Below are 57,671 nucleotides of genomic sequence, written 5' to 3' on the forward strand. Positions count from 1 at the left end.
GAAACCATGATGGTTTCCGGGCCCTCACTGCATTCACGGCCCGGCACCCCCGCCTTCTGTCGGAGGTACCGGGCCGTCGCACATTCAGCAGATGATCGTGGAAAATGCATCCATGACTTTCGGAAATGAGCCTTTCCGTGGCAGATTGATCCGTTCAAGCCTGCAGCCGTTCCTTCGTGGTCCGTTGATCTGCTCCGTGTCACGGCTATAGCCGCGGGAATCGCGATGGCGTGCACGCTCTTCTTCCTCATGATTGCCCCGGGCGAGATGCGCGGAAGGTCTGGGAGCCGCATGGACGCCGTTCCGATCGTGGTGGGCATGATGATGTCGCTCGCGCTGTGGTTTTGGTCTGTGGGCTGGTTGAGTGGGCGTCGTCCGGACCGCGGTGTGCGCAGGCAGGGTCTGGGGTGCTTGCTGTTGGTCGCAGTGCCGGTCACCACTGTGCTGTTCGTCGGCGCAGTCCTCGTCCTGTCGCTCGTCCTCGGTGAGACCGACGGGTACCTGTTCGAAGATGCGGCCTCTGATCCGAAGAGTCTCTTCATCATCACGTGTTTCGTTCCGTCCATGGTCTCGTGGGGCCTGGTGTGGGGCTGCATCTCATGTGGCGATGTGGTCCGCGACTCTGATCGCGGTCGGATCACGAGTCGTGGATTGGTGGCCTTCTTCGTGTCGTGCGCCGTGCTCGGCCTGGGCATGTGGGCCGCAGTCGTGGTCTTCGGGACCTACACCCAGAGCGCCCGGTTGTTCCTTCCGGTCAGCTCTGCCCTCGCCTCTGTCGGCGTTCTCGTCTTCGCCACGACCTCCCGGATCGTGCGGCCCGACCGCGGCGAAGAACTTCCGACATCCACGTTCGGCCCACCTCCCGGGACCGTGTGAGTCGGTCGATTCCTCCTGAACCGGATCCTTCGAGGGGGTACTCGACATTGCTCAGGGCGACGACGAAGGGTCTGCTCGCGCTGCAGCTTCGTCACGTCGAGGGTGATCCTGCTGTGTGAAGCACTGGTTTCGGCCACAATCGGGGGATGAGCACTCCGCCACCGGTTCCGCCTCCGCACGGTCGTCCTCCGCATCGACCCGCGGCGTTCCACTCCGGACCACATCAACTCGGTCCACCCCGCCCTGGGCCGCACCACCCCGGGCCCCACCCACCGATGGCACAGTCGGCACAGGGCACGGCCGCGCCTCCCGCTTCGTGTTGGTCGGTCGGTGTGGGCATCATCCGGTGGACTGCTTTCGTCCTGTTCTGGCCGGCGATGGTCGTCGCGTTCGTCTCGCCGATCATCGTGCTCATCATCCTGCTCGTCGTGATCTTCGACGATCTACCGGTCACCGCGTTCCTCGCGACCCTTGCCTTCGCGGCCGGCGCCTGGTTCTGCGCCTGGTTGTTGTTCGTCTGCTCACCGCGTTCGATGAAGCGGCGGTTCGCTGGTTTCCGCGGCGCGGCGGAGGAGACCGGGGACGTCGTGGGCGGGGCAGTGCTCTTCACCCACTACGTCCGGGGTACGTGGCTCCTGCTGTCCTGGCCGTTCCGGGCGATCGCCCACCTCTTCGACTGAGGACAAATGCGGAGGGCCCTGCTCAGGTGAGCAGGGCCCTCCGCATGAGGTGAGATCACGGAGTCTGTCGCAGATGCCGTGTCATGTTTCCCGGCATCTGCGACAAACCCCGTGACGACAGGTCTCCGGGTGTCAGGCGCGGCGGCGGACTGCCATGAGCGCCAGGGCACCGAGGCCCAGCAGCAGCGCTCCGGCGCCGGCGATGACACCGGCCTGCGTACCGGTCACCGGGAGGGAACCGTCCGAATCCTCGGCGACCGCCTCGCCGGCGGTGGCGTCCTCCGTCGACTCCGCGGCCGAGGTGGTCTCCTCGGTCGTCTCCTCGACAGGAGCGGTCTCCTCCGGAGCCGTGGTCTCCGTCGGTGCAGCCGTCTCGGTGGGCTCGGTCGTCTCGACCGGGGTGGTGGTCTCCTCCTCGGTGGGGGTGGCCGCCGGGGTGGTGAGGTCCTGGACGTCGTAGTAGGTCGTCGAGCCGGTCACCTCGTTGCCGACGACGAGCATCTCGCGCTCCGTAACGTAGACGATGCTCTCCGGGCCGGAGTCGCCGGCGTTCGCCACGTCGTCCTCGATGACCTCGACGTCGAAGTTCCGTGTGTTGACGTAGGTCTGGTAGGTCGCCTGCGCGGGATCCGTGATGTCATAGACGGTGATTCCGCCCACCCGCTCGAAGCCGATGAAGGCGTAGGTGCGGTCACCGATGGTCGCGGTCTCGATCGCCTCGGGCTCGGGGCCCTTGTCGTCGGACCGGGAGTCGAGGCCGGACTCGTCGTTGTTCGCGTTGAACTGCTCCGGCAGCACGCGGGCGGTGAGCTCCTCGAACTCGTTGCCCGAGTCGAAGACGAGCTCACCGGAGGTGTTGAAGACGGAGAAGGAACGCCCGCCGAATCCGTAGACCTCGCTGTAGCAGCCGGCCTCCTCGTCGAGTCCCTGCGCAGTGGTCGCCTTGAGACGGCCGAGGTTGAAGTCGTCCTGGAGTTCCTCGACGGTGTCGAAGCCGGCCTCGGCGACGAAGGTCTCGCACAGCGGTGCGATCCCGTCCTGACCGAAGTCGGAGATCCGGATCTCCTCGCTGTAGCCGTCCCAGTCGCGGGAGTCACCCTCGTTGGCGGTGAGCAGGTAGTCCGTGCCCGCCATGTTCACGGTCGTGATGGTGTCCGGCTGCCGGAAGGTCTCGATCGGCGCGGTCACGGGGGAGTAGGCGTCGTCCTCGTTCGTGAGGTCCGTGGGGACCTGCGAGAGATCCTGCGTCCCGAGGTCCCAGATGTCCGTGACCTCTCCCGAGACCAGGTCGACGACGGCGATCCCGTTGGCCTCCTGCAGGCTCACGTAGGCCTGGTCGCCGAGGATCGCGGCGTACTCCGGTTCCAGGTTCTCCGAGACGGGGAACTCGGGGACCTCACCGGTCGCGTCCTCGCGGCCGCCGTAGATCCGGATGCCCTCGGGCAGGGTGAGGGACCCGCCCTCCTCGAACTCGCGGAAGTCCGCGATCCGCACATCTTCAGTGGTCGGCGCCGTGAGCTCCGCGGGCAGGGCGATGACGCCGACGCTGCCCTCGGGATCGACCGAGTAGTCCTCGGCGGGCTCGCCCTCGTTCGCGACGACGGCCCAGGAGCCGGTCTCGTCGAAGACCACGGAGTCGGGCAGTGCGCCGGCCGCGACGGCACCGAGGGCCACGGGCTCGTCACCGGAGACGTCGTAGAAGACGATCCAACCGTCGTCGGTCTTCACGGGCGCCTCGACGGCGATCGCGGTGAGGCCGTCGGCGCGGACCGCCACGGAGTTGGCGACGCCGCCCTCGGGGACCGTGCCCCCGCCGGCGATCGCGGCCCCGGCGGTCGGCAGGATCCCCCGCACGGTCGGCGCCGAGGTGTCCGCCGCGTCGATCATCTGCACGACGCCCTGCTCGGCGTTGACGACGAGGGTGGTGTCCGTCGCGGCGTGGTGCTGGACGATCTCCGCCGCGCCTTCGTCGAAGACGTCCTCGCGATGCTGCCCGATCGGGGTGACGGCCAGGCCCGCGTCCGGCGCGGAATCGATGACGGTGTGTTCGAAGCCGGCGGGGAGTTCCGGGGTCGTGGCGGCGTGGCCGGCCGTGGGCAGGACGGTGCCCGCCAGGACGGCGGCGGCGAGGGCGGACGCCCCGGCCAGGGCGCCGAGGCGGGTGGTCGAGTGACGCATGGGTTCCTCTCGGTGGATCGTCGCGTCGGCGTGACGCGATCGATCACGCTACGGGTCGCGGGCAGCGGCGATCCCACCTCCGGGTGTCGCGCAGGCGAACGGCGGGTGAATGTGGAGCGGGGCTGTCCAGCGGAACCCTGCGGGAACAGGCGGTGCCGAGGTGTGGGGCCCTCGGGAGAGGAGGATGACGAGGAGGGGGCGACGGAATGAACAGCAGTGTGAGCAAGGCGGTGGTCCCGGACCGGCCGCGGACCACCGCCGGAGGGCCCCGAGCGCGTAGACTTGGGCGGAATCCACCAGTCTTCACGAGGGAGAACCGTGTCCGACTCCAGCAACAGGCCTTCCGCAGGCGGATCCGGCGACGGCGACCGTCGCGGCCGCCATCCCCGTGACCGTCGTGAGGGCGACCGCCGAGGCGCTCCTGCCGCCGGAGACCGCCGCCGGGACGACTCCCACGGTGGGGACCGCCGGTTCGACCGGCGCGACGACCGCCGGGGCGGGAGCCGGGACGATCGACGCGGAGGCCGGGACGGCGAGCGGAAGCCGTGGGACAAGGACCGGAAGCCGTGGGACAAGGATCGCAAGCCCTGGGAGAAGGGCGACCGTCGGGATGATCGGCGCGGTGGCCGAGATGACCGGCGGGACGATCGCCGTGGTCCCAAGCGTGACGGTGAGCGGAAGCCCTGGGACAAGGACCGGAAGCCCTGGGAGAAGGGTGACCGGCGTGACGACCGACGCGGTGGCCGGGACGACCGGCGTGACGACCGCCGTGGTCCCAAGCGTGATGGTGACCGGAAGCCCTGGGACAAGGACCGCCGCGACGACCGCAACGGTCCGCGCCGCGACGACCGCAACGGCCCGCGCCGCGACGACCGCAACGGTCCGCGCCGCGACGACCGCAACGGTCCGCGCCGCGACGACCGTCGGGGTGGCCCCGACCGGCGCCGCGGTGGCGAACGCGACCGCGCGACGAAGACCGTCCGCACGCCCGGTCCGGAGATCCCCGAGGAGATCACCGGCCGCGAACTCCCCGGCGAGATCCGCTCGCAGCTGAGGACCCTGGAGAAGAAGAACGCGGAGACCGTCGCGCGCCACCTCGTGGCCGCCGGTCAGTTCGTCGACGTCGACCCGCAGCTGGCCTACGACCACGCCCGCGCCGCCGCCGACCGTGCCGCCCGCGTGGCCGGCGTCCGCGAGTTCCTGGGTCTCGTCGCCTACCGCCTGGAGAAGTACGACGAGGTGCTCCGCGAACTGCGCACCCACCGCCGCATCTCCGGGTCCGACGACAACCTGGCGATCATCGCCGACTCCGAGCGGGGTCGCGGCAAGCCGCAGAAGGCCATCGAACTGTGGGCGGAGTGCAAGGACAAGGACCTGGACGACGAGGTGCGCATCGAGACGGCCATCGTCGTCGCCGGCGCCCACGCCGACCTCGGGGACCTGGGTGTCGCCAAGGAGATCCTGGAGGACCTGGGCTTCACCGGCCACGCCGCCGGGCCCACCGTCCGCCTGCTCTCGGCCTATGCCGACCTCCTGCGCGCCATGGGCGACGAGGAGACCGGCGACAAGTACGAGGAACTGGCCCGCCGCACCGCGCAGTCCACCGGCACCGTCTTCGGCGAGGAGGACGTCGACCTCAACGAGGGAGTCGCCATCCTCACCATCGAGGAGGAGGACCTCGAGGAGGACGCGCTGGCCGGAGCCGAGCCCGTCGCCGTCCCCGCGGACGCCGCGGCTGACGACTCCGAGGCGGAGGACACCGCTCCCGAGGCGCCCGTCGAGTCCGCGACCGAAGCGACCGGGCCCGCCGCCGAGTCCGTCACCGCGGAGTCCGCGACCGAGGAGGGCCTCACCGTCACCGAGGCACCCGCCGAGGCCTCCACGTCCACCGTGGACCCCGCACCCGCCGAGGACACAGAGGACCTCGCGCCCGCCGCCGAGATGTCGATCGAGGACGAGGCGGACCAGATCCTCCGGGACGCGGGCATCGACCCGGACGACATCAAGTGACGACCGCCGCCGAGGGGACGGGCGCCCGGGCCTTCGACTCCGTCCTGCTCGACCTCGACGGGGTCGTCTACGCCGGTCCGCACGCGGTCCCCGGTGTGCCCGAGGCCCTGGGCACGTGGGCGGACCGCGGCGTGCCCTACGGCTTCGTGACGAACAACGCCGGGCGTTCGGCGGCCACCGTCGCCGCCCACCTGCGCGAGCTGGGACTGCGCGCCGAGGAGGACCAGGTGGTCACCTCGGCCGCGGTCTGTGCCCGTGCCCTCGCCGCCGAGGTGCCCGCCGGCTCCCGCGTCCTCGTCGTCGGTGCCGAGTCCCTCGTCGCCGAACTCCGGGCGGCCGGGCTCGACCCGGTCCGGAAGGCCGCGGACGATCCCGTGGCCGTCGTCCAGGGATTCCACCGCGGGGTGGACTGGGAGGAACTCGCCGAGGCCTGCGTGGCGATCCGCGCCGGGGCCGCCTGGTGGGTGACGAACCTCGATCCGACGGTGCCCACGGAACGCGGACTGCTGCCGGGCAACGGTGCCTTCGTCTCCGTCGTGCGGTCGACGACCGGCGCCACCTACCGCGCCACCGGCAAACCCGACGCCGCGATGCTCCACCACGGCGCCCGGTCCATCGGGGGTGAACGTCCCCTCATGGTCGGCGACCGTCTCGACACCGACATCCAGGGTGCGGTGGCCGCGGGCTACGATTCCGCGCTCGTCCTCACCGGAGTCCACGACCTCCACGACGCCCTGCGGGCGCCCGCGCACATGCGCCCGGGCCGGGTGGTCCGCACGCTCACCGACCTGCTCGAACCCATGCCGGTGCCCCACGTGTTCGACAGCTTCGCAGCCGCCTGCAACGGCGTGGCCGTGCGGATCGACGGCCGCCGCCTCGTCACCGACGAGCCCGGCCTCGACGCGGCCAACGCCGCACTCGCCCTGCTCGCCACCCTGCCCTCGGCGACGGACCTCGACCTGTCCGCCTTCCCTGCACGTCCGGACTGAGCATGGCCGGACCCCAGGACCACCCGGTTCCACAGGACCACGCTCCCGAGGCGCCCGTACCTCAGGACGACTCCGCGCTCGATCTCGATGCCGTGGCCGCGCGCCTCGACGCACTCGAGGCGCAGTTGGCCGACGAGGGTGTGGCCGACGAGAGCGTGATCGATGAGGGCGTGGCCGAGGACGCGGGCGAGCCGGACCCCGGGGGCGACCCCGACGAGGAGTCCGCATGAGTCCCCGACTCGACCAGGAACTCGCGGTGCGGGGTCTCGTGACCTCCCGGACCCGTGCGGCCCGGGAGATCGAGGCGGGCCGGGTGCGTGTGGACGGCCGGGTCGTGACGAAACCCGCGACGAAGATCGCCGCTGACGCAGTCCTCACCCTCGACGAGGTGGACCCCTGGGTGGCCCGGAGCGCGCACAAGCTCCTCGGCGCGCTCGACTCCTTCGGCTCCGTCGACCCCTCCGGGCGGGTGTGCCTCGACGCGGGCGCCTCGACGGGCGGATTCACCCAGGTGCTGTTGGAACGCGGCGCGGCGGAGGTCTTCTCCGTCGACGTCGGCCACGACCAGCTCTCCCCGGTGGTCGTCGCCGACCCCCGCGTGCACGACATGCCCGGCCGCAACCTCCGGGACCTCGAACCCGCCTGGCTGGGGGAACGGGGGAGTGTCGACCTCGTCGTCGCCGACCTCAGTTTCATCTCCCTCACCCTCGTCCTCGACCGGCTGCTCGCAGTCACCCGGCCCGGTGGCGAGCTCCTCCTCATGGTCAAGCCGCAGTTCGAACTCGGCCGGTCGGCCCTCGACAAGCACGGCGTCGTCACCGACCCGCGTGCCCGGGCCCGCGCGGTCGCCGGGATCGCCGAGGCGGTCGCCGCGGCCGGGGCCCGTGTGGTCGACTGGGCACCGAGCGTCCTGCCCGGCCCCACCGGCAACCGCGAGTACTTCCTGCGGATCACCGTGCCTGGCACGGGGACGGTGCCGACCGGTTCCGCCCCGCCGGGTACGGTGGACCCGGAACTGCTCGCCGACATCGTCGACCGCATCGGAGGAGAACGCGCATGACCCGCAGCATCGCCGTCGTCCTGCACCCGCAACGGGCCGATGCCCGGGACGCGGCGCTCGCCGCCTGCGCGACCCTCCAGGCCGACGGGGTGCGCCCCGTCATGCTGGCCTCCGAGTACACCTCCCTCGTCGAGCACGCCGGGCCCCCGGAACCCCGGATCCACGTCGTCGCCGACCACCGGATCCACGCGGTGGCCGCCGACCTGGAGATGGTCATGGTGCTCGGTGGGGACGGTACGATCCTGCGCGCGGCCCGCCGGTTCCACGCCCTCGGCGTCCCGATCATGGGCGTGAACCTCGGTCACGTCGGCTTCCTGGCCGAGAGCGAGAAGGAGGACCTGGACGACGCCGTCCACCGGGCCGTCGCCCGGGACTACACCGTCGAGAAGCGCCTGGCGCTCGACATCACGGTGCACTCCGGCGGCCGGGTGATCCACCGCAGTTGGGCGCTCAACGACGCGACGATCGAGAAGGGCGAGCACTCGCGGATGATCGAGCTCGTCTGCGGTGTCGACCAGCGGCCGGTGTCCTCCTTCGGGTGCGACGGGGTCATCCTCGCGACGCCCACCGGGTCGACGGCCTATGCCTTCTCCGCCGGGGGCCCGATCGTGTGGCCCGAGGTCGAGGCACTCCTCATGGTGCCGATCAGCGCCCACGCACTGTTCTCCGAACCGCTCGTCGTCGGCCCCGAGTCCCGGCTGGGCGTCGAGTTCCTCGACACGCCGGCCGGTCAGGACGCGGTCCTGTGGTGCGACGGCCGCCGGGAGATCGACCTGCCGCCGGGGTGTCGGATCGAGGCGCGCCGGTCCTCGCGGCCCATGGCCTTCGCCCGTCTGCACCGGGGTCCGTTCACCGATCGCCTGGTCGCCAAGTTCCAGTTGCCGGTCTCCGGATGGCGGGGCCCGCAGCAGAATTCGAACGGATTATCGGACACGCCTTCGAATTGATGTTCCCTCAGCGCGGTCGGCGCGCTACGATCGGGGCGTGATCAGCGCACTCGGAATCCACGACCTGGGCGTCATCTCCCGGGCGCAGATCGAGCTGGGACCCGGCCTCACCGTGGTCACCGGCGAGACCGGCGCCGGGAAGACGATGTTCGTCACCGCCCTCGACCTCCTCACGGGTGCCCGCGCGGACTCACAGATGGTCCGCAAGGGCGCCGACCGGGCGGTCGTCGAAGGCGTCTTCGAGCTGACCGACGGTCCCGCGGGCGTCCGCGCGCGGATCGAGGAGGCCGGCGGTGAGGCGGAGGAGGACGCGATCGTCTCCCGCATCCTCCCGACCTCCGGCCGGGCCCGGGCGACCGCGGGGGGCCGCACCGTCCCCCTCGGCGTGCTCCGGGAGATCGGTGACGAACTCGTGTCCATGCACGGTCAGTCCGAACAGTTGGGGCTCAAGTCCCCGTCCAAGCAGCGTGCACTCCTCGACGAGTACGCCGGTGCCCCCGTGGCCAAGGCCCTCCGGACGTACCGGGAGGCCTTCGCCCACTGGAAGGAACTGCGCGCGGAACACGCCCGGCTGCTGGAGACCTCCCGGGAGCGGGCGGAACGCGTCGCCTTCCTCGCCACCAGCCTGGAGAAGATCGACGCGGTGCGACCACTGCCCGGCGAGGACACCGAACTCGCCGCCCTCGCCCAGCGCCTGCGGGCCGCGGAGGACCTCAAGACCGCCGTGGGCACCGCCCACACCGCACTCGTCGGTGCCGACTGGGAGGAGGCCCCGAACGCGGCGGACCTGGTGGGTGCGGCCGTGCACGAACTCCAGCGGGCCGCCGTCGACGATGCGGGCCTGGAGGACCGGGCCGCGGCACTCACCGAGCTCACGGGCCGGATCTCCGACCTCGCCTCGGACCTGTCGGCCTACCTCCAGGGCTTCGACGACCTCGACGCGGTCTCCTTGGAGGAGACGGAGAACCGCCGCGCGGAGATCGGGTCGCTGAGCGTCTACGGCGAGGACGTCACGGAAGTCCTCGCCTTCGAGGAACGCGCCGGGGCCGAACTCACACAACTGCAGAACGCGGAGAGCTCCCTGGAGGACATCGACGAGCGGGTCGGCGCCGCCCACGCCCGGGTGCTCGACACCGGTGCGGCACTCATGGAGGCCCGCCGGAAGGCGGCCAAACGGTTCGCCACGGCCGTGTCGACGGAGCTCACCGCGCTGTCCATGCCACGTGCCCGGATCGTCTTCGAGATCGAAGAGGCCGGCGACGGCCCGCACACCTGGGGGACGGACTCGGTCCGCATGCTCTTCTCCGCCCACGACGCAGGAGAACCCGGCGACATCGGGCGACTGGCCAGTGGTGGTGAGCTCTCCCGCGTCATGCTCGCGATCGAGGTCGTCAAGGCCCGCACCGAGTCCTTCCCGACCTTCGTGTTCGACGAGGTCGACTCCGGTGTCGGTGGCAAGGCCGCCATCGAGATCGGCCGCCGGCTGGCCATACTCGCCCAGGGCTCTCAGGTCATCGTCGTCACCCACCTGCCCCAGGTGGCCGCCTGGGCCGACCACCACCTCACGATCGTCAAGGACGACCGGGCCAAGGGCGCGGTCTCCGGGGTGGACGTCCTCGACCGCGCCGGACGGGAGACCGAACTGGCCCGGATGCTCGGTGGGATGGCCGATTCGGAGTCCGCCCGGACCCACGCGGCGGAGCTCATGGAGACCGCCGAACACGACAAGGCGCGGTTCTGAGGGCACAGATCACAGTGCTCGGGGCGTCCTCGCAGGCGGAAATCGCAGGTGGAACGGTGTCCGTCTGACAGAATGGCGCCTTGATGAAACTGCGCAAGGGTCGTGACCAGCCACCGGTGTCCGAACGCATCGGTCCCGCTCTCGTGCGACTGGACCGGAGGACCAAGGACCTCACCAAGCGGCTCGGGCCCGGCGAGATCGCGGTGATCCGCCATGCCGACATCGACCGCGTGAGCGCCGAGGCACTCGTGGGCTGTCGCCCGGCCGCGGTGATCAACGCATCCAGATCGACCTCGGGGCGGTACCCGAACGTCGGCCCCGGCATCATCGTCGAGTCCGGGATCCCGCTGCTCGACGCCACCGGCGACGAGGTGTTCGAGGCCCTCGAGGAGGGCCAGGAGGTCGTCCTCGACGGGGACACCCTCTACCTCGACTCCGCGGCGGTGGCCACCGGCACCGTCCTCACCCCGGACAGGATCGCGGAACAGCTCGCCGAGGCCGAGGCCGGCATGGACGACGTGCTCGTCGACTTCGTCGACAACACGATCGAGTACATCCGCAAGGACTCCGACCTCCTCGAGAACTCCCTCGTCGTGCCCGAGGTGAAGACCCGGTTCTCCGGTCGCCACGCACTCATCGTCGTGCGTGGCTACCACTACAAGGAGGACCTCGCGATGCTCAAGACCTACATCCGCGAGTACCGTCCGGTCCTCATCGGCGTCGACGGCGGTGCCGACGCGATCATCGAGGCCGGTCACACCCCGGACATGATCGTCGGGGACATGGACTCCGTCTCCGACGGCGCGCTCACCTCCGGCGCGGAACTCGTCGTCCACGCCTACCGCGACGGCCGGGCACCGGGCACCGAACGCCTGGACGGCCTGGGTCTCGACTCCGTCGTGTTCCCCGCCTCGGGGACGAGCGAGGACATCGCCATGCTGCTGGCCGACGACAAGGGCGCGGACCTCATCGTCGCCGTCGGCACCCACGACACGCTCGTCGAGTTCCTCGACAAGGGCCGCAAGGGCATGGCCTCGACCTTCCTCACCCGCCTGCGCATCGGCTCGAAGCTCATCGACGCCAAGGGTGTGTCCCTGCTCTACCGCCAGCGGATCTCCAACCTCCAGCTCCTCGTGCTCGCCGCCGCCGGGCTCGTCGCCCTCCTGGCCGCGCTCTCGGCCACCGCCGCCGGACAGACGGCCCTGGGGCTCGTCGGTGCGCGGTTCGACGGCCTGTTCCAGTGGTTCCAGATGCTCTTCGGCCCCGACCAAGGAAGTACCGGCCCGTGATCGATTTCCGTTACCACCTCGTCTCCCTCATCTCGGTGTTCCTGGCTTTGGCCGTCGGCATCGTGCTGGGTGCAGGCCCCTTGCGCGGTCCGATCGGGGAGTCCCTCCAGACCCAGGTCGACTCGCTGCGCGACGACCGTGACCGCCTGCGGCTCGATCTCGACGCCGCCGGCCAGGACGTCGAGGCGCTCGACTCCTATGTCGCCGCGACCGCCGCCGACCTCCTGGACGGCACCCTCACCGGGGCCGAGGTGGCACTCGTCGTCGGACCCGGCGTCGAGGCGGCCACCGTCGACGCCGTATCCGGGTACCTGGAGGACGCCGGCGCGACGACCGCCGGTTCGCTCACGCTGCGCGACGGTGCGCTGCTGACCGAGGGTGCCGAGGACCTGCACAGCGAGCTGCTCGCACTCGACCCGAGCCTGTCCGACGAACCGGGTGTGGCCCTGCCCGCCGCCCTGTCGCGGGCCTGGGGCTCCTCCGTGACGCCCGGCGCCTCCCTCGCCGACGGCGCGGCGACCGCGGAGGAGACGGCCGACGCGGAGTCCACCGACACCGGCACCGACGAGAGCGCCGTCGAGGCGCCCGTCACCTACGACCGCGACCGCGCGCAGCAGGTCCTCGACCTCTTCGCCGACGCCGGCCGGGCCGAGGACGCACAGGTGGCCGATGCCGACGCCGTGCTCCTCCTCGCGCCCGTCGCCCCCCGGACCGAGGAGGCCGAGCCGTCTCCCACCACGACCGCCGGGACCGCGGACTCCGGTGACACCGAGAGCGAGGAGGACACCGCGGCGACCCCGAGCCCGGCCGCACCCGCCCTCGACACCGGCTGGGCCGACCTCACCCGCGGACTCGGCCAGGCCGGTAACACGGCACTGGCCGGGACCACGGACAACGCGAGCTCCGGGGCACTGGCCGAGATCCGGGCCGAGAACTCCCCGGTCGTGACGGTCGACGGTCTGGAACGCAGTGCCGGTCCCGTCCTCGCGGTCCTCGGGACCTCCGCCGCCCACACGGGCACCGACCGGGACTACGGCTTCCTCGACACCGCCGATGCGGTCGCCCCCGACACGATCGCCCTGCGCACGGTCGTCGCCGACCAGGGCGCCGGCACCTCGGGCACGGAGGGCTCCGAGGGCTCCGGCGACGCGGCCGGGACGGACGACGAGGACGAGCAGTGATCCGGCGCCTCGTCCTCGGCGGTGTGGCCGCCGCGGCCGCCTACGGCGTGGCCCGCGGTGTCGGTCGATTGCTCGCCACCCGGGCGACCCCGGCGCTGCGCGCGCGGATGGACCGGACGAACCATGCGGGGCGCACCGTCTCCCTGTCGGAGGGCCCCGCCACGGTCGCGGGCCTCCTCGCTCCGGCCGTCCTCGTGCCGGGCACCCGTGCCCGTACCGCCGTCGCCCTCGTCACCGCGGTCTCCGGGGTGCTCGGGGCCGTCGACGACTTCGGCGAGAGCGGAGACGCCAAGGGACTGCGTGGACACCTGGGGGCACTGGCCTCCGGGCACGTGACGACCGGGGGCCTCAAGGTCCTCGGCATCCCCGCCGTGTCGCTGCTGGCCGCCGGGTTCCTGGGCGGTCGCGGCGACTCCGTGCCCACCCGGGCCCTCGACCTCGTCGCGGGCGGTGGGGTGATCGCCGGTACGGCGAATCTGCTCAACCTCCTCGACCTGCGCCCGGGCCGAGCGCTCAAGGCCACGCTCGTGCTCCTCGTCCTCACCGGTGGTCGTAACGCCCCTGGAGGTCCCCACGGGGCCGAGACCTCGGCAGTCCTCACCGGCGCCCTGCTCGGCACCGTCGCCGCCCTCGTGCCCGACGACCTGGCCGGTGCGACGATGCTCGGGGACACCGGGGCGAACGCGCTGGGTGCCGTGCTCGGTACCCGTCTGGCCCTGGATTCCGACACCCGGGGGCGTCTGCTCGCCCTCGGCGTGCTCGCCGGACTCACCCTCGCCAGTGAGAAGGTGTCGTTCACCCGCGTCATCGAGAACACCCCGGGGCTGCGCGAACTCGACGCCTGGGGCCGGTGACCGTGTCCGCGTTGCGTGCGCGGCTCACGGGGCTGCTCGCACGGACGGCCCTGCTCGTCTCCGCGCTCACCCTCCTCGCACGCCTCGTCGGATTCGGCCGCTGGCTCGTCTTCTCGCCGACCGTCGGCGCCGGTGCCGTCGGCACCGCCTACCAGTCGGCGAACATGGTGCCGAACATCCTCTTCGAGGTCGTCGCCGGAGGCGCCCTGGCCGGGGCCGTCGTCCCTCTCCTCGCCGTCCCCCTGGCCCGCCGTGCCGCCGCCGACGCCCGGGAGTCGGCCGCCGGGACCGCGGACGCGAACCGGATCGTCTCCGCCTTGCTCACCTGGGCGCTCGCGGCGACCGTGCCCCTGGCCCTCGCCCTGGCCCTCCTGTCGGGTCCGATCTCCGGCCTGCTCGTCGATCCGGGACCGGCGCGGACCTACGCCGCCGGGTTCCTGCTCGTCTTCGCCGTGCAGCTGCCCTTCTACGCCGTGAGCGCGGTCCTCACCGGTGTCCTCCAGGCGCACCGCAGGTTCCTGTGGCCGGCCTTCGTGCCGTTGCTCTCGAGCCTCGTCGTCATCGGCACCTACGGCGTCTACGGGGCGCTCGCGACCGACCCCGATGTCGCCGCTCCCTCCGCACTCGCCCTGCTGGCCTGGGGGACCACCGCGGGTGTGTTCGCCCTCTCGCTGCCCCTGGCCCTGCCGACCGCGCGCACCGGGATCCGGGTCCGACCCACCTTCCGCTTCCCGCCCGGCGTGGCCCGGCGGGCCGTGCGGCTGGCCACCGCCGGCATCGTGGCGCTCGCCGCGCAACAGGCGGCGGTCCTCGTGACGATGCTCGTGTCCAACCGGGTGGGCGGTGACGGTGTGTTCGTCGTCTTCAGCTACGTCCAGGCGATCTACCTGTTGCCCTACGCGGTCCTCGCCGTCCCCGTCGCGACAATCGCCTTCCAGAACCTCTCCGCGCTGCTCGCCGAGGGGGCGGACGCCGGTGAGCACGTGCGCCGGACGACGACCCGGGTCCTGTGGCTCGGGGTGCTCGGTGGAACCGTGCTCGTCGCCGCGAGCGAACCGCTCCAGACCTTCTTCGGACTCCTCGACGCCGCCGGGCCCGAACGCTTCACGGGCATGGCGGCCGCCGTCGTGCTCATGGCGCTCGCGGTTCCCGGCTGGTGCCTGGTCGCCTGGTTGCAGCGGGTGCTCTACGCCCACGAACGCGGCCGGTACGTGGCCCGCGGTACGGCGCTCGGCTGGGCCGGTGTCGCCCTCACCGTGCTCATCGGTGCGGCCGTCCTGCTCGGGGGCACCGGCAGTCCGGGCGAGGTCGCGGCCGGTGCGACGGTCTCCACCGCGCTCGCCGCCCGGACGCTGGGCCTCGTGGGTCTCGCCCATGCGGTCGGCATGACGCTCGCGGCCGTCCTCCTCTTCGCCGCGGTCCGCCGTGTGCTCGGTCTCGTCTCGTGGCGCCGGATGCTCCGGGACGTGTTCCTCGCCGGGTCGACCGCGGTCGTCGCCGCCGGGGCCGGGGTGCTCGTCGCCCGCGGACTCGCGGTCTGGCCGCTCCTCGACGCAGGCACGGTCCTCGAGGCCGGTGGCATTCCGGCGGCCCTCGGGGTCGCCGTGCTCCGTGGGGTGTGTGCAGGCCTCGTGGCCGCGGGTCTCGTCGCTCTCCCGCTTAGACTTCTCGTGTACCGCAGGTAAGTCGGACGAAGGGACCGCATGACCTCCTGGCACCACGGCACCGAAGTAGCCGGCACCGGAGAACCCGGCACCGGGGACGGGGGACTTCGCATCCTCCTCGTGCTCACGACCTCGACGGGGGGAGTGGGCACGCATGTCGCCTCCCTCGTGCACCGGTTCGCGGCCGCCGGCCACACCGTCGGGGTCATCGGGTCGCCGGAGACCGAGGACCACTTCGGGTTCGGCCGGGTGCCGGGCGTCCGGTTCGTGCCGCTCGACGTCGGCACGGGCCTGGGTGTCCGTGATCTGCGGACCGTCGCACGGCTCGCGCACCTGGTCGACACCTTCCACGCGGACGTCGTCCACGCCCACGGTTTCCGTGCCGGATTCCTCACCCTCGCCGCCCTCGACCGACTGCGGGCGGACCCTCTCCGTCGGCGCGGCGGTACGTCGCTCCCCGTCTCCCTCGTCACCTGGCACAACCGCGCGATGGCGACCGGTCTGCGCGGGAGGGCCGAGACCGCGGTGCAGACCTATGTGGCCCGGCGGGCCGACCGCACGCTCGGTGCGAGCGCGGACCTCGTGGAGCAGGCCCGGGAACGGGGCGCCTCGGACGCGGTCCTCGCCCCCGTCGCGGCTCCGGACGTGGGGGAGGGGACGGCCGCCGAGGCGGCGGCCCTGCGGGCCCGGCTCACGACCGAGTTCGACCTGCCGCGGGACTCGCTGCTCGCGGTGTGCGTGGGCCGGGTGGCCCCACAGAAGAACTACACCCTCCTCATGCGCGCGCTCGCCCGGGTGAGCGCGCGGATCCCCCGGCTCCACGTGCTCGTCGCCGGGACCGCCGACGAGGCGGAACTGGAGAAGGTCCGGGCGCTCGTGGAGGCCGACGACCTGCCGGTGCACTTCCTCGGGCAGCGCGCGGACGTCGGCGACCTGCTGCGGGCCGCGGACCTCTTCGTGCTCACGAGCCTGTGGGACGCCCGGGCACTCGTGCTCCAGGAGGCGATGATCGTCGGCACGCCGATCATCGCGACCGCCGTGGGCGGCACGCCGGAACTCGTGGGCGAGGCCGGGATCCTCGTGGACCCCGACGACCCCGCGGCTCTCGGCGAGGCGCTCGTCCACCTGGCCGAGGATCCGGCGGCCCGGGTGGCGCTCGGTGAGGCGGCGGCCAGGCTCGGTGCCGACCTGCCCGACGAGGACCGGGCGGCCGCACTCGTCCTCGACCACTACCGTGACCTGCTCACCCGGTGAGCCGGCCGCACGACCCCGTGAGCCGGCCGCTCGACCCGGTGCACCGGGCGTGACCTGGCTCGCGCTCGTGGACGGTAGTCTGTACGTCGCACGTGAAAACCTTGGACGGATGTGAGGACCTGCCCATGACCCACGCTCAGCAGAGCTCGGTGGAGACCACCACGGACACCCCCACGGACACCCCCGAGCCGGCGATCCCCGCGCTCGACGCCGCGGTCCGGATCCTCCACGTGGTCACGGAGTCCACCGGTCCGCTCGCGGAGGTCGCGAAGGTCGCCGTCGCCGGTCACCTGGCCGCCGGACACCGGGTGGCCGTCGCCTCCCGACCGGAGGTGTTCGCGGACCTGGGCCTCACCGAGACCGCGGAACTCCGTCACGTCGAGGTGCCCGTCCGCGGTTCGCTGGTCCCGGGTGATCCGGACCACGCGCTGAGCCTCCACAAGCTCTACCGCCACGTCGAGGTCGTCCACGCCCACGGCCTCCACGCCGCGGCCGTCGCCGGGATGGGTCTCACGGGTCTGCCCGCCTCCTTCCGTCCCACCCTCGTGGCGAGCGTCGGCCGGTTCTCCTCGTCCTCCTTCCTCGCCAAGGCCGACGCCCGGATCGTCGCCCGCACCGCGGACGCCGTCCTCGGCACGACGGAACCGGTCGTCGAGTGGTTCGAACCGGATGTCGCCCACGTGGAGCGCGCGCGACTCCTCAAGGCCGACCTCGACCGACGGCTGCGGCCCACCCGGTCCAAGCAGGCCGTGCGCACGGCGCTGGGCGTCCGGTCCGGCACCTGGCTGGTCGCCAGCCCCGTCGACCTCGTCGACCACGGAGCGCTCACGGCGATCGTCGACGCCGCCCACCGCATCTCCACCCACCGCGCCGACCGCAAGTGGACCGTCGCGCTCTCCGGTCACGGTGGCCTGCGGGGCCTCATAGCCCGGGAGTTCGTCAAGAAGGACCGCGGCGTGGAACTGGCCGATCAGGACCTCTCCGTCGACCTCATGGCCGCCGCGGACCTCGTGATCGCCACCGACCGGATGGGCGAGTTCGACGCCGAGGACCTCATGCAGTTGCAGAAGCCGGTCGTGTTCGTCGGCTCCGACCGGGGTGCCCGCCTGTGGGGTGACGCCGCCACGCACGTGGCCGCCGACGACGTCGAGGGCCTGGTCGACGCGATCGCCGCGTACATCGACCGCCCGGCACTGCGCGGTGAACGCGCCGTGGCCGCGCGCAGGCGGGTGGACGACGTGGACGGTGGTGCCTTCATCGCGGAGGACCTCCGCGCGCTCTACGCCCGGCTCGTCCACGCGAAGGGCTGAAGCAGAGCCGAATCGGACTTCGCGTCCGATGCTCTCCTGCGTCCGACGTCGCCCACTCCCCGACATCCCTCCCTGAGTCCTGACTCACCCCCTCGACACACCCCAGGGGTGGAACCCGACTGATAGAATGGTGGCCCGTGGTGAACCGGTTGAGCTCAGACGAGCAGAAGATGACAAAGCAGATCTTCGTCACGGGTGGAGTCGTCTCCTCCCTCGGGAAGGGACTCTCGGCTTCGTCCCTCGGACACCTCCTCGCACAGCGGGGACTCAAGGTGGCCATGCAGAAGCTCGACCCGTACCTCAACGTGGATCCGGGCACGATGAACCCCTTCCAGCACGGTGAGGTGTTCGTGACCGACGACGGTGCGGAGACGGACCTCGACATCGGTCACTACGAGCGTTTTCTCGACACCCCGCTCGACGCCTCGGCGAACGTGACGACCGGCCAGGTCTACTCCCGCGTCATCGCCAAGGAGCGCCGCGGTGAGTACCTCGGTGACACGGTGCAGGTCATCCCGCACATCACCGACGAGATCAAGGAACGCATGCGCGCCCAGGCGGAGCGCACCGACGGCGAGAAGCCCGACGTCATCATCACCGAGATCGGTGGCACCGTCGGTGACATCGAGTCGCAGCCCTTCCTCGAGGCCGCCCGCCAGATCCGGACCGACATCGGTCGCGAGAACGTGTTCTTCGTGCACGTCTCGCTCGTGCCCTTCATCGCCCCCTCCGGCGAGCTCAAGACCAAGCCGACGCAGCACTCCGTGGCGACCCTCCGGTCGATCGGTATCCAGCCGGACGCCATCGTCCTGCGGTCGGACCGGGAGATCCCGGACGGGATCCGCGGCAAGATCGCCTCTTTCTGCGACGTCGACCTCGACGCCGTCGTCCCCTGTGTCGACGCCCCGAGCATCTACGACATCCCCAAGGTCCTGCACGACGGCGGCCTGGACGTCTACGCGATCCGCCGCCTCGACCTGCCCTTCCGCGATGTCGACTGGCGCAAGTGGGACCAGGTCCTCGACCGTGTGCACAACCCGGCGACCACCGTCGAGGTGGGCCTGGTCGGCAAGTACATCGACCTGCCCGACGCCTACCTGTCCGTCACGGAGGCCCTGCGTCACGGCGGGTTCGCCAACGACGCGAAGGTGAACATCCGCTGGATCCCCTCCGACACCTGCGAGACCCCCGAGGGTGCCGCCGAACAGCTCGCCGGCCTCGACGCCGTGTGCGTGCCCGGTGGCTTCGGTGTCCGCGGCATCGAGGGCAAGCTCGGTGCACTCCGGTACACCCGCGAGAACGGCATCCCGACCCTCGGTCTGTGCCTGGGCCTCCAGTGCATGGTCATCGAGTACGCGCGGAACGTCGCCGGGATCGCCGGCGCCTCGTCCTCGGAGTTCGACCCGGACACGGTCGAGCCGGTCGTCGCGACGATGGACGAGCAGCTGGACATCGTCGACGGCGAGGGCGACCTGGGTGGCACCATGCGCCTGGGCACCTACACCGCGGCACTCACCGAGGGTTCGGTGGCCGTCGGGGCCTACGGTGCCACCGAGGTCGAGGAGCGCCACCGTCACCGCTACGAGGTGAACAACGCCTACCGTCCCCGCCTCGAGGAGGCCGGGCTCGTGGTCTCGGGCACCTCGCCGAACGGCAAGCTCGTCGAGTTCGTCGAGCTCCCGGCCGACGTCCACCCGTACTACGTGTCGACGCAGGCCCACCCCGAGCTCAAGTCGCGCCCGACGAACCCGCACCCGCTCTTCGCGGGCCTCGTCGCCGCCGCCGTCGCCCGCCAGGGCTGAGCCGGTCACGAACGAGTAAGGACGTACACACCGTGGTGGACCGACCTCGGACGCACCGGGCCCCGCTCGCCGATTCCTTCGGTGAGCCGGAGATCAGTGCGTCCGCGGTCGTCCACCACGGCATCGTCTGGGACGTCGTCGAGGAGACCTTCACGCTCCCGGAGTCCCCGCGACCGATCACCCGGGAGTTCGTCCGGCACACCGGTGCGGTCGCCGTCGCCGCGGTCGACGCGGCCGACCGGATCCTCCTCATCCGCCAGTACCGGCACCCCGTCCGGGCCCGGGAGTGGGAGATCCCCGCGGGCCTGCTCGACATCGCAGGCGAACCACCCTGGCGCGGTGCCGCCCGGGAACTCGCCGAGGAGGCGGACCTGCGCGCGGAGACCTGGCACGTGCTCGCCGACCAGCTCACCTCGCCCGGCGGCCTGAGCGAGTCGATCCGCATCTACCTGGCCCGTGACGTGTCCGCCGTCGAGGCGACCTTCGAACGCGAGGCCGAGGAACGCGGCATCGAACCGGCCTGGGTCGGCCTCGACACGGCACTGGCCGCCGTCCTCGACGGCCGGATCCAGAACGCCACCTGTCAGCTCGCGATCCTCCACGCCCACCACGCCCGTGCCCGCGGGTGGACCGACCTGCGCCCGGTCGACGCGCCGTGGCCCGCCCGTGAGGTCGCTCCTGGGATAGAGCAGGGGACCGGGCCCGGCGACACTCCGGAGGACTGAGCCCCGGTGGCCCGCCCCCGCGCCCGGCACGGGACCGGACTGTTGCCCGACCCGGAGGAGATCGGTCCTCCTCTGCACGGACCGACCGCCGCGTACCTCGAACATCTCGAGCTCGAACGCGGACTGAGCGTCAACTCCGTCGACGCCTATGCCCGCGACCTCGCCAAGTACCTGCGCTGGGTCGCCGCCCAGTCGATCACCGACCTCGCGGCCGTCACCCCCTCGGACGTCCGGACCTTCGCGACCTCGCTGGCCGACTCCGGACTGTCCACGCGGTCCCGGTCCCGCGCCCTCGTCTCCGTGCGGCGCCTGCACGCCCACCTGCACGCCGAGGGCCTCACCCCCACCGACCCCGGGGCCGACGTCACGCCGGCGGGGGAGACCGAACGACTGCCGAAGGCCCTCACCGTCGACCAGGTGGTCGCCCTCCTCGACACCGTCGTCGGGGACTCCGCCGCGGAACTCCGTACGCGGGCGCTCCTGGAGTTCCTCTACGCGACCGGTGCGCGTGTCTCCGAGGCGGTCGGCCTCGACCTCGACGACCTCGACCTGCCCTCTCCGGGCCATGGTCCGGGAAGCGGGGCAGGAACGAACGGCGCCGGGGACGACCGCCGCACCGGCGTCGCCCGGCTCTACGGCAAGGGCGGGAAGGAACGCCTGGTGCCCGTCGGGTCACTGGCCACCGGCGCACTCCGGGCCTGGCTCACGCGGGGGCGCCCCGAGTTCGAGGCGGCCCGCGCGCGAGGTGCCCGTGCCCACGACCGCGCCGGTGCGGTGTTCCTCAACCGCCGGGGTGGGCGACTGAGCCGACAGTCCGCATGGACGGCGATCGTCACCGCCGCCCGGCAGGCCGGACTGGAGGAGCACGTCTCGCCCCACTCCCTGCGCCACTCCTTCGCCACGCACCTGCTCGAGGGCGGTGCCGACATCCGCGTGGTCCAGGAACTGCTCGGTCACTCCTCGGTGACGACGACCCAGATCTACACCCGGGTCACGGCCCAGAACCTCCGCGAGGTCTACGCGCTCACCCATCCGCGTGCACGCTGAAGCCGACGCGGAACCACACGGCCGGCGCGGTCGGCGCCGTGGGTGACGGGTGGTGGAAGACGGGCGGTGGAACCGGGAGCGACGATCCGAGGACGATCCGATCACGCCCGCGTGGTGGTGCACGGGGGACAGGTGTGCGAGCGGTAGGGTTGGAGCCTGACATCCGAGGCGAAAGGACGAAGGACCTCCGTGGTTGATTCGCAGCAGAAACTCGACCTGGGCAACGACGACCTGGGTCCCACCGGCCGTCCCCGCACGGTGTTCCCGGAACCGCCGGCCCTCGACGGTCACGGTCCCGCACGCGTCATCGCGATGGTCAACCAGAAGGGCGGGGTCGGCAAGACGACCTCGACCGTGAGCCTCGGCGCCGCTCTCGGGGAGTTCGGCCGCAAGGTCCTGCTCGTCGATTTCGACCCGCAGGGCGCGCTCACCGCGAGCTTCGGGTACCGGCCGGACGACCTGGACAAGACCGTGCTCGACCTCATGTTCTCCCGCCGCATGGACCCGCACGACGTGATCCTCTACGACGCGGCCCCGAACGTCGACATCATGCCCGCCAACATCGAGCTGTCGGCCGCCGAGGTGCAGCTCGTCAACGAGGTGGCCCGCGAGTTCGCGCTCCAGCGGGTCCTCGAGAAGGTCTCCGACGAGTACGACGTCGTCCTCATCGACTGCCAGCCGACCCTCGGTCTGCTCGCCATCAACGCGCTCTCGGCCTCGCACGGGGCGATCGTGCCGGTGGCCAGCGAGTACTTCGCGCTGCGCGGCGTGGCCCTTCTCATCGACACGATCGAGAAGGTGCAGGACCGGCTGAACTCCGGCCTCCAGCTCGACGGGTTCGTCGCGACCATGTACGACGGGCGTACCATCCACGCCCGCGAGGTCATCCAGAGCATCGTCGACGGGTTCGGCGACAAGGTCTTCGAGACCGTCATCCGCCGGACCGTCAAGTTCCCCGACGCCTCCGTGGGCGGCCAGCCGATCACCACCTTCGCACCCACACACGAGGCGGCGATCTCCTACCGGCGTCTGGCCCGGGAACTCATCGCCCGCGGAGGCGCGCCCTGAGCGAGGCACCACCCGACACGGCAGCCGACACCGGCTTCTCCGTCGACCTGGAGAACTTCTCCGGTCCCTTCGACCTGCTCCTCGACCTGCTCGCCAAGCGTGAGTTGGAGATCACCGAGGTGGCGCTCGCCGAGGTGACCGACGAGTTCCTGGCCCACGTGGCCCGGATGCGCGCGCAGGCGGGGACCGGTGCCGACGGCTCGACCGGTCTCACCCGGGCCCAGGTCGACGAGCTCACCGAGTTCCTGGTCGTCGCCGCGACCCTTCTCGACCTCAAGACCGCCCGGCTCCTGCCGACGCCCGAGGGTGGTGAGGAGTTCCCGGACCCCGAGCTCCTGGAGGCCCGCGACCTCCTCTTCGCCCGGCTGCTCCAGTACCGCGCGTACAAGCAGGTCTCCGCCTGGTTCGCCGAGCGGATGGACGAGGTGGCCACCCGGGTGCCGCGCGCCGTGCCCCTGGAAGACGACCTGCAGGGCGTCCTGCCCCCGCTTCAGGTGCGCACCGACCCGGCGGGGCTCGCCTCGCTCATGGTCGAGGTCCTCACCCGCGAACCCGAGGTGCCCACCGTCGACCTCACCCACCTCCACGTCGACTCGATCGATCTCGACGCCGAACGGGACCGGGTGCTCGGTGCCCTGCAGGCCGCGGCCGCCCGTGGGGAGACCCGGGTCGGTTTCGAGGCGCTCACGCTCGACGCGGACGGCGTCCTCGTGGTCGTCGCCCGCTTCCTCGCCCTGCTCGAACTCTTCAAGGCCGGGTACTGCCTGCTCCACCAGGACGCCCCGCTCGGTGACCTCTTCGCCGCCCCGCAGGAGCTCGCGGCATGACGGCGGAGGAGGTCTCGCCGGGTCACACGGAACCGCTGGAGGGTGCGGACCTGTTGGCCGCCGTCGAGGCGGTCCTCGCCGTCGCCGACGCCCCGGTCGACCCGGCGCTGCTCGGGACCGTCCTCGGGGTGGGCACCGAGCGGGCGGAGTCGGCCCTGCGGATGCTCGCCGCCGAGTACGACGGGGAGCACGACGGACGCAGGCGCGGCTTCGAGGTGCGGCGCACGGCCGGGGGTTGGCGGCTGTACTCGCGGGCCGAGCACCGGGACGTGGTCCGCGCCTTCGTCACCCAGGGGACGACGACCCGCCTGTCGCAGGCCGCGCTGGAGACCCTGGCCGTCGTCGCCTACCGGCAGCCGGTGACGCGTGCGGCGATCGCGGCGGTCCGTGGGGTCAACGTCGACGGGGTCATGCGGACCCTGTCGGTGCGGGGTCTCGTGGCCGAGGCCGGGACCGAGGAGGCGACGGGTGCCCGCCTGTACGTGACGACCCCCACGTTCCTCGAAGTCATGGGGATCGAGGGTGTCGAGGACCTCCCCGAACTGGCCCCTCACCTGCCTGCCACGTGCGACAATGGACCCCATGAGTTCTCATGATCCGCGTTCCCCCGGCCACCGCTCCAAGCGCCCGACCCGCAAGAAGCGAGCCGCGACGCAGGCGAAGGGCTGGGACGGTTCGCAGCAGGACGTCCACCAGCCGGACGGGGTGCGCCTGCAGAAGGTGCTCGCCGATGCCGGACTGGGCTCGCGCCGCTCCTGCGAACAGCTGATCAAGGACGGCCGCGTCGAGGTCGACGGGGCGATCGTCCTGGAGCTCGGGACCCGCGTGGACGTCGCGAACCAGGAGATCCGGGTCGACGGGATGGTCATCACCGCCCACACGAACAAGATCTACCTCGCCTTCAACAAGCCGACCGGTGTCGTCTCCGCGATGAGCGACCCGGAGGGCCGCAAGAACCTCAGCGACTACCTGCGGGACCGGCCCGAGCGCCTGTTCCACGTGGGCCGTCTCGACTACGACACCGAGGGCCTGCTGCTGCTCACGAACGACGGGGAGATGGCCAACCGGCTCACCCACCCGCGCTACGAGGTGCAGAAGACCTACCTGGCGCAGGTCAAGGGCCAGGTCGCCAAGGGCGTGGGCAACCAGTTGCGCTCCGGCATCGAACTCGACGACGGGCTGGTGACCGTCGACCGCTTCAAGGTCGTCGACTCGACCCCCGGTCGCTCGCTCGTCGAGATCACGCTCCACTCCGGCCGCAACCGCGTGGTCCGGCGCATGATGGACGCCGTGGGCAACCCGGTGCTCCGCCTGGTGCGGACGAAGTTCGGGCCCATCGAACTCGCCGAGGAACGCCAGGGCAAGATCCGTGACCTCCGCCCCGACGAGGTCACCGCACTCATGGAGGCCGTGAAACTGTGACGCACGTCCACATCGTCGGTACCGGCCTGCTCGGTACGTCGCTGGGACTCGCGCTCACCACCCGCTCCACCCCGGACGACCCCTGGACGGTCACGCTCGAGGACGCCTCGCCGACCGCCTGCCGCCTGGCCGCGGACATGGGTGCGGGTCGTGCCCTCGTCCCGGGAGCGGACACCGCTCCCGAGGCGCCCGACCTCGTCGTCGTCTGCGTGCCGCCCGACGTGGCCGGTCCGCAGATCCTGCGGGCCCTGCGCACCTGGCCCGCGGCGACCGTCACCGATGTCGCGAGCGTGAAGTCCGCGGTACTCGCCGCGGTCCGCGCCGGCACCGTCGGGGACGAACTCGACCGGTACATCGGCTCGCACCCGATGGCCGGCCGCGAACGCTCCGGCGCCATCGCCGCGCGGGCCGACCTGTTCACCGCCCGCCCCTGGGTCGTGTGCTCCGACGAGGAGACCCCGGCCGACCGGTTGGCACTCGTCGTGCGCGTCGCCGAGGTCGTGGGCGCCTCGGTCGTCCACCTCGACCCCGACTTCCACGACGCCTCGGTCGCCCGGGTGAGCCACGCGCCGCAGGTCGTCTCCTCGCTCCTGGCCTCGCAGCTGCGCGACATGCCTGTCGAGGGTGTGGCGCTCGCCGGCCAGGGCCTGCGGGACGTCACCCGGATCGCGGCCTCGGACCCGGGTCTGTGGACCCAGATCCTCTCCGGCAACGCCACCGAGGTCCGGCAGGTCCTCGTGGACCTGCGCGGGGAACTCGACGCGGTCATCGGCGCGCTCGGAGCTGCGGCCGGAGAGTCTGCGGCGGGCGCCGGCACGGACGGGACCGGCGTGGCCGGGGAGGTCACGGACGGTGTCCCAGACGGGGCGCCTCGGGAGCGGGGGAGTGCGGGAGCACCCGGTACCGGGCCCGGACCGCTCGCCGTCATCGCCGGGGCCCTGGCCGCCGGCAACGAGGGGCACGACCGGATCCCCGGGAAACACGGTGCCGCCCCGCAGAAGTTCACCGAGGTCACGGTGTACATGGACGACCGGCCGGGGTCCCTGGCGCGGTTGTTCGCGGACATCGACGCGCTCGGGATCAACGTCGAGGACGTGCGGATGGACCACGCGCCCGGGATCATGGTGGGCAGCGTCGACGTCTCGGTCCTGCCCGGGTACGCCCGGGACCTCGTCGAGGGGCTCACCGACCGTGGGTGGTGGCTCCCGGAAGCCGAAATCGGAGGAGAAGAATGACAGTCATCGCGATCGACGGCCCCAGCGGCGTCGGCAAGTCGAGCACGTCCCGTGAGGTCGCCCGGCGTCTGGGCTACGGTTACCTCGACACCGGGGCGATGTACCGGGCGATGGCCTGGCTGTGCCTCAACCGCGGGGTCACCGATCCCGGTGACGTCGTCGAGCAGGTGCGCGGCGCGGAGCTGGAGATCAGCACCGACCCGGACGTCGCCGAGGTCGCGGTCGACGGGATCGACGTGACGGCGGAGATCCGCACGGCGGAGGTCTCCGAGAACGTGCAGGTCGTCTCCTCCGTCCCCGACGCCCGCGAGGAACTCATCGAGATGCAGCGGGAGTTCATCGCCGACACTGCCGCCGCGAAGGGTGGTGTGGTCGTCGAGGGGCGGGACATCACGACGGTCGTCGCCCCCACCGCACCCGTGCGGATCCTCATGACCGCCGACGAGGACGTCCGCATCGCCCGCCGCGCCAAGGAGAACACCGGTGCGGCCGATGAGGCGGCACTCGCCGCCACCCGCGCCCAGGTCGCCGAGCGTGACGCGAAGGACTCCGCGACGACCGCCTTCCTCTCCGCCGCCGACGGCGTGCACACGCTCGACACCACGCACATCGACTTCGAGAGGGCCGTGCAGGCGGTCCTCGACCTCGTGGAGGAACAGAGTTCATGACCGACACACCGAACACCGGCCCCCGCAACGCCCCCGAGGTCGTCGCCCGACGCCGGACGGACGCCTCGGCCGCGGCCGAGGAGGACTTCGTCGGGGTCGCGGACGAGGACCTGGCCGAGCGCGTCGCCGCGATCGACGAGGCCGAAGCCGAACAGCGGGCCGCGGCCCTGCGCTCGGGCCTGGAGGACTACGACCTGGAGGAGGAGGACCTCGGTCTCCTCTCCGCATACGAGGCGGCCGACGGCGCGGAGACCCGGAAGGGCCCGCCGCCCGTGCTCGCGATCGTGGGCCGGCCGAACGTCGGCAAGTCGACGCTCGTCAATCGGATCCTCGGCCGCCGCGAGGCCGTCGTCGAGGACGTCCCCGGCGTCACCCGTGACCGCGTGAGCTATCCGGCCTTCTGGGCCGGGCGTGAGCTCACCCTCGTCGACACCGGCGGCTGGGACATCGACGTGCGCGGCATGGCCAGCCGGATCGCCGACCAGGCGGAGGTGGCGGTGTCGATGGCCGACGCCGTCCTCTTCGTCGTCGACGCGACGACCGGTCCGACCGCCACCGACGAACACGTGGTGCGGATGCTCCGCCGGGCCAAGAAGACCGTGATCCTCGCGGCCAACAAGGTCGACGACGAGCGCGGGGAGATCGCCGCTGCCGAACTGTGGTCACTGGGCCTGGGCGAACCGCACCCCATCTCCGCCATGCACGGACGAGGGGTGGCCGACCTCCTTGACGTCGTCATGGAGAAGCTGCCCCGGGAGTCACTGGTCGGCGGTGCCGTCGAGGAGGGCGGCCCGCGCCGGGTGGCCCTCGTCGGCCGGCCGAACGTGGGCAAGAGTTCGCTGCTCAACCAGCTGGCCGGTCACGAGCGGGTGCTCGTCTCCGACATGGCCGGCACCACGCGGGACCCGGTCGACGAGCTCATCGACCTCGGCGGGCGGCAGTGGCGGTTCGTCGACACCGCGGGGATCCGCAAGCGGCAGCGGCAGTCGAGCGGTGCGGACTTCTACGCCGCCCTGCGGACCCAGACCGCGATCGAGCGGTCCGAGGTCTCGCTCGTGCTCCTGGAGGCCAACGAGAAGCTCAGCGAACAGGACGTCCGGATCCTCAAGACGGTGACGGAGGCCGGCAAGGCACTCGTCCTCGTGTTCAACAAGTGGGACCTGCTCGACGAGGAACGCCGCGAGTTCCTGGAGAAGGAGATCGAACGGGACCTCGCGCATGTCGCCTGGGCCCCGCGCGTCAACCTCTCGGCACGGACCGGCTGGCACAAGGACAGGCTGGTGCGGGCGATGGAGACCTCGCTCGACAGCTGGGACAGCCGGATCCCGACGGGACGCCTCAACGCCTTCCTCGGTGAGCTGGTGGCCGCCAACCCGCACCCGCTGCGCGGTGGCAAGCAGCCGCGGATCCTGTTCGGCACGCAGCCGTCCAGCCGCCCGCCCAAGTTCGTGTTGTTCACCACCGGCTTCCTCGATCCCGGTTACCGTCGGTACATCGCACGCAAGATGCGGGAGGCCTTCGGGTTCGAGGGCACCCCCATCGAGATCAGCATGCGGATCAGGGAGAAGCGCAAGCGGAAGTGAGCGGATGAACGCGCACGAACTCAACCGTCCGACGGGAACCGTGGCCGACCGCTGGCCACGGTTCCTCGTCGTGGTCCTCGGTCTGGCCGGGCTCGCCTTCGCGGTGCAGTTCGTGTCCGGGATCCAGGCGATCATCGCGCCGGTGTTCCTGGCGCTCAACCTCGTGATCGTCGCCTACCCGCTGCAGAAGAGGCTGGTGGCCGTCCGGGTGCCGCGGTTCGTGGCGGCCATGCTCACCGTGGTGATCGTGCTGCTCGTGATCTTCGGGTTCTTCGCCATCACGGTGTGGTGTCTGGCCGAGCTCGTGCTCGTCATGCCCAACTACACCGACGAACTCACGGTGATCTGGAACGACCTGCTCGCCTGGATCGTGTCGTGGGGGATCAGCCCGGACTACATCGCCGACCAGCTGGTGAACTTCGACTTCGCCTCGCTCACCGGGGTCGCGACCTCCGTGCTGAGCAATGCGAGCTCGGTGCTCGGCCTCATCACGCTCGCCGCGATGGCGGTGTTCTTCATCGCGATCGACTCGATGTCCTTCACCCGCCGCGTGGCCCTCACCCGGGTCGTCCGCCCGGAGTTCTCCGCGGCGATGCTCGACTTCGCGGACGGGGTCCGCCGGTACTGGGTCGTCGCCACGGTGTTCGGCCTCATCGTCGCCGCTCTCGACGTCCTGGCGCTCATGATCATCGGGGTGCCACTGCTGTGGGTGTGGGGCGTGCTCGCGTTCCTCACCAACTACATCCCGAACATCGGGTTCATCATCGGACTCGTGCCGCCGGCGCTCATCGCGCTCATCGACGGCGGTTGGTGGGACGCCATGTGGGTGGTCATCGCCTACTGCGTCCTCAACTTCGTCATCCAGTCGATCATCCAGCCCAAGTTCACCGGCGAGTCCGTGGGTGTCACGCCCTTCATGTCCTTCCTCTCGCTGTTCTTCTGGACCTGGGTGCTCGGCCCGCTCGGCGCGCTCCTGGCGCTGCCCTCGACCCTGCTCGTCAAGGCCTTCCTGGTCGATGCCGATCCCCGGGCCCGCTGGGTCAACAACCTCATCGCCTCGGATCTCTCGACGGGTTCGTGGATCCCCGTCCGGAGTTCCGCGGGCATCCCGGACGAGCTGGAGGACACGGCCCACCCGCGGAGGTCCGTCCTCGATGTGGAGGAGGATGCCGCGGGGGACGGTGCTGTCGAGGACGGTGCTGTGGAGGACGCGCAGGCCGGTGCGGACGCGCAGGCCGACGTGAAGGACGGTGCCGATGGGACGGACGGGGCGCCTCGGGAGCGGGAGAACTGATCGCCTGACGTCGGTGTTCATCCGCGGTTCACTCTTGTGTCGGGGGTGGGGAGGCTGGTTAGAGTGAGCCATGGCTGAAACACTCGCGATCCACCCCGACAACCCGCAGCCCCGACTCATCAGGAAGGTCGCCGAGGCGATGGCCGACGGAGGCCTCGTCGCCTATCCGACGGACTCCTGTTACGCCCTCGGGTGTTCCTTGGACAACAAGGCGGGAATCGAGCGGATCATCCGGATCCGGGACCTGGACTCCAAGCACCACTTCACCCTCATGTGCCACGACTTCTCGCAGTTGGGGCAATTCGTCATCGTCGACAATCACGCGTTCCGCACCATCAAGTCACTCACCCCGGGCCCCTACACCTTCATCATGAAGGCGACGAAGGACGTCCCCCGGCGGATGATGCACCCCAAGAAGCACTCCGTCGGCGCCCGGATCCCGCAGAACGAGACCGCGCTCGCGCTCGTCCAGGAGGTGGGGGAGCCGATCCTGTCGTCCACCCTCCTGCTGCCGGGTGACGAGGACCCGCTCACCTCGGCCGAGGACGTGCGGGCGGCGATCGGCAACGAGGTGGACGTCATCGTCGACTCCGGTGTGCCCGGCGTCGTGCCCACCTCCGTCATCGACTACACCGGCGGCGCCCCCGTGGTCGCCCGCGTCGGAGCCGGGGACGTGTCCCGCTTCGAGTGAGGGGCCCGCGTGAGGGCGTGGCCGGACGGTTCTGTCGGCACGTCCGAAAATTGAGATGTCGGTTTCCTTGTGAGATGTCGTGTTCGAACACTGCATCTCACAAGGACAGCGACATCTCACATCCGTCGGGGAACGTGGGCTCGCTACCGGCTCAGGCGACCTGCAACGGAGTGATCGTGTCGACCGTGTCCCGGAGGGCCCGTCGCTGCATCCGCAGTTCGTAGTGGGACTGCAGATTCATCCAGAACTCCTCGGACGTCCCGAAGTAGCGGGCCAGCCGGATCGCGGTGTCCGCGGTGATGCCCCGCTTGCCGTGCACGATCTCGTTGATCCGGCGCGGCGGTACCCCGATCGACAGGGCGAGCTTGTTCTGTGTGATTCCGAAACCTTCGATGAAGTCCTCCATCAGGATCTCTCCCGGATGGATCGGATCGATCAGGCTTCCCTCAGTGGTAGTCGACGAGTTCGACATCCTCCGCACCCCCTTCTCTCCAGACGAAGCAGATGCGCCACTGCGCGTTCACCCGGATGCCGTGTTGACCGCGACGATCGCCGACCAGACGTTCCAACCGATTGCCAGGTGGTACCCGGAGGTCGTCGACATCCTTGGCCGCGTGGATCATCTCGAGCTTTCGCAACGTCGACCGTTGGATCGCGGGATCGACTCGCTTGACGTACTGCTCATTCCAGATGCGCTCGGTGTCCTTGGAGCCGAACGATCTGATCACACGGCCAGGATAAGCCCGTTTAACGGAAGTCGTCAATAACGATTTCCGTTAAGCAATGCCGCGGCGAGTCCGAGAGACGAACGGGTCAGCCGGGGAGAACGATCTCAGTCGTGTTGGGCTCGGAGCTCACGGGTCCGGCGGTCCTTGCCCGTGAGGATCACGCAGATCCCGTCCACGGAGACGACGAGGACCCCGAGGCCGCACAGGAGGGTGAGCGGAGTCAGCAATTCGGTGAGCGCCATCCCGCTGATCGACCCGAGGCAGAACACCCCGGCGACGATGAAGCACCAGAGTCCGAACTTCGTGAATCCGGTCATGACCGGTCCTCCTGCACGGACGTCATCTTCGGCACCGACGCTACACCCGGGTATTACGCTCGGTCACTCGCAGTGGACAGTTCCAGGTACTCGTACAGAGGCGACTACCCATATAGTGCGAAGCATGCAGCGAACGGCGAAAGCGTCCCGGAGAGGTTCCACGCCGCCAGTCGGCCTTCGCCTCCATGTATTAGGAGGAGCGAACTGATGCCGATCCCGGCGTGGCACGAAATGATGCGACTCGTTCTGAAAGTACTCTCCGACGGACAGGTGCAGAGAGTCAAAGAGATCCGCGACCAGGTTGCAGTTCTCGCTGATCTCACCGACGAGGAACTTTTGGAGCTCACACCCTCCGGAAACATCACGACCGTGGCGAGCCGCGTGGGGTGGGCGTGTTCCTATCTCAACCGTGTGGATGCGTTGAACCGCCCGCGTCGTTCCCATTACGAGATCACTGAGATCGGACGGAAGCTTCTCGCGGAGCACCCTGACGGAATCACGGAGACCGATCTCCGCGCCATCGCGAAGCCCGGCGACGAGTGGTGGCTGAAGAAGGCCAGGAAGCTCCGGGGTGAAGCGGATACCGCGGGACTGGGACAGAGCGATCTATCCGTTCCGAGTGAGTCCGTGGACGAGAGGCTGGACATCGGGAACGAATCTCCAGCGGAGGGCGTGTCCGATGAAGTCGACGTTCTCACCCCGGAAGAGCAGATCGGCGAAGGTGTTGAGCGGATCCACACCCAGGTTGCGGCCGAACTCCTCAGTCGGCTCCATGCCAACGATCCCTCGTTCTTCGAGGACGCGGTCGTCAAACTCCTGGTCGCCATGGGTTACGGCGGCGCCGACGGCACGGCGACGGTGACCCGGGCGTCGAACGACGAAGGCATCGACGGGATCATCGACCAGGATGCTCTCGGGCTGAACCGGGTCTATGTGCAGGCCAAGCGCTACCGTCCGGATCGCACCGTGCAGCGTCCAGAGATCCAGGCATTCGTCGGCGCGCTGCTCGGCCAGCAGGCGGACGGCGGTGTGTTCGTCACGAGTGGGACGTTCACCTCGGGTGCGAAGCAGTACGCACAACAGGTCCAGCAGCGCATCATCCTCGTCGACGGGCCTCGGATGGCCGACCTCATGATCCGCTACGGCATCGGTGTCCAGGTCAAGCAGACCTTCCAGGTCGTCACGGTCGACGAGGACTTCTTCGACGACGTGTGATTCCACGACGTCGAACAGAGATGGGGGCCTGGACCCCGACCACCCGATCGCGCAGTCCGCGATTCCCCTCGATGAACTATCCCTCCGTCGGCTGTGACCTCTCCAGTTCCTCGAAGAGGGGGTCCGCGGGGTTCTCCAGGAGTTCGTCCAGGTGGGTGAGGAGGAACTCCCGGAGGAAGGGGGCCGTCGGCACCGCCAGACCGTGGCCGGCGGCGCGGAGCAGACCGAGTGTCATGAGCTCCTTCCGGTACTTGCCGATCCACGGTCCTGACTCACCCGTGCGTCGGGCGAGGTCCGCGGACCTGGACGGGCCGTTGTCGAATGCGGTGGCGGCGAGCACCCGCGTCTGCGGCAATGACAGGTCGCGGACCGAGAACCAGTGGAGAGTTCGGCCCAGTCGGCGCCGCGCCTCGACGATTCCCTGTTCCACGTCCGCGATACCGATCGTCTCGGAGTCCAGTGCTGCGTGACGCCAGGCATGATGGCCGACGAGTTGCATCACGTACGGGTAGCCCTCACTGGCCTCGGTGACGAGATCCAGTGCCTCCTCGGTGAACGTGCGTCCGCCGTCCCGTGCCGTCCGGTCGACCGCACGACGCGTCTGTGCGCGGGTGGCGGTGTGCAGATCGATCCGTTCCGCTCGGACGATGAATGTGAGCCCCGGCATCCGGGAGATCGCATCGAGATCCGACGGCAGCCCGCGAATACGACCATCACCTGGCGACCCTCCCTGCGCAGGTGCTGCACGGTCTGGGTGAGATGTTCGAGCGCGGGGACTCCGGGCCGGACCTCGTCGACGGTGAGGATGACACCTGTACCGCGTTCCTCGGTCTCGCGGATCAGCCCTTCCAGACGTACGCGCCACCCGGGCTTCTGTACGGAAGTCACCGAGGTCGTCAAGAATCCCGCGGCTGCGGCCCCCGTGATCTGCCGGCGGGACGGTGCGTCGATGAGATGGGCTGCATCCCGTTGGAGGAGATCGATGACCTCGTCCTCCATGGACGGACCCGTGGTCACTCCGATCGGGATCCAGCCCTCTTCGAGTGCGACGGAATGCGCGGCCTGGAGGAAAGCCGTCTTGCCGATCCCACGCAGACCTGTGACGGTGACGGCGCGGAGCGGACTACCGGGTCCGTCCCTCAGATCGTCGCGGATGTCGGCTAGTGCCTCGTCGCGTCCCGCCATCTCTGCTGGGAGCAGCCCGAAACCCGGATGGAAGGGGTTGGGTCCGATCTCCATGATGGCCTCCGCAGATGGTGCGCCGGTCAAGTCGGTGAATATTCACCATATTTACTCGCTGTCGGCGGCAATTGGAGAGTGGAGGGTACAGCGGAAGACAGGGCGCCTCGGGAGCAGGGTGGTGAGGGATACCGACCCTCAGCGCACGCCGTCCCAGAGGGTGCGCAGGCGGGCGTGCGGGTCCTCGACCGGGGTGGTCGTGTCGGTGAGCAGGGCCGTCGTCCGGGTGGCGGGGGAGTAGGGCTCCCAGCCGGGCTCGCCGGTGGTGATGAACCGGACCCAGATGTCGTGGGTGTTGTCGGCCACCGCGTCCGAGGGGTCCGCGCCCAGGAACGCCTCGGTGCCGGGGCGCCGGTGTGTCTTGAACACGAAGGGGATCTCGACGGCGTGGGCGGCCCCGAACCCGTTGTTCTCCGCCGGGTCCGGCACGTCGAACCGGTAGTGCCAGGAGGTGGCGCCGGCCCGGTGGCGGGCCTCGGACATGCGGACCGCCGGCAGCGTGAAGAACCAGTCGCCGACGATCTGCGCGTAGACGTCACCGGGCGTGCCCTCCGGGAAGGTCTCCCGGTAGGCCTGCACACCGGCCGGCCCCAGCCCGAACTTGGCGGACCCGGGCTCCACGTGCTCGTCGCGGATGTGCTCGATCATGCCCGGCGCCACCATGAAGAACCGGTACTCCTGGAGGTTGTAGCCACTGAGGACGGGCACCTCGGCGGACGCGCCCGCCGCATAGGCGTCGAGCGGGTGCGAGGGCACCACGGTCCCGTCGACCACCGGGGCGAACGGCATGCTCCCGAGTCCCAACTTGCCCCACACCCCCGGGTCCTGTTCCCCGCGGATCTCCAGCACGGTCCTCCCCGTCGCCACAACGGCGTCCGCGACCTCGGAGCCCGCGATCGCCGGCTGGGTGAAGTCGGTGCCCAGGTGCCGGGCGAAGAGTTCCCCGGCCTTGAGTGCCTCGGCGGGGTCGAGGGTGTGGGAGGCCGCGCCGGACTCCGTGATCGCCTGGGCGAACAGGCCCTGCGCCGAGGGCATGGCGAGCAGTGTCGCCACACTCATGGCGCCGGCCGACTCGCCGCCGATCGTCACCCGCTCCGGGTCGCCGCCGAAGGCCGCGATGTTCTCCTGCACCCAGCGCAGCGCCGCCACCTGGTCCTGGAGTCCCAGGTTTGCCGAGCCGTGCGCGGCTGCGTCCGGCGTGTACAGGAATCCTTCGGACCCCAGCCGGTAATTGAGCGTCACCGTGACGACGCCGTCCCGGGCGAAGGCCGTCCCGTCGTAGGTGGGGATCGCCCCGGAGCCGTTGAGGAACGCCCCGCCGTGGATCCACACGAAGACCGGGAGCGCCGCCCCCGCACCCGAGGCGCCCGCCCCGTCTCCCTCACCCGATCCCTGCACGGCCCCCGCAGGCGCCCACACATTGAGGTTGAGGCACTCGGTCCCGGGGATCTCGACCTCCCGGAGGATGCGCTGGAACGCCTCGTCGTAGCCGATCTTCGGGACGGTGGGGCCGTACTCGAATGCCTCCCGGACGCCCTCCCAGGGTTCGACGGGGGCCGGGGGCAGCAGGCGGTGCGGGCCGAAGGGCGGGGCCGCGTAGGGGATCCCGAGGAACCGGGCCACGTCGTCGTCCCCGGTCCGGCCGCGGATCGTCCCGCCGGTCACGGCCAGGTCGAGCGTGGGCTGATCGAGCACGGTCGGGGCTGGGGTCTGGCCATGGGCCTGGTCTCCACCGGTCATCCGGTTCTCTCCTTCTTTCCCGCGCACACCTCGTCGTGCGCGCGTCCTGTGCGTGACTCTCGCCGTGCCCGCCGGAAACTGTCAAGGGTCTCGGCGCGGCTCCTTCACGACTCCTTGAGCCTGATCGCGTTCGACCAGATCCGGGTGAGGCCCTGGGCCATCTCCTCCATGCCCTCCTCGCCGAAGAAGCGGGACTCCTCCGGACCCTTGTCCACGAACTCCGCATAACACAGGCGGGAGACCATCGAGGACAGGGCCTGCGCGGTGAGCCGGGCGTCGAGCAGGGGATCGGCGAGGCCGGCGGCCTGGAGCCGCTGGATCGCCCGCGTATTGCGCTCGACGAACCTCTCGGCCCGCGACATCCGCAGTTCCTGCAGCCCGGGGTCCGCGTGCGAGACCTGCTCCAACAGGTGCATGAGGTCGCGGTCGCGGGCGTAGGCCCGGACGTACCGCCGGTTGCCGTGGAGGATCCGCGCCCGGGCGGCACCGGCGTCCACGGGCCGGAAGCCCCCGCCGGCCGGCCGGACGACGGGCCGGGCGTCCCGCGGGTCACCGGTGTCCGACTCCGGGGGCCTGCGGCCGTCGGGTCCGAGCACGTCCTCCGTGGTCCGGCCGATCACCGCCTGCAGCAGGTCCGACCGGTCGCGGAAGTACCGGTAGAGCGTCCCGGTGGAGCATCCGGCGGTCGCGGTCACGTCCGAGAGGCGGCTGTCGAAGTAGCCATTCTCGGTGAACACCTTCCGTGCCGCACGGATGATCTGGTCGCGGGTGCGCCGACCTTTGACACCCAGCTGGCTCTCGTCGCCCGGGCGGTTCTCGTCATCGGCAGACGCGGTGTCCGGGTCGGACGTGGTCGCGTCCAGCACGGCCGGATCCAACGCGTCAGGGTCCATCGTGGCCGTGTCCATCGAGTTCTGGGGAGTGGTCCGGGGGTTCATGGGATCTCGCCTTCCGGGAATCCGAGGTGACGTCTTCGTCGACTCTGTGGCTTCTTGGTCGCGGAACAGGCCCCGCGTACCGTGCACGCTGTTGCTGTGGAACACTACCCCCGCCACTAATGAATCCGCGAACGTTCGTTCGGCGCGACTTGAAATCGGGTCACCGGAGCGGCAAGATGTGACCTGTCCGACGGCAACGACGCCCCGGACTCCCGACACTTCGAGGAGATCCCCCATGCAGATCACCCCGTCCTCCGTCGCGATCGTGACGGGAGGAGCGAGTGGGATCGGGCGCGCGATCGCCCGCGCGTTCGTCGCCGCCGGTGGCCAGGTGCTCATCGCGGACCTGTCGCCGGACGTCCACACGGTCGCCGCGGACATCGGTACTGCCTCCTGGGAGGGTGACTGCTCGTCGCTCTCCGGCATCGAGGAGATGGTCGCGAAGGCCGAGGCGGACCTCGGGCCGGTCGACTTCTTCTTCGCCAACGCCGGCATCGTCGGTCCTCCTGGACTGGGTGAGGACGAGGACGCGTGGGACGCCGTCATCGACATCAACACCCGCCAGCACGTGCGGGCGGCCAAGGTCATGGTGCCCAAGTGGCAGGAGCGCGGCGGCGGCTACTTCGTGTCGACCGCCTCGGCCGCGGGCCTGCTCACCCAGCTCGGCCAGCTGTCCTACTCCGTCACCAAGCACGCGACCGTCGGGTTCGCCGAGTGGCTGAACATCGCCTACGGCGACGAGGGCATCCGCTGCTCCGTGCTGTGCCCGCAGGGTGTCAACACGCCCCTGCTGAACGGTGGCGCGACCGCCGACTCCGACAAGGACCGGCAGGCGAACCAGGCCGTCACCACGGCCGGCCGGGTGCTGGAGCCCGAGGAGGTCGCGCAGGCGGTCCTCGATGCCATCGAGGCGGAGACCTTCCTGATCCTGCCCCACCCCGAGGTCCTCGACATGTACCGCATGAAGGGCTCGGACTACGACCGTTGGCTGCGTGGGATGCGCCGCTACCAGAAGAAGCTCGCAGAAGGGAACGACTGAGCATGTTGGAGACCACCGAGCGCGGCCGGGAGTACTACGACCGGGTCAAAGCTTTCATGGACGAGTTCGTCTACCCGAACGAACCCGTCTACGAGGAGCAGATGATCGCGGCGGGCAACCCGCACGCGCAGCCGCAGATCCTCGAGGACCTCAAGGCCAAGGCCAAGGAGGCCGGCTTGTGGAACCTCTTCCACCCGCACCCCGAGTGGGGCCCGGGCCTCACCAACCTGGAGTACGCACCGCTCGCCGAGCTCATGGGCCGCTCCCCGCGTCTGGGCCCGGAGACCTTCAACTGCAACGCCCCGGACACGGGCAACATGGAGGTCTTCACCCTCTTCGGCACCGAGAAGCACAAGGAGAAGTACCTGGGTCCGCTCCTCGACGGGACCATGGCCTCGGGCTTCGCGATGACGGAGCCCGCCGTCGCGAGTGCGGACGCGACGAACATCGAACTGTCGATGAAGCGTGACGGCGACGGCTACCGCCTCAACGGCCGCAAGTGGTTCACCTCGAACGGCATGCACCCGCTCCTCGGCGTCCTCATCGTCATGGGCAAGACCGACCCGGACGCGGAGCCCCACCTCCAGCAGTCGATGATGGTCGTCGAGCCGGACCAGGAGGGTGTCACCATCCTCCGCAACCTCCCCGTCTTCGGTTACGAGGACCGCGAGGGCCACGCGGAGGTCGTCTTCGACAACGTCTACGTCCCCGCCGAGGACGTCCTCAAGGGCGAGGGCGAGGGCTTCGCGATCTCCCAGGCACGTCTGGGGCCGGGCCGCATCCACCACTGCATGCGCGCCATCGGCATGGCCGAGCGTGCCCTCGAGCTGATGTGCCGCCGCGCGGAGTCCCGCGTGCTGTTCGGCAGCAAGCTCTCGGAGAAGGCGAACATCCAGGACTGGATCGCCGAGTCCCGCACCGAGATCGACATGGCCCGCCTGCTCACCATGCACGCGGCCGACCAGATGGACAAGGTGGGCAACAAGGAGGCGCGCACCCTCATCTCCGAGATCAAGATCGCCGCCCCGCAAGTGGCGCTCAAGGTCATCGACCGCGCCATCCAGGCCCACGGCGGTGGCGGCGTCACCGGCGACTTCCCGCTCGCGGAGATGTACGCCCACGCCCGCACCCTGCGGATCGTCGACGGCCCGGACGAGGTCCACAAGCGTGGCATCGCCCGTGCGGAGCTCAAGCAGTACCGCAGCCGCTGAGGCACCCCGCACCTCCGCCGCCGAGGTGCCCTGACCTCGAGCAGGACAGGGCACCTCGGCAGTACCCCGCACACCCCCACAGCCTGAACGAGCGTCCGGCCACCGCCTAGAGTGGTGGCCGGACGTCTCGTCCACCATTCGAAACCTTAAGGAGTTAGGAACCCACATGACCCAGCGTGTCGCCATCATCACCGGCGGAGCCCGCGGCATCGGTGCCGCCATCGCCAAGAAGTTCGCCGCCGACGGCATGAAGGTCGCCGTCATGGACCTCGCGAAGACGGCCTGCGAACCAGTAGTCGAGGAGATCACCGCCGCCGGCGGCGAGGCGATCGCCCTCGGTGCCGACGTCACCGACGAGGCCAGCGCACAGGCCGCCGTCGAGGAGGTCGCGAAGACCCTCGGCCCGCCGACCGTGCTCGTCAACAACGCCGGCATCATCAAGGACAACATGCTGTTCAAGATGAGCCTGAAGGAGTTCCAGGCCGTCCTCGCCGTGCACCTCGACGGCAACTTCATCATGACCCAGGCCTGCCAGAAGTACATGGTCGAGGAGAAGTTCGGGCGCATCATCTCGATGTCCTCGACCTCGGCCCTGGGCAACCGCGGCCAGGCCAACTACTCCGCCGCCAAGGCCGGGATCCAGGGCATCACGAAGACCTACGCCTTCGAGCTCGGCAAGTTCGGCGTCACCTCGAACGCGATCGCCCCCGGCTTCATCGAGACGGACATGACCAAGGCGACCGCCGAGCGGATCGGCGTCTCCTTCGAGGAGTTCACCGCCGGTGCCGCCAAGCAGATCCCGGTCGCCCGCACGGGCAAGCCCGAGGACATCGCCAACACCGCCGCGTTCCTCGCGTCGGAGGGTGCCGGGTTCGTGTCCGGCCAGGTGATCTACGTGGCAGGAGGCCCGAAGAACTGATGACCACCACCGACCAGTCGGTCTCCACGGAGGAGACCACCGCGATCAGCGAGGCCGTGGCGGCCGCCGTGGCGGCCACGACCGACGACATGACGGAACAGGAGAAGTTCGGGGTCCTCTACGACCACGGACTTGCCTGGGTGGACTTCCCCGTGGGGACCGGCGGTCTGGGTGTGTCCCGGTCGCTGCGTGACCACGCCGCCGCGGCCGCGGCCGAGGCGGGGCTCGTCGCCCCCGCCCGCGGCCGGAACACGATCGGGTTCGGCATGGCCGCGCCCACGATCGTCACCTACGGCACCGAGGAACAGAAGAAGATCCTGCGCGACATCTACACGTGCGAGACGATCTTCTGCCAGCTCTTCTCCGAGCCGGGTGCCGGTTCCGACCTCGCCGCCGTCGCCACGCGCGCCGTCGACGAGGGCGACCACTACCGGGTCAACGGCCAGAAGGTGTGGACCTCCTCCGCACACAACGCCGACATGGCGATCCTCGTCGCCCGCACCGACCCATCGGTTCCCAAGCACAAGGGTCTCAGCTACTTCCTCCTCGACATGCACGCGGACGGCGTCGAGACCCGCGGCCTGCGCCAGATCACCGGTGAAGCCGAGTTCAACGAGGTCTTCCTCACCGATGTGAAGATGCCCAAGGAGGCGCTCCTCGGCGAGCTCGGCCAGGGGTGGAAGGTCGCGAACACCACGCTCAACAACGAGCGCGTGAGCATCGGTGCCGGCGCTCCGCGTGAGGGCGGGATGATGGGCGTCGTGGCCGATACCTGGCGCGCGGACGCCGCCCACCGCACGCCGGAACTCCAGTCCGAGGTCCTGCGCCTGTGGGTCGAGACCGAGGTCGCCCGCATGACGAACGAGCGTCTGGCCCAGCGCCTGGCCGCCGGCCAGCCCGGCCCCGAGGGTGCCGGCGCCAAGCTCTCCTTCGCCCGGAACAACCAGGAACTCACCCGCCTCGACATGAAGCTGCGGGGCACCGACGGTCTGCGCTACGACGTCTACGAGTTCCGCCGGCCCAAGGAGTACTCGATGACCGGTCGTCAGGCCGGTTACCGCTATCTCCGCGCCAAGGGCAACTCGATCGAGGGCGGCACCAGCGAGATCATCCGCAACATCATCTCCGAACGCGTCCTCGGCCTGCCCGGTGAGCACCGGGTGGACAAGGACCTCCCCTTCAAGGACCTGCCGAAATGACATCCACCGCCACGCACACGCTGCCCCCGGCACTGGCCTCGGCGCCCGTGCCCCCGCTGCTGCCCACCGAGGTCGAGTCCGACCTGCGCGAGGCGGTCCGCGGCTTCCTGGCCGACCGCGCCGACTTCGACACCGTCGCCGCCGCCTACGAGGAGGACCCGGCCACCGGTTCCGCGACCCGGGACGCCGTCGACGCCGGCCTGGCCGGTGAACTCGGTCTTTTCGGCCTCCTCGTCCCCGAGGACCTCGGGGGCGCCGGCGCCGGCATCGCCGAGGCCGCCGTCGTCGCCGAGGAGATCGGCCGCGCGGCAGCCCCCTCGCGGTTCCTGTCCTCTGCCGTCCTCGCCGCCACCCTGCTGGTGCGCTCCGGGGCCGCCGAGCAGGAGCCGGGCGCCGGTGTGGTCACCGGTCTCGTCGAGGGCTCCGCCCTCCCGGTCCTCGCGTACACCGCCGACCGTGACGAGCTCCACGCCGAGGTGTCCGTCTCCGGTTCCGCAGGTCTGCCGGAGCCCGGTGCCGAGGTGTCCCTCACCGGTGCCGTCCCCGCCGTCGCCGAGGCGGTCGGGGCCTCCTCCCTGCTCGTCGTCACCGGTGCGGGACAGGACACCCTCGTCCTGTCCGTGCCGACGGACGCCACCGGGGTCACGGTCTCAGGGTTCCTCACCTTCGACATGACCCGGCCACTGGCCGATGTCGAGTTCACGGGCGCCTCGGCGACGGTGCTCGCCGCGGGCCCCCGGGCCGCCCGCGCCGTGGGGGAGGCCCTGCTCGTGGGGCGGACCCTGCTCGCCGTCGAGCAGTACGGGGTCGCCCAGCGCGCCTTCGACATCACCCTGGAGTACGTCAAGGGGCGGCGGCAGTTCGGCCGGACGCTCGGGTCCTACCAGGCGCTCAAGCACCGCCTGGCGGACCTGTGGCTGGCCGTCGAGCAGGCCGGCGCGGCCACGACCTACGCGGCGCGCCAGGTGGGCACCCACCTGGAGGCGACCGCGGACGGTTCCGCGGGGACCGACACGCTCGCCGAGGCGGAGCTCACCGCGCTCGTCGCGGCAGCCTATGCCGGTGAGGTCGCCGTCGACGCGACCGAGGAGGGCGTGCAGATGCACGGGGGCAACGGCATGACCTGGGAGTACCCCCTGCACCTGCTGCTCAAGCGCGCCAAGCAGGACGAGCAGCTGCTCGGGCTGCCCGAGCAGGCCCGGCGCGACATCGCACCGCTGGTGGGCCTCGGGGTCTGAGGATCCGCTCCACGTCCCACGGGACGAGCACCATGACGTCCTCCACCCGTCAGCCCTGACGGTAGAGTGACAGTGACACAGAACTGAACGAACGAACGGTCTCCCTCGGGTCCGCGGGACCGGTGGCGGATCCATTGTCGGATCCGTACGCCGGTGTCACGGACGCGAGGGCACGACCACACCAGAGAGGGTGGAACCCATGACCGATGCAGTCATCGTCTCCACGGCACGCACGCCGATCGGCAAGGCGTACCGCGGAGCCTTCAACAATACGCAGTCCCAGGAGCTCGCCGGCCACGCCATCAAGTCGGCCGTCGAGCGCGCCGGCATCGAGGGTGGCGAGGTGGACGACGTCGTCCTCGGCGCCGCGGTGCAGATGGGCGCCCAGAGCATGAACTTCGGCCGGCAGGCCGCGATGCGTGCGGGCCTGCCCGTCACCGTCGCCGGCCAGACGATCGACCGGCAGTGCGCCTCGGGCCTCATGGCCGTCTCGATCGCCGCCAAGGAGATCCTCGTCGACGGCATGGACATCGCCGTCGGTGGCGGTGCCGAGTCGATCTCGCTCGTGCAGAACGACAAGGCCAAGAGCACCTTCCGTGCCAAGGACCCGTGGCTGGATCAGAACCTCCCCGGCATCTACTACCCGATGCTCGGCACCGCCGAGGTCGTCGCCGAGCGTTACGGCATCAGCCGTGAGGCCCAGGACGAGTACGCCCTGACCTCGCAGCAGCGCACCGCCGCCGCGCAGGAGGCCGGGAAGTTCGACGACGAGATCGTGCCCTTCGAGTCGACCAAGCTCGTCTTCGACAAGGAGACGAAGGAGACCCACGAAGAGGTCGTCACCCTCACGAAGGACGAGGGCAACCGCCCCTCGACGAAGCTCGAGGGCCTGCAGAGCCTGGGCCCCGTCCTGGAGCCGGGTGTGTACTCGAAGGAGCCCTCGATCACGGCCGGCAACGCCAGCCAGCTGTCCGACGGTGCCTCCGCCCAGGTCCTCATGTCCTCGAAGGAGGCCGAGCGTCGCAACCTCGAGCCGCTGGGCATCTACCGCGGCATCGCCGTGGCCGGTTGCGAGCCGGACGAGATGGGCATCGGCCCGGTCTTCGCCGTGCCCAAGCTGCTCAAGCAGCACGGCCTGAGCGTCGACGACATCGACCTCTGGGAGCTCAACGAGGCCTTCGCCGTGCAGGCCCTGTACTGCCGCGACCGCCTGGGCATCGACCCGGAGAAGTACAACGTCAACGGAGGCGCGATCTCCATCGGCCACCCCTACGGCATGACCGGCTCGCGCTGCGTCGGCCACGCCCTCGTCGAGGGCAAGCGTCGCGGCGCCAAGTACGTCGTCGTGACGATGTGCATCGGCGGCGGCCAGGGCGCAGCGGGTCTCTTCGAGATCGTCTGACACACCCTGTTCCACCAGGAGCGGGGTGCGACACCCGCGGAACGGATCCGTCCTGCGGGTGTGGTGCCCCGCTCCCGCTGCATTCACACTGATACCCCACGGACATCGGATTCCGACCGAAACCGGTGTCCCGCATGACCACTTCCGCCACCCTCCCTGACACAACGACGTGAAGGAGACCCCTGATGAGCTGGTTCGACGAGCGCCCCTGGCTGAAGACCATCGCCGACGACGACCGCCTGTCCCGTGAGATCCCGGAGACGACGACGCTCCACCTGTTCGAGCGGGCGGTCGAGAACCACCCCGAGCGCCCCGCGATCCTCTACTACGGGTACACCCCCTCCTGGGCCGACCTCGACGCGCAGACCGACGCCTTCGCCGCCTATCTGCAGGACAAGGGTCTGCAGCGCGGTGACCGGATCGGCATCTACCTGCAGAACACCCCGCACTTCTTCGTCGCGGCCTTCGGCATCTGGAAGGCCGGCGGTACCGTCGTGCCGCTCAATCCCATGTACCGCGACGAGCTCGCCCACGTGCTCTCCGACTCCGGTGCGAAGGGCATCGTCGTGTCCGCGGCGGCCTTCGCCGACCGGGTGAAGGACTACACCGGTGACCTCTCCATCGTCGTGACCTGCAACGACAAGGACTACGCCGTCGAGCCCCCGCAGGCCGTCTTCGGCGTCTACCCCGACTCGATCCCGACCGGACACGACGACTTCAAGACGGTCGTCGAGGAGTACGCCGGCCGCGGCTACTCGCGCGTCGGGCGCGATCAGCCGGCCTTCACCCCGGACGACGAGGGCATCATCGGCTACACCTCGGGTACCTCGGGACTGTCGAAGGGTGCGAAGGTCACCCACCGCGGCCTCACCGTCAACGGCCAGATGCTCGGCATCAACCAGGACTTCGACGAGACCGCGGTCATCTACACCCTCGCCCCGGTCTTCCACATCACCGGTTTCGTCTGCCAGTTCCTCGCCGCGGTCGCGTGCGGTGCGGCCCTGTCGATGAACCACCGCTTCGAGCCGGCCAGCGCCCTGGAGACCTTCGAGCGCGACAAGCCGAACTACATGGCCGGTCCCTCGACGGCCTACATGGCGCTGCTCGCCCACCCGGACTTCTCGAGGGAGGCCTTCTCCTCCTTCACCTCGGTGATGTCCGGCGGCGCACCGCTGCCCGAGGCGATCGTGAAGAAGTTCGAGGAGCGCACCGGGCACTACATCGGCCAGGGCTACGGGCTCACCGAGACGACCGCCCAGATCGCCACCGTGCCGCTGGGCATGCGTGCCCCCGTCGACCCGGACTCCGGCAACCTCTCCTGCGGTCTGCCGCTCGCCTCCGTGATGATCCGCATCCGCGACGAGGACGGGAAGGAACTGGGCCCGCACGAGGTCGGCGAGATCTGCACCTCTGGCCCGCAGGTCGTCCCGGAGTACATCAACAACGCCGAGGCGACCGCCAAGGACATCCCGGACGGCGAGCTGCACACCGGTGACGTCGGCTTCATGGACGAGCAGGGCTGGGTGTTCATCGTCGACCGCAAGAAGGACATGATCAACGCCTCGGGCTTCAAGGTCTGGCCGCGTGAGGTCGAGGACGTCCTCTACACCCACCCGGCCGTCCTCGAGGCCGCCGTCGTCGGCGCCCCGGACGAGTACCGCGGCGAGAACGTCGTCGCCTTCGTCTCCCTCCAGGGGGACGCGAAGACCGACGGTTCCGTCACCGAGGCCGACATCGTCGAGTACTGCCGCAAGCACCTGGCCTCCTACAAGGCCCCGCGCGAGGTCCGCTTCGTCGACGCCCTGCCCAAGACCTCCTCGGGCAAGATCCTGCGTCGCGAGATGCGCGACGTCGCCGCGAAGGCCTGAGCGCCCCGGGTACCGGCACCGGAACCGACCGCGCCCGAGGCGCCCTGCTTCCCATGGGAAGTGCAGGGCGCCTCGGGCGCGGTCGTCGTTTCGACGTCCGACGGAAAGCAGCGGTACGATGGCCCGCGGCTCGTCGAACGATCGATCGACGGGTTCACGATGACGTGGAAGGAAACACACCTCGATGACGTGGTTCGACGAACGTCCCTGGCTCGCCACCGCCGGCAAGAGCGCGGACTCCCTGGTCCCGGTGCCGGAGAGCGCCACCCTGGAGCTGCTGGCCCGGAACGTCGACCAGTACCCCGACCGCACCGCCCTGCACTACTTCGGGTGGGAGGTGACCTGGGCCGAGCTCGACCGGATGGCCGACGCCTTCGCCGCGCACCTGCAGGATCAGGGCTTCGGGGCGGGCGGCCGCCTCGGGTTGTACCTGCAGAACGTCCCGCACTTCGTCGTGGCGACCTGGGGTGCCTGGAAGGCCGGGGGAGCGGTGGTGCCGCTCAATCCCATGTACAAGGACGAGCTCCTCCACGTCTTCGAGGACGCCGGTGTCACCGCGCTCGTCACCTCGGCGGCGCTGTACCTCAAGCAGTCGAAGCCCTATGCGGACACGCTGCCGCTCGTCTTCACCTGCCAGGAGCGCGACTGGGCCGTGGACCAGCCCGAGTCCGTGTTCGGCAAGTTCCCCGAGCACCTGCCGACCGGTCAGGCCGATTTCCGCACGGTCGTCGAGGAGAACCTGGGGCGGACCCCGGACCGGACGGCCGCGCAGGCCCTCACCGCCGACGACGTGGCGCTCATCGGGTACACCTCCGGGACCTCCGGTCGATCGAAGGGTGCGGGAGTCCTGCACCGCGGGCTCACCTCGAACGGGCGGCTCACGGCGCGCAACCAGCAGCTCGAGACCTCCGACGCGGTCTTCACCCTCGCCCCCGTCTTCCACATCACCGGGTTCTGCTCGCAGTTCATCACCTCGGCCGCGGCCGGTTCCACGCTCGTGATGAACTACCGGTTCGAACCGGGCACCGCCCTGCAGCTCTTCCGGGCCACACGGCCGGCCTTCATGGCCGGTCCGTCGACGGCCTACATGGCGATGCTCGCCCACCCGGACTTCGACGCCGACGCCTTCTCCTCCATCCGGTCGTGCATGTCCGGCGGTGCCGCGCTGCCGGCCTCCGTCGTCGAGCGGATCCGGGCGAAGACCGGCCGGTACGTCCGCCAGGGCTACGGTCTCACCGAGACGACCGCCCAGTGCGCCGTCGTGCCGATGAGCCTCGAAGCGCCCGTCGACGAGGCGAGCGGCAACCTCTCCTGCGGTCTGCCCCTGGAGACCGCCATGGTCCGGATCCGCGACGAGGAGGGCGTGGAGGTCGGCCCGAACGAGGTCGGCGAGATCTGCGTGTCCGGTCCGATGGTCATCCGGGAGTACCTCAACCTGCCCGAGGCGACCGTCGAGGACATCCCGGACGGCGAGCTGCGGACCGGTGACGTCGGGTTCATGGACGAGGCCGGTTGGCTGTTCATCGTCGACCGCAAGAAGGACATGATCAACGCCTCGGGCTTCAAGGTGTGGCCCCGTGAGGTCGAGGACATGCTCTACACCCTCCCCGAGGTCCTCGAAGCCGCCGTCGTCGGCATGCCCGACGAGTACCGGGGCGAGTCCGTCGTCGCGTTCATCACCCTGCGGCCCGGCACGGAACTCACGCCCGAGCAGGTCATCGAGTACTGCCGTAAGCACCTGGCCGCCTACAAGGCGCCGCACACCGTCGAGATCGTCGACGAACTGCCGAAGACGGCCTCGGGCAAGATCCTCCGCCGCGAGATGAAGAAGGTCGCCGAGGCGAAGAGCTGATCAGCGCACCTGCCCGAGCGGTCGTGCCGTCCGTGTGGACGTGCCGTCCGTGTGGACGGGCAGCCACCACGCACGAGGGTCCGGGGGACTACCCTGGACCCTCGTGCGTACTCTCGACCGTGACATCCTCCGCCTGGCCCTGCCGGCCCTCGGCGCGCTCGCCGCCGAACCCCTCTTCCTCATGGCGGACACCGCGATGGTCGGGCACCTGGGACCCGATGCACTCGCCGCCATGGCGATTGCCACGACGGTCGTCGGCACGGTCATGGGCTTCATGGTGTTCCTCGCCTATGCGACCACACCCCGGGTGGCCCGCCGGTTGGGTGCCGGTGACCTGCCCGGCGCGATCACGGCGGGTTTCTCCGGCATCTGGTTGGCACTGCTGACCGCGCTCGTGCTCATGGCCTGCGGGTTCCCGCTGCTGTCGACGGTGGTCGGCTGGTTCGGCACCTCGGGGCAGGTCGCCTCGCTCGCGCTCGGGTACCTGCACATCACGTGGTGGGGCCTGCCCGTCATGCTCGTCGTCGTCGCGGCGACCGGCCTGTTGCGCGGGATGCAGGACACGCGCACGCCCCTGTACGTGGCGGTCGGCGGGTTCGCGGTGAACATCGTGCTGAACGCGGTCTTCATCTACGGCGTCGGCATGGGCGTGGCCGGGTCCGCACTCGGTTCCGTCCTCGCGAACGCCGCCATGTGCACCGTCTACCTCGTCGTCGCCGGACGAGGCGCCAGCCGCAACTCCGCCTCCATCCGTCCCGACTGGGACGGGATCTGGGTCTCGGCCCGCGGTTCGGTGTGGCTGCTGCTGCGCTCGGCCGGTCTGCGCGGCTCGATCATCACACTCGTCGTCCTCACGACCGCGCTCGGCACCGTGCCGCTCGCCGCGATCCAGGTGATGCAGACGCTCTTCAACTCCCTGGCCATGTGCCTCGACGCGCTCGCGATCGCAGGACAGGCACTCATCGCCCTGCAGTTGGGCAGGAAGGACCGGGTGGCCGTCGGCCGGATCAACCGGCGTCTCATCGTGTGGGGTGTGGGATTCGGGGTCGTCGTCGGTGTCCTGCTGCTCGCGGTGTCCCCGTGGTTGGGGCGTCTGTTCTCCGGCGACGCCGAGGTGATCGCCCTCGTCACGCCGCTCGCGTGGATCCTCGCGCTCTCGATGCCCCTGGCCGGTTACGTATTCACCCTCGACGGCGTGCTGCTCGGGGCGGAGGACCAGAAGTACCTGGGTGTGGCGATGGTCCTGGCGATGGTGGCGTACGTGGGGTCGGTGTTGCTCCTGAGCATCTGGTGGCGCAACGCCTTCGTCCTGTGGGGCGCCTTCTGCCTGGGCTTCCTCGCCTTCCGCGGTATCGGCCTGGGCTGGCGCGTGCGTGACGACGGATGGATCCTCCGGGCGGAGCGGAAGGGGAGCTGAGGGGCGGGTTTCAGCTCCGGACCGGTGTTCAGCTCCGGGGTGCCGTCCGTTCCGGATGTCGCCGGCACCGGCGGGGTTCAGGTGCATCGAGTGTTCGCAGCCGTATCCGGTGTTCACGGATGACAGGTCGCGGGCGCCTGAAACGAGCATCTGCGACCAGTCGATGCGGCTGTGACCAGTGGGTGTGTGGCCGGAGTCGGGGCGCCTCGGCGGCGGGGCCCGGTTCCGGTCAAGATTCAGTTCCGGACGGGCGGTTCAGCTCCGGGCGTCCTCGACGACCTGTGGCAGGTCGTCCCACGGGATCGTCGCGGCCTGCTGGAACATGGTGAACTTCTCGGACCGGACCAGGAGGATGGTGCCGTCCTCGTTCTCGGCCATGACGCCCTGCGTGCTGATGATCGAGTGGGTGGGCGCGACGACGGGACCCGTTCCACTCGTGGTGTCCGAGTCGTGCCCCGGGCGTTCCCGTTCCTTCTCCTGATCGAGGAGGAAGAACACGTACTCGTCGCCCGTGTCGGCTTCCGGGGCCGCGAAGCCGGTGGGAATCACGATCTCCTCGTTCGCCGGGTCGATGTCGCCGGCGATCACTTCGGTCACGTGGAGGGGCGCGGCGTACTGGTCCCCGCACGGGTCGTCGTACTCCTTGCCGACGTCCTCCCGGTTGAGGAACGGCTCACCCACACAGGCACGGACGACCACGTCGACGCGTGCGGCCATCTCGGCGACGCTGTCGAACAGATACGCCTGCATAGCCGCCTGCCCGGTCGGGTCGTGTTCGACGGTCGCCGGCGGTTCACATGGGTATGCGTCCGGGTCCGGTGCGTCTGCGTTGGTCCCGGCATCCGTCCCACTGCCCGGTCCCCCATCCGACACACCAACATCGGACGACGCGGAGTCCGAGGTGGCGTGCTCGGCAGGAGGTGAGGGCGCCTCGGCGGCTGCGGTGACGGTTCCGCCTGCGGACCCGATCCCGGCTCTCCGTGAGCGGGCTCGTGTCGGGAGCGGGCGTGGATCGTGCGGGCCCATGAGGGCCACTGTCCTCCGGTCGGGGTGGGTCCGGGCGTCGTCGGCCGGACCTGGGCCTCCCAGGGTACGCCGCTGCGAGGCCTCGTGCAGGACCGCAGGTGAGCACGGGACGAAGTGGTGCGCACAGCGGCGGGCCCTCGGTGGGTGCGGTGTCGGACGCTGGGTATCCTTCTCCGGTGACCCGAATCGTTCCTTTCCCTGCAGCCGCCGGTACTTCCGGCACGGACCGTTCCATCGCCCCGGACACCGACACCACTCGTGGCACTGCCGGTTCGGGTGCCTCCGGCTGCGCTGACGGCGCTGACAGCGTTTCCGTTACGGACGACGCGATCCGTACGCGCACCGAGGACCTGCTGCCGTTCCTCGTCCACGCGATGAACTGGTCGCTCGACCGGCCGCACCGTGACGCAGCGGCGCTCGCCGACGATCCCGTGGCGTTCGGCCACGTCGCCGATTGGGGACGCGAGGGGGACCTCGGGGTGATCGGTCGGGCGGACGACCAGGTCCCCGCGGGTGTCGCAGAGGCGCACGGCGCCGCCTGGATGCGGCTGCCGGATGCAGACGTCCCGACCCGTGGTCTCGTCTCGGCGTCGATCCCGGAACTCATGGTCGCAGTGGCCCCGGACCACCAGGGCGAGGGGCTGGGGCGTCAGCTCGTCGCCGCGGCGCTGCAACTCGCGCGACTCGCCGGGCACGAGGCCGTGAGCGCCGCCGTCGACGAGTCCAACGGCGCGATCACCCTCTTCGAGGAGCTCGGCTTCACGAGCATCGGCCGCACCCCCGACGACGCGGTGCTCCTCCTCCGCCAGGTCTGAGGATCAGAACGGCGGGGATTCGTCGTCCCAGTACTGGGAGCGGCCCGCGTCGTCCGGCGGCGGACCCCACGACCAGTGCGGCAACCCTCGGACCCCGAACTCGGCATCGGCGTCGGCGCCGGCACTGGAAGTGGTGCCGGACGCGGAGCTGGCCTCGTCGGCGGTGCCGGAGGTTGTACCGGCATCATCGGCGGTGCGGGCCTGGTTGACGGTGCCGTCCGTGGACACACTCGCCCCGCCTACGGACCCACTCGTCCCGTCGGCCGGCCCCCTCGTGCCACCGACCACGTCACCACCCCGGCCAGTGGCAGAACCCGACCCGACCGTGGACGCACCCGTCGCCTCGTTCGCCCCGCCGGGACCGCGGGCGGACCCGCTCGCGCCGTCGAGGGACACACGTGTCCCATCAATGGATGCACCCGTCGCCGCGTGCGCCCCGCCGGGACCGTCGGTGGACCCACTCGTCCCGTCGGTGGGCACACTCGTCCCCTTGACTCTGGTATCCGTCCCACCCCCGGGCGACACGACAATATCGGCGTCCGACTCGGGGGCCGGCTCAGTTGCGGTGCCAGTGGCGAGGTCAGTGTCGGTAGTGGGGTCCGTACTGGTGGTGGGGTCAGCGTCGGTGTCGTTCCCGGGAACCGTGCCCTGCCCGGGGTTCTCGTCGTTGTCCGTGTCCAGGCCCAGGAAGTCGGGGCTGAGCATCGCGAAGGCATGCCGGACCTCACCGGGATGCTCCGGCGGGAACACGTCTACACTCCGCCCGTACGCCAACTCGAACACCCGGGCACCCGAGGCCTCGGCAGCCACTCCCAGCACGCCATCGGTCTTCGCCTGATGATGCATCTTGCACAGAGGATGCAGGTTCCCGAACACCGTCAACCCACCCCGGCCCGGATCAGCCTGACAGAACGGTTCGACATGGTCGATCTCGCACCGGTAGGCCGCCCGGGTACACCCGGGTACCGTGCACATCCCCCACCGGGCCCCGACCCCGACACGCACCTCGTCCGGGATCGCATACCGTCTGGCCCGCGCATCCAAGGGTGTGCCGGTCGCCGGATCCGTGAGGATCCGCGTCCACGTCCCACACCCCGACGCCAACAAGCGGGCCGTTTCCGCCGGGACCGGCGAGCCGTCCGGGAGCCGTCCCGGCAGCTCCGCCTGCCCCAACAGCGTCAAGGCCGGAACCGTCACGCTCACCTGTGCCTGCCGGGCGAGGAACCGATCCGAATCCGGTAGCCGCACCGTCACGAACCGCACCCCACCCGCATCCCCGGCATCACCACGGTCCTCACCGGCGGCCCCTGCCTCATCAGCAGCGTTCGGCGCAGTGACGGAACCCGGACTGTCGACCACACGTTCTGCCTCAGCAGTGCTGACGCCGCAGGACGCCGTGGTCTCCTCGACCTCGGGAACGTTGGTGGGGATGGTGCGGATGGTGGCTTCCGGGAACGAGTCCAAAGCGACATCCGCCCGTAACTGCTCCAGAGTCCGGTCCTCAGCGATCCGCCGGCCCTCGGGGACTTCGTCGAACATGTCCAGACCCCGATGGATCGCCCGCGCCAGACCATCCCACCGCCGATAGGCCGCATACACGCGCGTCAACTCACCGGTGATCGCCACCGTCGCCGACCCATCCCGATTCACCATGAAATCCAACCGCCGCTGCTCACAGGCGACCTCTGCCTTGTCCTCGACGGTCTGGAACGAATCGATCAACTCCTGCAAGGACTTCCGAAACGTCTCCAAAGACACGAGCGCCCGCCGCTGGGCCAGAAACCTATCGACCCGGGCAAGGACACCTGCCGGGAGGTTCTTGCACAGCTGCCCGGCACACTCCACGTGCGACAGCCGGAACTCACCGGCCCGGGCACGCGCGAAGAACTCCGGTAGCCCGTAGACGACCGTCACCGCCTCCCGCACCACCCGCCGCGTCCGACCCTCCGTGAGATACAGGGTCGCGGCGAGTGTCGTGTAGTCGAGGACCCCGACGTGTTCCTTCACCCAGGTCGACAACGACTGGGTGGCGTTTGCGGCCGGGAACTCCCGCACACCCGCCTCCGGCAGCGCCGCGGTCGCCTCGTCTGCGGTCTGTACTGCCTCCTGGACGGTCTCCGTGGCGGTCTTCAGTGCAGTGCGGGCCTGGTCGGTGGTGTGGATCGCGGCATGAATGTTCATCTCGGCGGTCCGCAGCAGGATCTCGGCTTCCACCTGCAGGCAGATGACCGCCTCGACGAGACTCTCGTCGGCAGGCACGTGCCAGGAGTCGATGGCCGCGGAGTGCCGGTCACCGGAGCGTGTCGTCGTCCGGGAGGGCTTGTGCACCGTCCACGACGATGCCGTGCCGCCACCCACCCCACCAGTGGTGGCGAGGTGCGCATCGGAATTCTCGACGGGCCCGTCAACCGCAGCGCTGTGCCCGGAGTCCACAGTGGTGGTGCCGCCGGTGCTCAAGCGCATCGTGTCCGGGTCGAACAGGCGCTCACCGGACCGCGGACCCACCCGACGCGTCACACACCCGCCCTCGGGAGCACCCACCATCGAGCCCGCCGCATCACCACCGTTCGGGGTCGTCGCAGTGTTCTCGCGAGGTTCGGGTCGGGACGTGGCGCGGAAGACCGACGTGACCTCGCAGGTCACGCGCCAAAGCGGGCCGGCACACGTGACGGGTGCGACCGTCTCGGCGAGTTCGGCGAGGAAATACTCCCGGACCGGCGGCGAGGCCTTACTGCCCGGTAGACACGTGTAGGAGGGCACGGCCGGTCGAACATGCACACCCGAACGACACACCGTCGACACCGGTGTGGTGACCGGCCGACGGCAGGCGGGGCAGACCAGCTTGTCGAGCAGACCCGTGACCCGATTCGCGAACCGCTCCCCGGCCGAGGCCACGACCACGGACGACTTCACCACCTGCCCCGTGGCAGCGCCGTCCCCACCTGCAACGGTTGTCGCGGCGACATCTGTGGCGCCAGCGGCATCGGTGGACTCGCTGTTCGCGGTGGAGTCGCCGGTCTCGTCCGCTTCGGTGGGAGACCCTGCAGGAGTCGCCGTGCCGGCACCCGCACCGGAGTCCGCACCCGGGTTCCCGAACCGGCCGAGCAGACCCGTCCGGACATAGTCGCGGGCCTGCTCGACCTCCTCCCAATACGCGGTCAGGAGTCGCTGCTCCCGAGCCTCGGCGGCATCCGCGGCCGTCTTCGCCTGCTCCATCACCTGCCCGGCCTCTTCCACGGCCTCCGCGGCCGCTGCCGCCCGGTCCCACCGGCCCAGGGTCTCGTGGATCGCCTCGACCTCACCGGACCACGCGGAGAGGTCCGCGGTCTCCTCACACCCGAGGACCGCCTGAGCCAACACGTACCCGGCGATCTTCCGCCACCGGACCATGCCCGCTTCGTCCGCCTCCACCAGATGCTCTTCCAACCCCTTCAGGCGGGCACGCCCGGCAGCACGCCCATCCAGCTCCCGGACAGGCTGTTCTGCCTCCACCGACTCGTCACCGGAAGTCTCCGAGTACTCGGGGCTGGCCACCCGGCTACTGGCAGCCTGCCCAGTACCTGTGGTCGTTGCACCGCCGGCCTGACCGGTGTCTGCGGTCGCCGTACCGTCGGTGTCGAGGTGGCCGTCGTCCCGGCTCATCTCCTCGACGTCCGATCCGCTCTCAGGAGGGGTCGCAGAGGCCGGGAACGCGTCGTCGGTCTGTGCGCGTGCAGGGGCCAGGTTTGTGGTCCAGATGCTCGGGTGTGTGGTCGTCATCGTCGTTCACCTCCTCGCCGTGCCTCGTGATCGGGGCCGGTCCACCGCTGCGTGGCGGTGCGTCCGCCGCGGCCGGTTCCGGCCTGGATTCGATTCGTGTTCCCATCGTCCAGGTGGCCTCGGACACACATCCTGCAGATCCGGGTCCAGAACGACGGGATTCCGGTTCCCGAGCACCTGGAAGCGGTGTATCCCCCGGTGAGGGGGATGCGAAAGTTTTTCGAGAATTTTCTGGTGGCCGGCCTCGCGACCGGTCGCACGGCATGTCGCACGGCCCGCGGCCACCCGAGGACCGGGGCCCCGAACTCCCGGAGCACGGGGCACGGGGCACGGACGACCGGGACGAGGGGGACCGGGTGGGTCACCGGTCACGGAGATCCGGGCGCCGAAGCCTCGATACAGGTAACCGGGGCACCTCGGAAGCCGATCGAGGGTCAGGAGAGGCCTTCCCGGACCGGGCGCCTCGGGAGCGTGGCAAGAGGCCTGGACGGACGTGGAAGCGCGCGGGCCGCTCGAACCGCACGGAAAGCTCGGAACGGGCGACGCTGCACGTTCAGCCGCCCGGCGGTGGACTCACGCGAGGGCGGGCGACCTCCGATGGTGGTCTCCGGGAACTCACCCGGGGTGGAGTGGTTCCGACGCCTGAATCGGCTCCGGCAATTGGGACCCGTGGTAGGTGCAGATCGTTGACGCCGAGAAGTCCACACGCCGAGGTGTTACTCCGCTGGTGAGGCTTCTGGATCGTCGGGTGCCCAGGTGATCGTCCAACCGTCGGTGCGTACGTCGGTGTCCGGGATCAAGTGCCGGATGGTTGTCACGCTGATGTGTGATTCGACGGCGACCACCTCGGGGGAGTAGCCCTGCATGAGTGCCTCGCGCAGGGCGTGTCGCAAGGTGTCCTCGGTGGCCGGAGTCGGGTCGGATTCGAATCCGATGGTGGCGCGGACGATCGACCGGAACGGCTCCTCGAACGTCATGGGGTCAGCGGGCATGCAGCTCACGCTACTTCTGCCCGTTCAGCCGCACCACGATCGAGCGCTCGTCGGGGGTGCAGAACGGGATGGCACTGCGGAACCTCACACGGCTCAGTGGGCGGAAGAACAGCAGCGCCGACCAGGTGCTGGGAAACCTGCGGTCACGCCCGATCAGGTGTTGGCAAAGCTGCGAGATCCGTCCGCCGCGAAACCGCAGATTCTTCAGCAGTTGATTCCCGGAACGCCGAACCGCGCAGTTCCCGGTACCTGTTCCCCTCGCCCTCACCCCTCCAGGGCAGGCCCTCACCCCTCCAGGTGGGAGCGCAGGAGGTCGCGGCCCTCGCTGCCGAGGTGCCGGAAGACGTGGGTCTGGAACGTGTCCGTCGTGACCGACCCGTGGCGGTGCTCGGTGGCCCAGTCGCGGAGGAGGGCGAAGAAGGCCGCGTCCCCGGCGAACCCCCGCAGGGCGTGCAGGGTGAGGGCACCGGCCTTGTAGACCCAGTCGTCGAACATCCGCTCGGCACCGGGGTCGACGAGCGGGGCGCCGGCTGGACGTCGCAGTCGGGCGCGGTGGAGGGTGGCGTGCTCCGCGGCCGGCTTCCGCCCGGAGGCCTCCGACCACAGCCACTCCGAATAGCAGGCGAACCCCTCGTTGAGCCAGATGTCCTGCCACCGCGTGGGCGTCACGGAGTTGCCGAACCACTGGTGCGCGAGCTCGTGCGCGACCAGACGTTCGGCCTCCCAGCCGGACCTGAAGTGGTTGGGCCCGAACACGGACAGCGGCTGGGACTCCAGCGGGATCTCCAGGTCGTCCTCGGTGACGACCGCACCGTAGGAGTCGAACGGGAACGGTCCGAACATGTCCGCGAAGACGCGCATCATCGCGTGCTGCCGGCCGAGTCCCTCCCGCAGACGCGGCCACATGACCGGCGGCACGGCCGCCCAGATCCGTACGGGTTCGCCGAGGGGGACCGGCTGCGGATCCGGCACGTCCTCGATCCGGTACTGGCCCACCTGGACGGTCGCGAGGTACGGGGCCATCGGCGACTCGGACTCCCACTCCCAGCGGGTCCGGCCGGCCTTCCGGCGGCGTGAGACCAGGCGCCCGTTCGACACGACGGTGTAGTCGCCGTCGACGGACACGGCGATCGAATGGGTCGCCTTGTCACCGGGGTGGTCGTTGCACGGGAACCACGTCCCCGCCCCGTCGGGCTGCCCTGCCACGAGCGCGCCGTCGGTGAGTTCCTCCCACCCGACGTCGCCCCACAGGCCCTCGTGCGGTTCGGGGACCCCGCCGTAGTCGATCGTGACGGTGAGCTCCTGCCCGGCGTCCAGACCTCCGGACGGACGCACCGTGAGCTGTCGGCCGGTGTGCGCGAACCCGGCCTTCTTCCCACCCACCCGGACCTTCGACACGCGCAGTCCCGAGAAATCGAACCGCAGCGCGTTCGTCCGGGTCAGGCCGGTCAGTCGGATCCTCGCCTGTCCGGTGAGCCGGTTGGGCCCCACACGGTAGTCGAGATCGAGGTCGTAGTGTTCCACGCGGAACGCGGGGTCACCCGTGCGCGTGTACGGTTCGAGAGCGGAGTTCACACCCCAGTCCTACCAGGAACGCGTTTCGCTCGCGTCACGACACCCCGCTGCCGAGGCGCCCCGACCTCGCCCTGTGACGTCCCGCGGTGCCCGTCCCGCGGTGCCCGTCCCACCATGCCCCGGGGTCATCCCGTGGACAGGCGGAGCCGGGCGAACTCCTCGGCCTTCACCGTGCGGAAGGTGCCCGCGAGGAACCAGAACGCGCGCACGCCGTCCGCGGTCCAGGAACCCCAGGCCGCGGCGTCCTTGCCGTGGGTCGCCACGCCGTCGACGTGGAGCGCCGTGAGCCGTGCGGGGACCCGCGCGCACAATGCGTCGACGACGGACTCCCGGCCCTCCGTCCCGGGAACACCGGGGTCGGTCGCATGGTCGAGGGTGCAGGTATCCGCCACTCGCGCGGCCAGGGCCGGACGATCGCCGCGGGCCAGCGCCACGACGAACTCGGCGACCGTCCGGTTCTTCGGGGAGTTCCCACAGGACTCCGTGCCGGTCACCCGAAGCGTGCTCATCGGTCCACGTCCACGTCCTCGTCCGCCCGGGGTCGCACATCAGTCCTTGTCCGCCCAGGGCTGGACGGGGTTGCCCATGAAGCGGGAGGCGACGGGCAGCACCTCTCCGCGCATGACGAGGGAGACGGGTCCGACGGTCGCACCCTCACCGAGTTCCGCACCCGGGAGGATCACGGAGTTCGGGCCCAGTGTCGACCCCACACCCAGTCGGACGTGGTCCAGCGACATGACGCGGTCGTGGAACAGGTGGGTCTGGACGACGCAGCCACGGTTGACGG

At 70.2% G+C, this 57,671-nt stretch carries 50 protein-coding genes (1 of these 50 running past the window's edge); 37 read left to right on the forward strand and 13 right to left on the reverse strand.

All coding sequences use genetic code 11. The annotated features are described in order from the left end of the window. Positions 1-291 precede the first annotated feature (291 nt). Positions 292-876: a hypothetical protein gene (locus AAD496_RS09025; protein WP_349828337.1), complete on the forward strand. Its 585-nt coding sequence runs from the start codon at positions 292-294 to the stop codon at positions 874-876. Between the two features lie 275 nt (positions 877-1,151). Then, on the forward strand, positions 1,152-1,556 hold the full coding sequence (locus AAD496_RS09030; protein ID WP_349828338.1) for a hypothetical protein: 405 nt from the start codon (positions 1,152-1,154) through the stop codon (positions 1,554-1,556). Between the two features lie 132 nt (positions 1,557-1,688). On the opposite strand, the gene AAD496_RS09035 is transcribed toward AAD496_RS09030, so the two are convergent. Then, positions 1,689-3,734 (reverse strand): choice-of-anchor I family protein, encoded by a 2,046-nt coding sequence (locus AAD496_RS09035; RefSeq protein WP_349828339.1) that lies wholly within the window; start codon positions 3,732-3,734, stop codon positions 1,689-1,691. 318 nt (positions 3,735-4,052) lie between these two features. On the opposite strand from AAD496_RS09035, the gene AAD496_RS09040 reads away from it, so the two are divergent. The 24 genes from AAD496_RS09040 to AAD496_RS09155 all read left to right on the forward strand — a co-directional run bounded on the left by AAD496_RS09040 (position 4,053) and on the right by AAD496_RS09155 (position 30,395). Next, positions 4,053-5,744 (forward strand): tetratricopeptide repeat protein, encoded by a 1,692-nt coding sequence (locus AAD496_RS09040; RefSeq protein ID WP_349828340.1) that lies wholly within the window; start codon positions 4,053-4,055, stop codon positions 5,742-5,744. After that, on the forward strand, positions 5,741-6,733 hold the full coding sequence (locus AAD496_RS09045) for an HAD-IIA family hydrolase (protein ID WP_349828342.1): 993 nt from the start codon (positions 5,741-5,743) through the stop codon (positions 6,731-6,733). The genes AAD496_RS09040 and AAD496_RS09045 overlap by 4 nt, the downstream gene beginning before the upstream one ends. A 2-nt stretch (positions 6,734-6,735) precedes the next feature. After that, on the forward strand, positions 6,736-6,963 hold the full coding sequence (locus AAD496_RS09050; protein WP_349828343.1) for a hypothetical protein: 228 nt from the start codon (positions 6,736-6,738) through the stop codon (positions 6,961-6,963). Beyond that, positions 6,960-7,793 (forward strand): TlyA family RNA methyltransferase, encoded by an 834-nt coding sequence (locus AAD496_RS09055; RefSeq protein ID WP_349828344.1) that lies wholly within the window; start codon positions 6,960-6,962, stop codon positions 7,791-7,793. Before AAD496_RS09050 ends, AAD496_RS09055 begins: the two co-directional genes overlap by 4 nt. Then, positions 7,790-8,740: an NAD kinase gene (locus tag AAD496_RS09060; protein ID WP_349828345.1), complete on the forward strand. Its 951-nt coding sequence runs from the start codon at positions 7,790-7,792 to the stop codon at positions 8,738-8,740. The genes AAD496_RS09055 and AAD496_RS09060 overlap by 4 nt, the downstream gene beginning before the upstream one ends. Positions 8,741-8,777: 37 nt before the next feature. Beyond that, a complete protein-coding gene (recN, locus tag AAD496_RS09065) occupies positions 8,778-10,481 on the forward strand; it encodes a DNA repair protein RecN (RefSeq protein WP_349828347.1) in 1,704 nt (567 codons plus the stop codon). Between the two features lie 83 nt (positions 10,482-10,564). Then, positions 10,565-11,770, forward strand: a complete 1,206-nt coding sequence (steA, locus tag AAD496_RS09070; RefSeq protein ID WP_349828348.1) for a putative cytokinetic ring protein SteA — start codon at positions 10,565-10,567, stop codon at positions 11,768-11,770. Further along, complete coding sequence (locus AAD496_RS09075) at positions 11,767-12,951, forward strand: copper transporter (protein WP_349828349.1); 1,185 nt, start codon at positions 11,767-11,769, stop codon at positions 12,949-12,951. The genes steA and AAD496_RS09075 overlap by 4 nt, the downstream gene beginning before the upstream one ends. Then, on the forward strand, positions 12,948-13,805 hold the full coding sequence (locus AAD496_RS09080; RefSeq protein ID WP_349828350.1) for a hypothetical protein: 858 nt from the start codon (positions 12,948-12,950) through the stop codon (positions 13,803-13,805). Before AAD496_RS09075 ends, AAD496_RS09080 begins: the two co-directional genes overlap by 4 nt. Further along, positions 13,802-15,490, forward strand: coding sequence for a murein biosynthesis integral membrane protein MurJ (gene murJ, locus AAD496_RS09085; RefSeq protein WP_349828351.1), 1,689 nt, complete (start codon positions 13,802-13,804; stop codon positions 15,488-15,490). The genes AAD496_RS09080 and murJ overlap by 4 nt, the downstream gene beginning before the upstream one ends. Positions 15,491-15,508: 18 nt before the next feature. Continuing rightward, positions 15,509-16,723 carry a glycosyltransferase family 4 protein gene (locus AAD496_RS09090; RefSeq protein ID WP_349828352.1) on the forward strand — a complete coding sequence of 405 codons (1,215 nt, stop codon included), beginning with the start codon at positions 15,509-15,511 and terminating at the stop codon, positions 16,721-16,723. A gap of 125 nt (positions 16,724-16,848) precedes the next feature. Next, positions 16,849-18,033 (forward strand): glycosyltransferase, encoded by a 1,185-nt coding sequence (locus AAD496_RS09095; protein WP_349828353.1) that lies wholly within the window; start codon positions 16,849-16,851, stop codon positions 18,031-18,033. Positions 18,034-18,203: 170 nt separating this feature from the next. Beyond that, a complete protein-coding gene (gene pyrG, locus AAD496_RS09100) occupies positions 18,204-19,835 on the forward strand; it encodes a CTP synthase (protein ID WP_349828354.1) in 1,632 nt (543 codons plus the stop codon). A gap of 32 nt (positions 19,836-19,867) precedes the next feature. Then, entirely contained in the window at positions 19,868-20,560 is a 693-nt protein-coding gene (locus AAD496_RS09105) for an NUDIX domain-containing protein (RefSeq protein ID WP_349828355.1), read from the forward strand. Between the two features lie 6 nt (positions 20,561-20,566). Beyond that, positions 20,567-21,607 (forward strand): site-specific tyrosine recombinase XerD, encoded by a 1,041-nt coding sequence (locus AAD496_RS09110; protein ID WP_349828356.1) that lies wholly within the window; start codon positions 20,567-20,569, stop codon positions 21,605-21,607. Positions 21,608-21,796: 189 nt separating this feature from the next. Beyond that, positions 21,797-22,675 carry a ParA family protein gene (locus AAD496_RS09115; RefSeq protein ID WP_349828358.1) on the forward strand — a complete coding sequence of 293 codons (879 nt, stop codon included), beginning with the start codon at positions 21,797-21,799 and terminating at the stop codon, positions 22,673-22,675. A 104-nt stretch (positions 22,676-22,779) separates the two neighbouring features. Continuing rightward, on the forward strand, positions 22,780-23,502 hold the full coding sequence (locus AAD496_RS09120; protein ID WP_433913749.1) for a segregation and condensation protein A: 723 nt from the start codon (positions 22,780-22,782) through the stop codon (positions 23,500-23,502). Further along, on the forward strand, positions 23,499-24,098 hold the full coding sequence (gene scpB / locus AAD496_RS09125; RefSeq protein ID WP_349828359.1) for an SMC-Scp complex subunit ScpB: 600 nt from the start codon (positions 23,499-23,501) through the stop codon (positions 24,096-24,098). The genes AAD496_RS09120 and scpB overlap by 4 nt, the downstream gene beginning before the upstream one ends. Beyond that, entirely contained in the window at positions 24,085-24,924 is an 840-nt protein-coding gene (locus AAD496_RS09130; RefSeq protein ID WP_349828360.1) for a pseudouridine synthase, read from the forward strand. Before scpB ends, AAD496_RS09130 begins: the two co-directional genes overlap by 14 nt. Then, complete coding sequence (locus AAD496_RS09135; RefSeq protein WP_349828361.1) at positions 24,921-26,159, forward strand: prephenate dehydrogenase; 1,239 nt, start codon at positions 24,921-24,923, stop codon at positions 26,157-26,159. The genes AAD496_RS09130 and AAD496_RS09135 overlap by 4 nt, the downstream gene beginning before the upstream one ends. Continuing rightward, a complete protein-coding gene (gene cmk / locus AAD496_RS09140; protein WP_349828362.1) occupies positions 26,156-26,827 on the forward strand; it encodes a (d)CMP kinase in 672 nt (223 codons plus the stop codon). Before AAD496_RS09135 ends, cmk begins: the two co-directional genes overlap by 4 nt. Next, positions 26,824-28,410: a ribosome biogenesis GTPase Der gene (gene der / locus AAD496_RS09145; RefSeq protein ID WP_349828364.1), complete on the forward strand. Its 1,587-nt coding sequence runs from the start codon at positions 26,824-26,826 to the stop codon at positions 28,408-28,410. The genes cmk and der overlap by 4 nt, the downstream gene beginning before the upstream one ends. A 4-nt stretch (positions 28,411-28,414) precedes the next feature. Further along, complete coding sequence (locus AAD496_RS09150; RefSeq protein WP_349828365.1) at positions 28,415-29,704, forward strand: AI-2E family transporter; 1,290 nt, start codon at positions 28,415-28,417, stop codon at positions 29,702-29,704. 70 nt (positions 29,705-29,774) lie between these two features. Beyond that, the gene (locus AAD496_RS09155; RefSeq protein WP_349828366.1) at positions 29,775-30,395 is read left to right on the forward strand and encodes an L-threonylcarbamoyladenylate synthase; all 621 of its coding nucleotides are present in this window, start codon (positions 29,775-29,777) and stop codon (positions 30,393-30,395) included. Between the two features lie 151 nt (positions 30,396-30,546). Here AAD496_RS09155 and AAD496_RS09160 read toward each other — a convergent pair whose 3' ends face one another. The 3 genes from AAD496_RS09160 to AAD496_RS09170 form a co-directional block, all read right to left on the reverse strand. After that, positions 30,547-30,867 carry a HigA family addiction module antitoxin gene (locus AAD496_RS09160; RefSeq protein WP_349828367.1) on the reverse strand — a complete coding sequence of 107 codons (321 nt, stop codon included), beginning with the start codon at positions 30,865-30,867 and terminating at the stop codon, positions 30,547-30,549. Next, positions 30,842-31,123 (reverse strand): type II toxin-antitoxin system RelE/ParE family toxin, encoded by a 282-nt coding sequence (locus AAD496_RS09165; protein WP_349828368.1) that lies wholly within the window; start codon positions 31,121-31,123, stop codon positions 30,842-30,844. Before AAD496_RS09165 ends, AAD496_RS09160 begins: the two co-directional genes overlap by 26 nt. Positions 31,124-31,227: 104 nt before the next feature. After that, positions 31,228-31,440: a hypothetical protein gene (locus tag AAD496_RS09170; protein ID WP_349828369.1), complete on the reverse strand. Its 213-nt coding sequence runs from the start codon at positions 31,438-31,440 to the stop codon at positions 31,228-31,230. A 207-nt stretch (positions 31,441-31,647) separates the two neighbouring features. Here AAD496_RS09170 and AAD496_RS09175 point away from each other — a divergent pair, with 207 nt between their 5' ends. Then, a complete protein-coding gene (locus tag AAD496_RS09175) occupies positions 31,648-32,655 on the forward strand; it encodes a restriction endonuclease (protein ID WP_349828370.1) in 1,008 nt (335 codons plus the stop codon). A 76-nt stretch (positions 32,656-32,731) separates the two neighbouring features. Here the strand turns inward: AAD496_RS09175 and AAD496_RS09180 are convergent, their stop codons facing one another. From AAD496_RS09180 to AAD496_RS09190, 3 genes are all read right to left on the reverse strand, one after another. After that, positions 32,732-33,322 (reverse strand): DUF8462 domain-containing protein, encoded by a 591-nt coding sequence (locus AAD496_RS09180; protein ID WP_349828372.1) that lies wholly within the window; start codon positions 33,320-33,322, stop codon positions 32,732-32,734. Between the two features lie 710 nt (positions 33,323-34,032). Continuing rightward, entirely contained in the window at positions 34,033-35,634 is a 1,602-nt protein-coding gene (locus tag AAD496_RS09185) for a carboxylesterase/lipase family protein (RefSeq protein WP_349828373.1), read from the reverse strand. Positions 35,635-35,738: 104 nt separating this feature from the next. Beyond that, positions 35,739-36,572, reverse strand: a complete 834-nt coding sequence (locus AAD496_RS09190) for a TetR/AcrR family transcriptional regulator (protein WP_349828374.1) — start codon at positions 36,570-36,572, stop codon at positions 35,739-35,741. 235 nt (positions 36,573-36,807) lie between these two features. Here AAD496_RS09190 and AAD496_RS09195 point away from each other — a divergent pair, with 235 nt between their 5' ends. The 9 genes from AAD496_RS09195 (at position 36,808) to AAD496_RS09235 (ending at position 48,717) form a co-directional block, all read left to right on the forward strand. Further along, on the forward strand, positions 36,808-37,611 hold the full coding sequence (locus AAD496_RS09195) for an SDR family NAD(P)-dependent oxidoreductase (protein WP_349828375.1): 804 nt from the start codon (positions 36,808-36,810) through the stop codon (positions 37,609-37,611). A gap of 2 nt (positions 37,612-37,613) precedes the next feature. Further along, positions 37,614-38,822 (forward strand): acyl-CoA dehydrogenase family protein, encoded by a 1,209-nt coding sequence (locus AAD496_RS09200; RefSeq protein ID WP_349828377.1) that lies wholly within the window; start codon positions 37,614-37,616, stop codon positions 38,820-38,822. A gap of 166 nt (positions 38,823-38,988) precedes the next feature. Beyond that, positions 38,989-39,741: a 3-oxoacyl-ACP reductase FabG gene (gene fabG, locus AAD496_RS09205; protein WP_349828378.1), complete on the forward strand. Its 753-nt coding sequence runs from the start codon at positions 38,989-38,991 to the stop codon at positions 39,739-39,741. Then, a complete protein-coding gene (locus AAD496_RS09210) occupies positions 39,741-40,940 on the forward strand; it encodes an acyl-CoA dehydrogenase family protein (protein WP_349828379.1) in 1,200 nt (399 codons plus the stop codon). Before fabG ends, AAD496_RS09210 begins: the two co-directional genes overlap by 1 nt. Beyond that, positions 40,937-42,178: an acyl-CoA dehydrogenase family protein gene (locus AAD496_RS09215; RefSeq protein WP_349828380.1), complete on the forward strand. Its 1,242-nt coding sequence runs from the start codon at positions 40,937-40,939 to the stop codon at positions 42,176-42,178. Before AAD496_RS09210 ends, AAD496_RS09215 begins: the two co-directional genes overlap by 4 nt. Before the next feature lie 199 nt (positions 42,179-42,377). After that, positions 42,378-43,580: an acetyl-CoA C-acyltransferase gene (locus AAD496_RS09220; RefSeq protein WP_349828381.1), complete on the forward strand. Its 1,203-nt coding sequence runs from the start codon at positions 42,378-42,380 to the stop codon at positions 43,578-43,580. A gap of 185 nt (positions 43,581-43,765) precedes the next feature. Next, positions 43,766-45,448, forward strand: coding sequence for a class I adenylate-forming enzyme family protein (locus tag AAD496_RS09225; protein ID WP_349828382.1), 1,683 nt, complete (start codon positions 43,766-43,768; stop codon positions 45,446-45,448). Between the two features lie 184 nt (positions 45,449-45,632). After that, positions 45,633-47,300: a class I adenylate-forming enzyme family protein gene (locus AAD496_RS09230; RefSeq protein ID WP_349828383.1), complete on the forward strand. Its 1,668-nt coding sequence runs from the start codon at positions 45,633-45,635 to the stop codon at positions 47,298-47,300. 103 nt (positions 47,301-47,403) lie between these two features. Then, a complete protein-coding gene (locus tag AAD496_RS09235; RefSeq protein WP_349828384.1) occupies positions 47,404-48,717 on the forward strand; it encodes an MATE family efflux transporter in 1,314 nt (437 codons plus the stop codon). A 255-nt stretch (positions 48,718-48,972) separates the two neighbouring features. Here the strand turns inward: AAD496_RS09235 and AAD496_RS09240 are convergent, their stop codons facing one another. Beyond that, entirely contained in the window at positions 48,973-49,434 is a 462-nt protein-coding gene (locus AAD496_RS09240; RefSeq protein ID WP_349828385.1) for a hypothetical protein, read from the reverse strand. Positions 49,435-49,919: 485 nt separating this feature from the next. On the opposite strand from AAD496_RS09240, the gene AAD496_RS09245 reads away from it, so the two are divergent. Next, positions 49,920-50,558: a GNAT family N-acetyltransferase gene (locus AAD496_RS09245; RefSeq protein ID WP_349828387.1), complete on the forward strand. Its 639-nt coding sequence runs from the start codon at positions 49,920-49,922 to the stop codon at positions 50,556-50,558. Positions 50,559-50,561: 3 nt separating this feature from the next. Here AAD496_RS09245 and AAD496_RS09250 read toward each other — a convergent pair whose 3' ends face one another. From AAD496_RS09250 to AAD496_RS09270, 5 genes are all read right to left on the reverse strand, one after another. Beyond that, positions 50,562-54,317: a hypothetical protein gene (locus AAD496_RS09250; RefSeq protein WP_349828389.1), complete on the reverse strand. Its 3,756-nt coding sequence runs from the start codon at positions 54,315-54,317 to the stop codon at positions 50,562-50,564. A 716-nt stretch (positions 54,318-55,033) separates the two neighbouring features. Beyond that, positions 55,034-55,309: a hypothetical protein gene (locus AAD496_RS09255; protein ID WP_349828391.1), complete on the reverse strand. Its 276-nt coding sequence runs from the start codon at positions 55,307-55,309 to the stop codon at positions 55,034-55,036. 285 nt (positions 55,310-55,594) lie between these two features. Beyond that, positions 55,595-56,884, reverse strand: coding sequence for a M1 family metallopeptidase (locus AAD496_RS09260; RefSeq protein WP_349828392.1), 1,290 nt, complete (start codon positions 56,882-56,884; stop codon positions 55,595-55,597). 125 nt (positions 56,885-57,009) lie between these two features. Then, positions 57,010-57,393, reverse strand: a complete 384-nt coding sequence (locus AAD496_RS09265; RefSeq protein ID WP_349828393.1) for a nuclear transport factor 2-like protein — start codon at positions 57,391-57,393, stop codon at positions 57,010-57,012. A 39-nt stretch (positions 57,394-57,432) separates the two neighbouring features. After that, positions 57,433-57,671: the final stretch of a Pls/PosA family non-ribosomal peptide synthetase gene (locus AAD496_RS09270; RefSeq protein WP_433913750.1), read on the reverse strand. It continues 3,736 nt past the right edge of the window; 239 of the gene's 3,975 nt are visible here — the last part of the coding sequence; the start codon falls outside the window, past its right edge — the gene reads right to left on this strand; its stop codon occupies positions 57,433-57,435.

This window comes from Brevibacterium litoralis (genome assembly GCF_040212315.1).
Taxonomy (GTDB): Bacteria; Actinomycetota; Actinomycetes; order Actinomycetales; family Brevibacteriaceae; genus Brevibacterium; species Brevibacterium litoralis.

Excerpts from the sequence above, each read along its gene's own strand:
- AAD496_RS09195 (WP_349828375.1), top strand. The coding sequence starts at position 36,808 with ATGCAGATCACCCCGTCCTCCGTCGCGATCGTGACGGGAGGAGCGAGT.
- AAD496_RS09035 (WP_349828339.1), bottom strand. The coding sequence starts at position 3,734 with ATGCGTCACTCGACCACCCGCCTCGGCGCCCTGGCCGGGGCGTCCGCC.
- AAD496_RS09160 (WP_349828367.1), bottom strand. The coding sequence starts at position 30,867 with ATGTCGAACTCGTCGACTACCACTGAGGGAAGCCTGATCGATCCGATC.
- AAD496_RS09185 (WP_349828373.1), bottom strand. The coding sequence starts at position 35,634 with ATGACCGGTGGAGACCAGGCCCATGGCCAGACCCCAGCCCCGACCGTG.
- AAD496_RS09265 (WP_349828393.1), bottom strand. The coding sequence starts at position 57,393 with ATGAGCACGCTTCGGGTGACCGGCACGGAGTCCTGTGGGAACTCCCCG.
- AAD496_RS09175 (WP_349828370.1), top strand. The coding sequence starts at position 31,648 with ATGCCGATCCCGGCGTGGCACGAAATGATGCGACTCGTTCTGAAAGTA.
- AAD496_RS09050 (WP_349828343.1), top strand. The coding sequence starts at position 6,736 with ATGGCCGGACCCCAGGACCACCCGGTTCCACAGGACCACGCTCCCGAG.
- AAD496_RS09225 (WP_349828382.1), top strand. The coding sequence starts at position 43,766 with ATGAGCTGGTTCGACGAGCGCCCCTGGCTGAAGACCATCGCCGACGAC.
- steA (WP_349828348.1), top strand. The coding sequence starts at position 10,565 with ATGAAACTGCGCAAGGGTCGTGACCAGCCACCGGTGTCCGAACGCATC.
- AAD496_RS09255 (WP_349828391.1), bottom strand. The coding sequence starts at position 55,309 with ATGCCCGCTGACCCCATGACGTTCGAGGAGCCGTTCCGGTCGATCGTC.
- AAD496_RS09170 (WP_349828369.1), bottom strand. The coding sequence starts at position 31,440 with ATGACCGGATTCACGAAGTTCGGACTCTGGTGCTTCATCGTCGCCGGG.
- AAD496_RS09190 (WP_349828374.1), bottom strand. The coding sequence starts at position 36,572 with ATGAACCCCCGGACCACTCCCCAGAACTCGATGGACACGGCCACGATG.
- AAD496_RS09250 (WP_349828389.1), bottom strand. The coding sequence starts at position 54,317 with ATGACGACCACACACCCGAGCATCTGGACCACAAACCTGGCCCCTGCA.
- pyrG (WP_349828354.1), top strand. The coding sequence starts at position 18,204 with ATGACAAAGCAGATCTTCGTCACGGGTGGAGTCGTCTCCTCCCTCGGG.
- der (WP_349828364.1), top strand. The coding sequence starts at position 26,824 with ATGACCGACACACCGAACACCGGCCCCCGCAACGCCCCCGAGGTCGTC.
- AAD496_RS09180 (WP_349828372.1), bottom strand. The coding sequence starts at position 33,322 with ATGCCGGGGCTCACATTCATCGTCCGAGCGGAACGGATCGATCTGCAC.
- AAD496_RS09155 (WP_349828366.1), top strand. The coding sequence starts at position 29,775 with ATGGCTGAAACACTCGCGATCCACCCCGACAACCCGCAGCCCCGACTC.
- cmk (WP_349828362.1), top strand. The coding sequence starts at position 26,156 with ATGACAGTCATCGCGATCGACGGCCCCAGCGGCGTCGGCAAGTCGAGC.
- AAD496_RS09095 (WP_349828353.1), top strand. The coding sequence starts at position 16,849 with ATGACCCACGCTCAGCAGAGCTCGGTGGAGACCACCACGGACACCCCC.
- AAD496_RS09060 (WP_349828345.1), top strand. The coding sequence starts at position 7,790 with ATGACCCGCAGCATCGCCGTCGTCCTGCACCCGCAACGGGCCGATGCC.
- AAD496_RS09215 (WP_349828380.1), top strand. The coding sequence starts at position 40,937 with ATGACATCCACCGCCACGCACACGCTGCCCCCGGCACTGGCCTCGGCG.
- AAD496_RS09090 (WP_349828352.1), top strand. The coding sequence starts at position 15,509 with ATGACCTCCTGGCACCACGGCACCGAAGTAGCCGGCACCGGAGAACCC.
- AAD496_RS09150 (WP_349828365.1), top strand. The coding sequence starts at position 28,415 with ATGAACGCGCACGAACTCAACCGTCCGACGGGAACCGTGGCCGACCGC.
- fabG (WP_349828378.1), top strand. The coding sequence starts at position 38,989 with ATGACCCAGCGTGTCGCCATCATCACCGGCGGAGCCCGCGGCATCGGT.
- scpB (WP_349828359.1), top strand. The coding sequence starts at position 23,499 with ATGACGGCGGAGGAGGTCTCGCCGGGTCACACGGAACCGCTGGAGGGT.
- AAD496_RS09030 (WP_349828338.1), top strand. The coding sequence starts at position 1,152 with ATGGCACAGTCGGCACAGGGCACGGCCGCGCCTCCCGCTTCGTGTTGG.
- AAD496_RS09055 (WP_349828344.1), top strand. The coding sequence starts at position 6,960 with ATGAGTCCCCGACTCGACCAGGAACTCGCGGTGCGGGGTCTCGTGACC.
- AAD496_RS09025 (WP_349828337.1), top strand. The coding sequence starts at position 292 with ATGGACGCCGTTCCGATCGTGGTGGGCATGATGATGTCGCTCGCGCTG.
- AAD496_RS09210 (WP_349828379.1), top strand. The coding sequence starts at position 39,741 with ATGACCACCACCGACCAGTCGGTCTCCACGGAGGAGACCACCGCGATC.
- AAD496_RS09240 (WP_349828385.1), bottom strand. The coding sequence starts at position 49,434 with ATGGCCGCACGCGTCGACGTGGTCGTCCGTGCCTGTGTGGGTGAGCCG.
- AAD496_RS09130 (WP_349828360.1), top strand. The coding sequence starts at position 24,085 with ATGAGTTCTCATGATCCGCGTTCCCCCGGCCACCGCTCCAAGCGCCCG.
- AAD496_RS09230 (WP_349828383.1), top strand. The coding sequence starts at position 45,633 with ATGACGTGGTTCGACGAACGTCCCTGGCTCGCCACCGCCGGCAAGAGC.
- AAD496_RS09200 (WP_349828377.1), top strand. The coding sequence starts at position 37,614 with ATGTTGGAGACCACCGAGCGCGGCCGGGAGTACTACGACCGGGTCAAA.
- AAD496_RS09220 (WP_349828381.1), top strand. The coding sequence starts at position 42,378 with ATGACCGATGCAGTCATCGTCTCCACGGCACGCACGCCGATCGGCAAG.